The sequence below is a fragment of the Streptomyces sp. NPDC090088 genome (assembly GCF_044747345.1).
GTDB lineage: Bacteria > Actinomycetota > Actinomycetes > Streptomycetales > Streptomycetaceae > Streptomyces.
In genome coordinates this window covers 519,045-575,743 of record NZ_JBIVDZ010000004.1, presented here as the reverse complement: position 1 = coordinate 575,743, position 56,699 = coordinate 519,045, and the positions used below count along the sequence as shown (strand labels likewise).

At 69.9% G+C, this 56,699-nt stretch carries 49 protein-coding genes and 1 pseudogene (2 of these 50 cut by a window edge); 22 read left to right on the top strand and 28 right to left on the bottom strand.

The features are described from left to right. The 3 genes in view from ACIPSJ_RS22640 to ACIPSJ_RS22630 are tightly spaced (at most 13 nt apart) and all read right to left on the bottom strand, a layout consistent with a single transcriptional unit that may run on beyond the window. Positions 1-169, bottom strand: the 5' portion of a protein-coding gene (locus ACIPSJ_RS22640) for an enoyl-CoA hydratase-related protein (RefSeq protein ID WP_401348162.1). 614 nt of this gene lie to the left of the window's left edge; the window shows 169 of its 783 coding nt (coding positions 1-169); its start codon is at positions 167-169; its stop codon lies off the left edge, out of view. Then, the gene (locus ACIPSJ_RS22635; protein ID WP_401348160.1) at positions 166-1,707 is read right to left on the bottom strand and encodes an AMP-binding protein; all 1,542 of its coding nucleotides are present in this window, start codon (positions 1,705-1,707) and stop codon (positions 166-168) included. Before ACIPSJ_RS22635 ends, ACIPSJ_RS22640 begins: the two co-directional genes overlap by 4 nt. A gap of 13 nt (positions 1,708-1,720) precedes the next feature. Next, positions 1,721-3,094: an MFS transporter gene (locus ACIPSJ_RS22630; RefSeq protein ID WP_401348158.1), complete on the bottom strand. Its 1,374-nt coding sequence runs from the start codon at positions 3,092-3,094 to the stop codon at positions 1,721-1,723. Between the two features lie 358 nt (positions 3,095-3,452). Here ACIPSJ_RS22630 and ACIPSJ_RS22625 point away from each other — a divergent pair, with 358 nt between their 5' ends. Next, positions 3,453-4,637 carry a thiolase family protein gene (locus ACIPSJ_RS22625; RefSeq protein ID WP_401348155.1) on the top strand — a complete coding sequence of 395 codons (1,185 nt, stop codon included), beginning with the start codon at positions 3,453-3,455 and terminating at the stop codon, positions 4,635-4,637. 31 nt (positions 4,638-4,668) lie between these two features. After that, positions 4,669-5,430 carry a 3-hydroxyacyl-CoA dehydrogenase gene (locus ACIPSJ_RS22620; protein ID WP_401348154.1) on the top strand — a complete coding sequence of 254 codons (762 nt, stop codon included), beginning with the start codon at positions 4,669-4,671 and terminating at the stop codon, positions 5,428-5,430. 20 nt (positions 5,431-5,450) lie between these two features. Here the strand turns inward: ACIPSJ_RS22620 and ACIPSJ_RS22615 are convergent, their stop codons facing one another. The 6 genes from ACIPSJ_RS22615 to ACIPSJ_RS22590 all read right to left on the bottom strand — a co-directional run bounded on the left by ACIPSJ_RS22615 (position 5,451) and on the right by ACIPSJ_RS22590 (position 13,049). Further along, positions 5,451-8,567 carry a family 78 glycoside hydrolase catalytic domain gene (locus ACIPSJ_RS22615; protein ID WP_401348152.1) on the bottom strand — a complete coding sequence of 1,039 codons (3,117 nt, stop codon included), beginning with the start codon at positions 8,565-8,567 and terminating at the stop codon, positions 5,451-5,453. A 176-nt stretch (positions 8,568-8,743) separates the two neighbouring features. Next, positions 8,744-9,655 carry a PaaX family transcriptional regulator C-terminal domain-containing protein gene (locus tag ACIPSJ_RS22610; RefSeq protein WP_359212597.1) on the bottom strand — a complete coding sequence of 304 codons (912 nt, stop codon included), beginning with the start codon at positions 9,653-9,655 and terminating at the stop codon, positions 8,744-8,746. A gap of 31 nt (positions 9,656-9,686) precedes the next feature. Beyond that, a complete protein-coding gene (locus tag ACIPSJ_RS22605) occupies positions 9,687-10,454 on the bottom strand; it encodes an SDR family NAD(P)-dependent oxidoreductase (RefSeq protein ID WP_401348150.1) in 768 nt (255 codons plus the stop codon). Positions 10,455-10,464: 10 nt separating this feature from the next. Further along, entirely contained in the window at positions 10,465-10,803 is a 339-nt protein-coding gene (locus tag ACIPSJ_RS22600) for a hypothetical protein (RefSeq protein WP_401348148.1), read from the bottom strand. Beyond that, positions 10,800-12,107 (bottom strand): aromatic ring-hydroxylating dioxygenase subunit alpha, encoded by a 1,308-nt coding sequence (locus ACIPSJ_RS22595; protein WP_401348147.1) that lies wholly within the window; start codon positions 12,105-12,107, stop codon positions 10,800-10,802. Before ACIPSJ_RS22595 ends, ACIPSJ_RS22600 begins: the two co-directional genes overlap by 4 nt. A gap of 87 nt (positions 12,108-12,194) precedes the next feature. Beyond that, positions 12,195-13,049: an enoyl-CoA hydratase/isomerase family protein gene (locus ACIPSJ_RS22590; RefSeq protein WP_359212609.1), complete on the bottom strand. Its 855-nt coding sequence runs from the start codon at positions 13,047-13,049 to the stop codon at positions 12,195-12,197. 130 nt (positions 13,050-13,179) lie between these two features. Between ACIPSJ_RS22590 and ACIPSJ_RS22585 the strand changes: the two genes are divergently transcribed. From ACIPSJ_RS22585 to ACIPSJ_RS22570, 4 genes are read left to right on the top strand one after another with little or no spacing between them, the layout of a single operon-like run. Next, positions 13,180-14,148: a TIGR03621 family F420-dependent LLM class oxidoreductase gene (locus tag ACIPSJ_RS22585; RefSeq protein WP_401348145.1), complete on the top strand. Its 969-nt coding sequence runs from the start codon at positions 13,180-13,182 to the stop codon at positions 14,146-14,148. 11 nt (positions 14,149-14,159) lie between these two features. Then, on the top strand, positions 14,160-15,608 hold the full coding sequence (locus ACIPSJ_RS22580; protein WP_401348142.1) for an aldehyde dehydrogenase: 1,449 nt from the start codon (positions 14,160-14,162) through the stop codon (positions 15,606-15,608). 1 nt (position 15,609) lies between these two features. Further along, complete coding sequence (locus ACIPSJ_RS22575; protein ID WP_401348140.1) at positions 15,610-16,824, top strand: CaiB/BaiF CoA transferase family protein; 1,215 nt, start codon at positions 15,610-15,612, stop codon at positions 16,822-16,824. Next, on the top strand, positions 16,824-17,762 hold the full coding sequence (locus ACIPSJ_RS22570; protein WP_401348138.1) for an HpcH/HpaI aldolase/citrate lyase family protein: 939 nt from the start codon (positions 16,824-16,826) through the stop codon (positions 17,760-17,762). The genes ACIPSJ_RS22575 and ACIPSJ_RS22570 overlap by 1 nt, the downstream gene beginning before the upstream one ends. 31 nt (positions 17,763-17,793) lie before the next feature. Here ACIPSJ_RS22570 and ACIPSJ_RS22565 read toward each other — a convergent pair whose 3' ends face one another. The 4 genes from ACIPSJ_RS22565 to ACIPSJ_RS22550 form a co-directional block, all read right to left on the bottom strand. Continuing rightward, positions 17,794-18,387 (bottom strand): TetR/AcrR family transcriptional regulator, encoded by a 594-nt coding sequence (locus tag ACIPSJ_RS22565; RefSeq protein WP_359212623.1) that lies wholly within the window; start codon positions 18,385-18,387, stop codon positions 17,794-17,796. A 62-nt stretch (positions 18,388-18,449) separates the two neighbouring features. Further along, on the bottom strand, positions 18,450-19,007 hold the full coding sequence (locus ACIPSJ_RS22560) for a nuclear transport factor 2 family protein (RefSeq protein ID WP_401348134.1): 558 nt from the start codon (positions 19,005-19,007) through the stop codon (positions 18,450-18,452). Between the two features lie 21 nt (positions 19,008-19,028). Beyond that, a complete protein-coding gene (locus ACIPSJ_RS22555) occupies positions 19,029-20,012 on the bottom strand; it encodes a TIGR03621 family F420-dependent LLM class oxidoreductase (RefSeq protein ID WP_401348131.1) in 984 nt (327 codons plus the stop codon). Further along, entirely contained in the window at positions 20,005-20,754 is a 750-nt protein-coding gene (locus tag ACIPSJ_RS22550) for an SDR family NAD(P)-dependent oxidoreductase (RefSeq protein WP_401348128.1), read from the bottom strand. The genes ACIPSJ_RS22555 and ACIPSJ_RS22550 overlap by 8 nt, the downstream gene beginning before the upstream one ends. Before the next feature lie 164 nt (positions 20,755-20,918). On the opposite strand from ACIPSJ_RS22550, the gene ACIPSJ_RS22545 reads away from it, so the two are divergent. Genes ACIPSJ_RS22545 through ACIPSJ_RS22535 form a run of 3 tightly spaced genes read left to right on the top strand, consistent with a single transcriptional unit; the run spans position 20,919 to position 23,620 of the window. After that, on the top strand, positions 20,919-21,749 hold the full coding sequence (locus ACIPSJ_RS22545) for a TauD/TfdA dioxygenase family protein (protein WP_401348125.1): 831 nt from the start codon (positions 20,919-20,921) through the stop codon (positions 21,747-21,749). Positions 21,750-21,795: 46 nt separating this feature from the next. Then, positions 21,796-22,698 (top strand): SMP-30/gluconolactonase/LRE family protein, encoded by a 903-nt coding sequence (locus tag ACIPSJ_RS22540; protein WP_401348123.1) that lies wholly within the window; start codon positions 21,796-21,798, stop codon positions 22,696-22,698. Positions 22,699-22,711: 13 nt separating this feature from the next. Then, positions 22,712-23,620, top strand: a complete 909-nt coding sequence (locus tag ACIPSJ_RS22535; RefSeq protein WP_401348120.1) for a TIGR03564 family F420-dependent LLM class oxidoreductase — start codon at positions 22,712-22,714, stop codon at positions 23,618-23,620. Between the two features lie 45 nt (positions 23,621-23,665). Here ACIPSJ_RS22535 and ACIPSJ_RS22530 read toward each other — a convergent pair whose 3' ends face one another. From ACIPSJ_RS22530 to ACIPSJ_RS22520, 3 genes are all read right to left on the bottom strand, one after another. Further along, positions 23,666-24,346, bottom strand: a complete 681-nt coding sequence (locus tag ACIPSJ_RS22530; RefSeq protein WP_359212642.1) for a TetR/AcrR family transcriptional regulator — start codon at positions 24,344-24,346, stop codon at positions 23,666-23,668. A gap of 113 nt (positions 24,347-24,459) precedes the next feature. Further along, the gene (locus ACIPSJ_RS22525) at positions 24,460-25,386 is read right to left on the bottom strand and encodes a LysR family transcriptional regulator (protein ID WP_401348664.1); all 927 of its coding nucleotides are present in this window, start codon (positions 25,384-25,386) and stop codon (positions 24,460-24,462) included. 519 nt (positions 25,387-25,905) lie between these two features. Then, positions 25,906-26,337: a MarR family transcriptional regulator gene (locus tag ACIPSJ_RS22520; RefSeq protein WP_359212649.1), complete on the bottom strand. Its 432-nt coding sequence runs from the start codon at positions 26,335-26,337 to the stop codon at positions 25,906-25,908. 82 nt (positions 26,338-26,419) lie between these two features. Between ACIPSJ_RS22520 and ACIPSJ_RS22515 the strand changes: the two genes are divergently transcribed. The 10 genes and pseudogenes from ACIPSJ_RS22515 to ACIPSJ_RS22470 all read left to right on the top strand — a co-directional run bounded on the left by ACIPSJ_RS22515 (position 26,420) and on the right by ACIPSJ_RS22470 (position 35,469). Further along, positions 26,420-27,298: an MBL fold metallo-hydrolase gene (locus tag ACIPSJ_RS22515; RefSeq protein ID WP_401348117.1), complete on the top strand. Its 879-nt coding sequence runs from the start codon at positions 26,420-26,422 to the stop codon at positions 27,296-27,298. 108 nt (positions 27,299-27,406) lie between these two features. Then, the gene (locus tag ACIPSJ_RS22510) at positions 27,407-28,186 is read left to right on the top strand and encodes an SDR family oxidoreductase (protein ID WP_359212655.1); all 780 of its coding nucleotides are present in this window, start codon (positions 27,407-27,409) and stop codon (positions 28,184-28,186) included. A gap of 44 nt (positions 28,187-28,230) precedes the next feature. Beyond that, on the top strand, positions 28,231-28,686 hold the full coding sequence (locus ACIPSJ_RS22505; RefSeq protein ID WP_359212658.1) for an SRPBCC family protein: 456 nt from the start codon (positions 28,231-28,233) through the stop codon (positions 28,684-28,686). 54 nt (positions 28,687-28,740) lie between these two features. Further along, positions 28,741-29,631, top strand: a complete 891-nt coding sequence (locus tag ACIPSJ_RS22500; protein WP_401348113.1) for an MBL fold metallo-hydrolase — start codon at positions 28,741-28,743, stop codon at positions 29,629-29,631. A 260-nt stretch (positions 29,632-29,891) separates the two neighbouring features. Next, entirely contained in the window at positions 29,892-31,013 is a 1,122-nt protein-coding gene (locus ACIPSJ_RS22495) for a diaminopropionate ammonia-lyase (protein WP_401348111.1), read from the top strand. A 98-nt stretch (positions 31,014-31,111) separates the two neighbouring features. Beyond that, on the top strand, positions 31,112-31,729 hold the full coding sequence (locus ACIPSJ_RS22490) for a LysE family translocator (protein ID WP_401348108.1): 618 nt from the start codon (positions 31,112-31,114) through the stop codon (positions 31,727-31,729). Positions 31,730-31,780: 51 nt separating this feature from the next. Further along, positions 31,781-33,055, top strand: a complete 1,275-nt coding sequence (locus ACIPSJ_RS22485) for a M20 family metallo-hydrolase (RefSeq protein WP_401348106.1) — start codon at positions 31,781-31,783, stop codon at positions 33,053-33,055. A 292-nt stretch (positions 33,056-33,347) separates the two neighbouring features. Continuing rightward, positions 33,348-34,532: an ArgE/DapE family deacylase gene (locus ACIPSJ_RS22480; protein ID WP_401348104.1), complete on the top strand. Its 1,185-nt coding sequence runs from the start codon at positions 33,348-33,350 to the stop codon at positions 34,530-34,532. Between the two features lie 294 nt (positions 34,533-34,826). Further along, positions 34,827-34,994: pseudogene (gene proY / locus ACIPSJ_RS22475) on the top strand (proline-specific permease ProY); the annotation flags it as partial. Between the two features lie 46 nt (positions 34,995-35,040). After that, positions 35,041-35,469, top strand: coding sequence for a hypothetical protein (locus tag ACIPSJ_RS22470; RefSeq protein ID WP_401348101.1), 429 nt, complete (start codon positions 35,041-35,043; stop codon positions 35,467-35,469). Positions 35,470-35,590: 121 nt separating this feature from the next. On the opposite strand, the gene ACIPSJ_RS22465 is transcribed toward ACIPSJ_RS22470, so the two are convergent. The 11 genes from ACIPSJ_RS22465 to ACIPSJ_RS22415 form a co-directional block, all read right to left on the bottom strand. Then, positions 35,591-36,835, bottom strand: a complete 1,245-nt coding sequence (locus tag ACIPSJ_RS22465; protein WP_401348100.1) for a serine hydrolase domain-containing protein — start codon at positions 36,833-36,835, stop codon at positions 35,591-35,593. Between the two features lie 125 nt (positions 36,836-36,960). After that, positions 36,961-38,526 (bottom strand): carboxylesterase/lipase family protein, encoded by a 1,566-nt coding sequence (locus tag ACIPSJ_RS22460; protein WP_401348098.1) that lies wholly within the window; start codon positions 38,524-38,526, stop codon positions 36,961-36,963. A gap of 114 nt (positions 38,527-38,640) precedes the next feature. Further along, the gene (locus tag ACIPSJ_RS22455; RefSeq protein WP_401348096.1) at positions 38,641-41,148 is read right to left on the bottom strand and encodes a glycoside hydrolase family 3 protein; all 2,508 of its coding nucleotides are present in this window, start codon (positions 41,146-41,148) and stop codon (positions 38,641-38,643) included. Positions 41,149-41,219: 71 nt separating this feature from the next. Continuing rightward, positions 41,220-42,083: an ATP-binding cassette domain-containing protein gene (locus tag ACIPSJ_RS22450; protein WP_401348093.1), complete on the bottom strand. Its 864-nt coding sequence runs from the start codon at positions 42,081-42,083 to the stop codon at positions 41,220-41,222. Beyond that, positions 42,080-43,897 carry a dipeptide/oligopeptide/nickel ABC transporter permease/ATP-binding protein gene (locus tag ACIPSJ_RS22445; RefSeq protein WP_401348092.1) on the bottom strand — a complete coding sequence of 606 codons (1,818 nt, stop codon included), beginning with the start codon at positions 43,895-43,897 and terminating at the stop codon, positions 42,080-42,082. Before ACIPSJ_RS22445 ends, ACIPSJ_RS22450 begins: the two co-directional genes overlap by 4 nt. Beyond that, positions 43,894-44,835, bottom strand: a complete 942-nt coding sequence (locus ACIPSJ_RS22440; RefSeq protein ID WP_401348090.1) for an ABC transporter permease — start codon at positions 44,833-44,835, stop codon at positions 43,894-43,896. The genes ACIPSJ_RS22445 and ACIPSJ_RS22440 overlap by 4 nt, the downstream gene beginning before the upstream one ends. A gap of 63 nt (positions 44,836-44,898) precedes the next feature. Then, a complete protein-coding gene (locus ACIPSJ_RS22435) occupies positions 44,899-46,416 on the bottom strand; it encodes an ABC transporter substrate-binding protein (RefSeq protein WP_401348088.1) in 1,518 nt (505 codons plus the stop codon). 1,025 nt (positions 46,417-47,441) lie between these two features. Beyond that, positions 47,442-48,605, bottom strand: a complete 1,164-nt coding sequence (locus ACIPSJ_RS22430; RefSeq protein WP_401348086.1) for an acyl-CoA dehydrogenase family protein — start codon at positions 48,603-48,605, stop codon at positions 47,442-47,444. Between the two features lie 32 nt (positions 48,606-48,637). Then, positions 48,638-49,411, bottom strand: coding sequence for an enoyl-CoA hydratase (locus tag ACIPSJ_RS22425; RefSeq protein WP_401348084.1), 774 nt, complete (start codon positions 49,409-49,411; stop codon positions 48,638-48,640). 10 nt (positions 49,412-49,421) lie between these two features. After that, the gene (locus ACIPSJ_RS22420; RefSeq protein WP_401348082.1) at positions 49,422-50,516 is read right to left on the bottom strand and encodes a CaiB/BaiF CoA transferase family protein; all 1,095 of its coding nucleotides are present in this window, start codon (positions 50,514-50,516) and stop codon (positions 49,422-49,424) included. A gap of 12 nt (positions 50,517-50,528) precedes the next feature. Beyond that, entirely contained in the window at positions 50,529-51,935 is a 1,407-nt protein-coding gene (locus ACIPSJ_RS22415) for a 4-hydroxyphenylacetate 3-hydroxylase N-terminal domain-containing protein (protein WP_401348081.1), read from the bottom strand. Between the two features lie 255 nt (positions 51,936-52,190). On the opposite strand from ACIPSJ_RS22415, the gene ACIPSJ_RS22410 reads away from it, so the two are divergent. Beyond that, positions 52,191-53,162, top strand: a complete 972-nt coding sequence (locus ACIPSJ_RS22410; protein WP_401348078.1) for an NAD(P)H-dependent flavin oxidoreductase — start codon at positions 52,191-52,193, stop codon at positions 53,160-53,162. A 52-nt stretch (positions 53,163-53,214) separates the two neighbouring features. Here the strand turns inward: ACIPSJ_RS22410 and ACIPSJ_RS22405 are convergent, their stop codons facing one another. Further along, complete coding sequence (locus ACIPSJ_RS22405) at positions 53,215-54,135, bottom strand: alpha/beta hydrolase (RefSeq protein WP_401348075.1); 921 nt, start codon at positions 54,133-54,135, stop codon at positions 53,215-53,217. A gap of 99 nt (positions 54,136-54,234) precedes the next feature. On the opposite strand from ACIPSJ_RS22405, the gene ACIPSJ_RS22400 reads away from it, so the two are divergent. Next, positions 54,235-54,900 carry a TetR/AcrR family transcriptional regulator gene (locus ACIPSJ_RS22400; RefSeq protein ID WP_401348073.1) on the top strand — a complete coding sequence of 222 codons (666 nt, stop codon included), beginning with the start codon at positions 54,235-54,237 and terminating at the stop codon, positions 54,898-54,900. Positions 54,901-55,051: 151 nt separating this feature from the next. After that, a protein-coding gene (locus ACIPSJ_RS22395) for a glycoside hydrolase family 3 C-terminal domain-containing protein (protein WP_401348071.1) crosses the window boundary here: on the top strand, positions 55,052-56,699 show its 5' portion. It continues 614 nt past the right edge of the window; the window shows 1,648 of its 2,262 coding nt (coding positions 1-1,648); it begins with the start codon at positions 55,052-55,054; its stop codon lies beyond the right edge, outside the window.

Below are 56,699 nucleotides of genomic sequence, written 5' to 3'. Positions count from 1 at the left end.
GATCCGGATCGTCGTCGAGTTCGTTCAGCGCGGCATCCAGCGAGGCCGTCATGCCTGCGTCGACGGCGTTGCGCTTGGCCGTGCGCTGCATCCGGATGACAAGGACGTGGCCGTGCCGTTCCAAGACCACCCTGGTGCCGGCCTCGGGGCGGCTCGGCTCCGCGCTCACCGGTACTGCTCCCTGAGTTCGCGCTTGAACAGCTTGCCGGTGGGTGAACGTGGCAGCTCGTCGGCGAAGTCGAGGCCGCGTGGGCACTTGTAGGCCGAGAGATGCCGACGGCACCAGTCGATGAGCTGCTCGGCCATCTCCGGACTCGGGGCCAGGTCCGGGCGGAGCTGGACCACGGCGTGCACGACCTCGCCCAGCTCGTCGTGCGGAATGCCGAAGACCGCGGCGTCGGCCACGTCCGCGTGCGCGACCAGGACGTTCTCGGCCTCCTGCGGGTAGATGTTCACGCCCCCGGAGAGAACGAGGTCGACGCGGCGGTCGGCGAGGTAGAGATAGCCGTCGGCGTCGAGGTGGCCGAGGTCGCCGACCGTGGTCCAGCCACGGTCGTTGCGTGACTCCGCGGTCTTGGCCGGGTCGTTCAGGTACTCGAAGGGCAGGCCGCCCTCGGACCAGACCGTTCCGATCTCGCCCACGGGCAGTTCCCCGCCGACCTCGTCGAGGATGTGAGGCCGCCCGAGCAGTGGCCGTCCGACCGAGCCCGGGTGCGCGAGCCACTCCTGGGAGTCGATCGCGGTGAACAGGTAGTTCTCGGTGGACGAGTAGTACTCGTGCACGATCGGTCCGAGCCAGGCGATCAGGGCCCGCTTGGCCTCGGGCGGGCACGGGGCCGCCGCGTGCACGAGCACACGAAGGGACGACAGGTCACGTCGCGCGCGTGCTTCCGCGGGCAGCTTGAGCATTCGGGTGAGCATCGTCGGAACCATCTGGGTGTGGGTCACGCGATGGCGTTCGATGAGCTCCAGCGCGGCCTCGGCGCCGAAGCGCTCCATGATCACGACAGTGCCGCCGTAACGGTGCACCGTCATGCAGAAGCGCAACGGCGCGGCGTGGTACAGCGGCGCAGGTGAAAGGTACGTCGCCTTCTCGTCGAGGCCCCAGCGCTCGTGCAGCAGGGTGGCGACGCCGGGCGGGGTGCCCAGCGGGGCCAACGGCAGGTTCGCCGCGACGCCCTTCGGCCGGCCGGTCGTACCCGAGGAATAGAGCAGGTCGACGCCTTCCCGCTCCTCGGGCACGACAGGAAGGGCAGCGGACGCGGCCTCGGCCAGCTCCTCGAAGCCCTGGGCCGCGGGCCCGGTGCTGAATCGCAGTTCGACCCCGGGCGCCTCCAGCAGCGCGGCGGCGGCCCGGTCGACGTGGGCGGGGCTGGTGACGAGGGCACGGGCCTGGGAGTCGCGCAGGATGTAGGCAGCCTCCGCGGGCTCCAGCCGGACGGGCAGGCCGACGTAACGCAGCCCGCGCCGTTGCGCCGCCCATGCCACCGGTAGGTAGTCGGCGGTGTTCTCCATCAGGATGGCGACACAGTCACCGTGCCGGAGCCCGCGGGACCACAGCAGGGCGGCGACGGCCCGGGACGAGTCGACCAGTTCGCCGTAGGTCACCATGTGTCCGGTCTCGGCCATGACGAATGCCGGACGCGCGGGATCGGTGCGCGCCACCGAGTCGGGAAAGGGGGCGCCGGGGGAGGGCGTGGTGTGCACGAGATGCTCCAGGTCAGCTGGCCGTGACGACGTCGGTCTCGTCGGAGGCGACATGTTCGGAGGTCGAGTGGTAGCGGCGACGGATGATCAGCTGCAGACAGACCAGGGAGGCCATGGCCAGGACGGCCACGAGCGCGCCGACCCGCCAGGCGTTCGCCGAGTCACCGTCGATCAACGCGACGGTGACGAACGGTCCGAAGCCCCCGACGATCCCTGCTGTCTGATAACCGAGCGAGGCGCCCGAGGAACGCACCTCCGGCGGGAAGAGCTCGGCGATGAGCGTGCCCTGAGTGCCGGTCTGTAGAGACATGGCGACGGCGGCGCCTATGACGGCCAGGGCGAACGGCCAGATCCGGTCGGGCCCGGACGCGGGAATCAGCAACCACATCGGTACTCCCCAGACCATCATCGCGGCGGCTCCCAGCCCGAAGATCAGCCTGCGGCCGAAGCGGTCCGACAGCCAGCCGAAGAGCGGCACCAACGGCATCATGAGAGCGCACGCCACCAGCACCCAGGTGAGGGCCGAGGTGCGGCCCATCCCGAGATACGTCGTCACGAACTGCACCGAGCCGGCGACCGTCACCTGGAAGAGCACCACACCCGCGGTGTTCGCGCCCGCCGCGGTCAGGATCGCGCCCGGGTTGCGCCGGACGGCCTCGACGAACACGGAGCGCCGGACCTCGGCCTTGGGTCGTGCGGCGGCCCTCGCCGCGGCCGCCTCGAACTCCGGGGTCTCCGCCAGGAATCGGTGGATGGCGAAGGCGATCGGCAGCATGACCAGACTGATCCAGAAGGGGATCCTCCACACCCAGGAGGAGAAGGCCTCCGCCGAGGACGCCGCGGTGGCGATCAGGAACACCGCGTTGCCGAGTACCGCCCCGATCGGGACGCCGAGTTGGGCGAAGCTTCCGTAGAACCCGCGCAGGTGCGCGGGCGCGTTCTCCGTCGCGACCAGGACCGCGCTGCTCCACTGCGCGCCGACGGCCAGCCCCTGGCACAGGCGCAGTATCACCAGCAGCGCCGGCGCCAGCCACACTGCCTCGGTGTTCGGTACGCAGCCGATCAGCGAGGTGGCCACCGCCATGAGGCTGATGGCGCCGACCAGCACGGGCTTGCGTCCGTGCCGGTCCCCGAGCGCGCCCGCGACGGCGCCGCCGACGGGCCGGGCGACGAAGCCCACCGCCACGGTGGCGAACGAACTGAGGGCCGAGACGACGGCGTCGTCGGTGGCGAAGAAGGTGGTGTTGAAGACCAGCGCGGCGGCGGTGGAGTAGATGAAGAAGTCGTACCACTCGAGCGAGGTCGCGATCGCCGCGGCGAAGGACGCGCGGGCCGAACGACGGGGTGGAGCGGCCTCAGGGACCGCTGGACCGGCATGTGACGACACTGTCATCTCCAGGGGGAGTCCGCGGCGAGAGCCGACGGCATGGTTGGCCGACTTTGCCCCTTCCGGGCGAGGTGGGAACGGCGCGGTGGCTCGTGAGCGGCGATACCGTCCGCGCGTCTGTGGCGCGTGGCGCTCAAGGGCTGCCAGGTTCCGCACTCCGCGGTGAGAACGCTACTCGGGGCGGCAGTTTGTTTCGTTCATGGCGGCTCCATGAAATCTATCGATCGATAGATCGGACCCTAGGGCCCTGGCCGACATCGCGTCAAGGACTCTTGATGGGGGTGCTCGTCGCTCCTATAGTGCAATATCTATCGATCGATAGAGTTGTGGCCGCGGAGCAGAGCAGAGGGGCAGGCTCATGATCAACGCCGTCATCGTGGACGCGGTGCGCACCCCGTCCGGCAGGGGCAAGCCGGGCGGGCAGCTGTCCGGGATCCATCCGGCCGAACTGCTGTCGGGTGTGCTCCGGACGCTGGTCGCGCGCAATGACCTCGACCCCGACCAGGTCGACGACGTGATCGCCGGCTGTGTCGGACAGGCGGGCGAGCAGGCGATGAACATCGCGCGCAGCGCCGTTCTCGGTGCGGGTTTTCCCGAGTCGGTCCCGGCGACGACCGTCGACCGCCAGTGCGGTTCGAGCCAGCAGGCCGCGAGTTTCGCCGCGCAGGGTGTGATCGCCGGCGCGTACGACGTGGTGATCGCGTGCGGGGTGGAGTCCATGAGCCGGGTGCCGATGGGCTCGCCCGCCCAGGGCCGCGATCCCTTCGGCCCGGGGGTCGGCGCGCGCTATCCCGGCGGGTTGGTCAACCAGGGTGTCGCGGCCGAACTCATCGCCGCCCGCTGGAAGTTCGACCGCGACACCTTGGACGCGTATGCCGCTCAGTCGCATGCGCGAGCGGCGGCGGCCATGGACCGCGGGGCCTTCCGCCAGGAGCTCGCCCCGGTCGTGGGCCCCGACGGGGGTGTCCTCACCAGGGACGAGACAGTCCGGCCGGGGACGGATGCGGCGGGGCTGGCCGGACTGAGGCCCTCCTTCGCGGATGAGGAGATCTCCCGGCGCTTCCCGGAGATCGAGGACTGGCGCATCACGCCGGGGAACTCCTCGCCGCTCACCGACGGGGCGTCGGCCGTCCTGATCATGAGTGAGGACAGGGCCGTGGCGCTCGGCCTGCGACCGCTGGCCCGCTTCCATGCCTTCGCCGTCACGGGCAGTGACCCACTGCTGATGCTCACCGGTGTCGTCCCGGCCAGTCGGCGAGTGCTGACCCGCGCGGGCCTGACGATCGAGGACATCGACGCGTACGAGGTCAACGAGGCCTTCGCACCCGTCCCGCTGCTCTGGGAGCGGGAACTGGGTGCGGACCCCGAGCGGCTCAACCCCCGCGGTGGCGCCATCGCACTCGGCCACGCACTCGGCGCGTCCGGCACCCGTCTGCTCACCACGCTGGTGCACCACCTGCGGGCCACCGGCGGGCGCTACGGCCTGCAGACGATGTGCGAGGGCGGCGGCATGGCCAACGCCACGATCATCGAACGCATCTGACGTCCCCCACCAACGAGATCCAGGAGAACACGTGGACATCGCAGGCAGCGTCGCCCTCGTCACCGGAGGGGCCTCCGGCCTCGGGCTGGCGACCGTGCGGAAGTTCGTCGAGTCGGGGGCCGCGGTCGTCATCGTCGACCTGCCGGCCTCCAAGGGCAAGGCCGTCGCGGAGGAACTCGGCGACCAGGTGGCCTTCGCCCCGGCCGACGTCACCAGCGAGGCGGACGTGTCGGCCGCCCTCGACCTCGCCCAGTCGCTCGGGACCCTCCGGGTCGCCGTGAACTGCGCGGGGATAGGTCCTGCGGCCAAGACGGTGGGCAGGGCGGGCGCGCACCCGCTCGATACGTTCACCAAGGTCGTCCAGGTCAATCTGATCGGTACGTTCAACGTCATCCGCCTCGCCGCCGAGCGGATGGCACGGACCGAACCCCACGGCGAGGAGCGCGGTGTCATCATCAACACCGCGTCCGTCGCCGCCTTCGACGGCCAGATCGGCCAGGCCTCCTACTCCGCCTCCAAGGGCGGGATCGTCGGCATGACCCTCCCGGTCGCCCGTGACCTGGCGAGCCTCGCCATCCGCGTGGTGACCATCGCGCCAGGGCTGTTCCACACCCCGCTGTTCGACACCCTCCCCAAGGAGGCGGTCGCCTCGCTGGGAGCGCAGGTCCCGCACCCCGCACGCCTGGGCGACCCGGGCGAGTACGCGGCGCTGGCCGCCCATGTCGTCGCCAACCCCATGCTCAACGGCGAGACCATCCGCCTCGACGGCGCCATCCGTATGGCCCCTCGGTAGGCCGTCGCCCCACAGCCCCCTCAGGCCAGGGCGGAGGTGGCCTCATAACGGCCGGACGGCAGCCGGTAGGACGCCGTGCCGTCCGAGAAGCCCAGGTACTCGACGCCCTCGACGCGGGACAGGGGTGTCCTGCCCGCCCGGACGGCGGCCGGGTCGGTGGCGGGGATGCGCAGCGTCGCCGTGCTGTTGGCGGGGACGTGGGCCCGGTACGTCAGGGCGCGGCCCTTCGCCGTCCACTCGCTGACGATCTCGCCGTACGGAGACACGTGCGAGCCGGACACGTGGGTGATCCTCCCCGTCGGATCGACGTGCGGGCGCAGGAAGAAGTGACGGAAGCCGGGGTTGTCCGGGTCCCTGGCGATGCCCGCCATCCCCTCGTACATCCACTCCATGATCGACCCGTAGGCGTAGTGGTTGAAGGAGTTCATCACCACCGGGCCGAAACCGTCCTGCTTCGAGTACGAGTTCCACCACTCCCACAGGGTGGTGGCTCCGTTGTCGACGGAGAACAGCCAGGACGGCAGGGCGTTCTGGTGGAGCAGTGTGTACGCGAGGTCGGCGCGGCCCTCGTCGGTGAGGACGGGGGCGAGGACGTTCACACCGAGGAAGCCGACGGAGAGAGTGTCCGCGGCGTACTGGACACGGGCGCTGGTGGGATGGGCCGCCTTGTACGCGGCGTCGTTGCCGATGTTGTCGGCGAGCAGGGAGACCAGTCGGCGGCGCTGGGCCTCGGTGTCGTACAGGTCGAGCTTGAGCACCCACAGCAGCGCGGTCTGGCTGTCGTCCTCGGGTTCCGTGCCGGTGGGCGGCGTGCCGCCCAGGCTGGAGCGCACGGTGATGCTGTCCCCCCGGACGCTGAGGTACCTGGCCTTGAACGCGCGCTTGATGTCGCCGAGGAGCTTGTCGTACGCGTCCGCCTCCGCGGCCCGGCCTGTCGCCCGCGCCATGTGGGCCATGAGCCGGGTGCTGTAGGCGTAGTAGACGTCGCTCATGAACTGGGTGCCGGTGCCCTGGGGGGCCAGCCAGTCGGCGAACAGGGAGCCCTGGCCCGCGTAGGTCGTCCCGCTCCTTTTCACGATCCAGTCGAGGTAGCGGTTCATCGCCTCCCAGTTGCGGTCTATGACGGTCCGGTCTCCGCTCATCTGCCACACGGTCCAGGGCACGATGATCCCGCAGTCGGCCCAGCCGCTCACCGGAGCGACGGTGAAGGCCCGGTTCCCGGGGGCGACCGCGGGGAACTGGGCGCCGTCGATGCCGTATGTCCGCTGCGACTCGACGAGGAGGTCCTCGAAGTGGCTGAGGAAGGTGACGGCGTCCACGTTGTACAGGCCGGTGGCGCAGAACACCTGGGTGTCGCCGGTCCAGCCGAGGCGCTCGTCGCGCTGCGGGCAGTCGGTCGGTATCCACAGGTAGTTGCCGCGCTGACCCCAGTGGACGTTGCTGATCAACTGGTTGACCTGGTCGTCGTCGGTGGTGACGGTGCCGACCTCGCGCAGCGCGGAGGTGGCGACGCAGCCGGTGAGCGAGGTGACGGTGACCGGCCCGCCGGTGACGGTCACGGAGGCGTACCGGAAGCCGTAGAAGGTGAGCGAGTCCTCGTGGGTCTCGCCGTGCGGATCGCCCCTGAGGATGTACGTGCTGGTCGCCTCGGCGGTGCGCAGGTTCGCGCGGTAGACGGAACCCGCGGGGCCGTCGGCGCTCTGGCTCGCGTCGTTGAGCATCTCGCCGAAGCGGAGGGTGACCTGGGCGCCGACGGGGCCGCGCACGGTGTAGCGGGGCACGCCGACCATGTTCTGGCCGAGGTCGAAGACCGCCGTGTCCCCTTCGGCGAGGGTCACGGACGCGGTGGCGGCCCAGGCGGGATCGGTCACCGTGCGACCTTCATCGACGACGACGTGGCCCTTGCCATTGGCGCTGGAGCCCTCGCCCGCGACGCCGGTGCAGACGGTGAGCGAGCGCGGGGTGCGGTCCCACCGAGGGGTCAGCCGGGCGCTGTCCCCCGGGTAGGCGACCAGCCGGGCGTCCGGGAAGCGGGCCGAGTAGCCGTGCTCCGCGACGTCCGCCCAGGAGGAGTCGTCATAGCCGGCCGCCGTCCAGCCGGGCAGCTCCTTGCGGGCGTCGTAGGTCTGGCCGTCGTAGATGTCGTCGGCGCGGTGGGGGCCGGTGTCGGTCGCCTTCCAGCCGGCACCGGGCCCGGTCACCACGCTCTGCGTCGACCCGTCGGCATAGCGCAGCAGCAGTTTGGCCTTCAGCGCGAGCGGGTTGCCGTCGGCGGAGTAGTAGACGCTGTCCTGCGAGACGCGGCCGTTGTACCAGCCGTTGCCCAGCACCGCCGCGAGCGCCAGCCGCTTCCGTCCGGAGACCAGATCCGTGACGTCATAGGTGAAGTAGCTGACAGTGGTGTCGTAGTTCGTCCAGCCGGGGGTGAGGAGTTCACGGGTGGTGCCGGTGCCGTGCGGCACGGTGACCCGGTGGCCGTTGACGTGGGCCTCGTACACGCCGAGCGCCGACACGTACAGCCGGGCCTCGCGGACCGCGCCCCGAAGACGGGTCTCGCGGCGCAGCAGCGGGGCCCCGGCCGAATTCGCCTTCTTGCCCGACATCGCGATCCATCGGGCGCCGTCCCAGTTGGTCGTGCCGTCGGTGCTCAGCAGGCCGGTCTCGAAGAAGGCGGCCGGGGCGTCGGGAACGGCACGGCCGTCCTCGTCCCAGACGCGGACGGTCCAGTGGTAGCGGGTGGAGGGCTTCAGGGCGCGGCCCGCGTAACGCACGGCCACCGAGTCCGCGGAGGCGACGCGGCCGCTGTCCCACACGTCTGCCCGGCCGGCGCGCAGCCGACCGGCGGAGCTCGCGACCAGAACTCGGTAGGCGCTCTGACGCCGTCCACGGGTGGCGGAGGACATTCGCCAGCCGAACCTCGGACGGGCCGCGTCCACACCGAGGGGTTCGGTGCGGTGCTCGACCGTCAGCGCCGCTATTTCCGTTTCCGTCGCCGTGCTGCTTCGGGTGGTGCCCACCGCAGGGCCGGCCGGGCCGATCACGCCTGCCGCGACCACCGGCACGGTGCCCAGTGCGGTGGCCAGTACCGTCCTGCGCCGCACGCTTCCGCCTGTTGCACCGTCGACTCCGTCACTCATGACGCTGTCCCTTCGGCTACATGAGCTTGTATCGATTCAAAGCCCCGAATGAGCGAAGAAAGTATCGACGGACGTGAGTCATGTCCATGGTTGGAGCCATAGCAGATGGATCGGTAGATATGGCCGACAGTGTGGTAAGAGGCAGTGGGTTGAAACGTTAAAAAGCCGCAGGCGCCTTATGACGGAGTGTGGGTCGTGGTGCGGTGGCCGACCACGGCGGCGAGCGCGGGATCGTGCTCGCCGACCAGTTGGCGGACACGAACCTCGGCGAGCGGCCCGAGGATGTCGTAGATCTGGACGAACATGGCGCGAGCCCGGTGGCCGGGCCATCCCTCGGGCAGCAGGTTCGCGGGAAGCTCGGGGTCGGCGCCGACCATCTCGCGCCAGACGTCCTTGACCGTGGTGCGCGCGACCAGCGCCTCCGCCGAACCCACCCGCCCCCCGGTCACCCGGTCCAGCAGTGGTGTGTACTCCGTGATGAACTCGGCGTACCCGGCTCGAACGGCGTCAAGGTCCCAGGCGGCCAACGGGTCTCCGTCGCCCTGTGCGTGGACGAGGGTGGAGCGCAGCACCGTGGCGCTGCGTACGCCGACGCTCTCCAGAAGCTCGACCGTCTGCCCGGCGTCGGCATGCGGTGACATCCACACGCCGTCGTACACGGCGGCGTACCCGAGGAAGCGCAGGCGGCGGCGGATGACATGCCGCAGATCCCGCTGCTCATCGGGAACGGAGAACGCCACCGTGGTCCACAGGCCGTCCCAGGGCCGGTCGGCGCTGCCGAACTCCGTGATGCGGCGTTGCGTCTGCTCCAGAGTGCGCGCCGTACCCGGCGTCATCCGGTAATACGTCCGGCGTCCTCGCTTGTCCACGTCCAGCACACCACGACGGGCCAGCCGGCCGATCGCCGCCCGTGCGCTCACGGGCGTGATGCCGAAGTCCCCCAGCAACGTGACCAGAGCGGCCGAGGGCAGGGAATCCACGGCGCGGAACCAGTAGTCGGTGAACAGCCCGAGGATCAGGTGCTGGGGGTTGGCGCCGATCTGAGCCCGCGGCAGATCGACGTCGACCAGTGTTGTCTGGGGATTCATCAGCGCGAGCGTACTGGTATGCGGTCCGCCATCAGGTGTTGCGTCCTCCGTTGACGCCGATGATCTGGCCGGTGATGTAGCCGGCCTCGTCGGAGACGAGGAAGGCACAGGCCGCGGCCACGTCCTCCGGTCGGCCGGGCCGGCGCACCGGTGTCAGGCCGGCATGGTGGTCGACCGTCCCCCCGAGCATGCCGCGCCTTTCGGACTCCCTCAGCATGGGTGTGTCGATGAACCCCGGCGGGATCGTGTTGACCGTGACGCCCTTGGGGGCGACCTCGAGGGCCAGCGCCTTGGTGAAGCCGATGAGTCCGGCCTTCGAGGTGACGTAGTGCACCATGAACGGCTGGCCGCCCTGCGCGCTGGAGGAGGAGATGTTCACGATCCGCCCCCACCCGGCCTCGATCATGTCGGGCAGTACGGTCTGCGTGACGTAGAAGGGGCCGGCCAGGTTGACCGCCATCATGCGGTCCCACTTCTCGTCCGTGATGGCGGAGAACTCCCGGAAACCGGTGATGCCGGCGTTGTTCACGAGGACGAGCACAGGGCCGAGGGACTCCCGGACCCGCCGCACCCCCTCGCGCACCTGGGCCCGGTCCGAGACGTCGACGCCGCCCACGTCCAGCGCCTCCCCGCCCTTCTCCCGTGCCTCCACGGCGACCTTCGCGGCGGCCGCCGCGTCGAGGTCCATGACGGCGACCGCGAACCCGTCCGCGGCGAGCCGGTGGACTATCGCCCGGCCCATCCCCGACCCACCGCCGGTGACGACGGCCACCCGTCGGCCGTCTGTGGTGAGGTGCATCTCCGCCTCCTCAGACTGCCGGTTCGACGAGTGTGCCGAAGAACGCGGCGCCCGAGTCCGGGATGCGCGGCTGCTCGAAGACGTTCACCGCGTACGAGACGAGGACCATCGAGTAGAGCAGCCGCAGCAGGCGCAGTTCCGTGTCCGGCAGGTTGTCGAGGCCCAGGCCGTTGAGGTGGGTGATCGCTTCCTCCGCGCGCGGAGCGATCGCGTCGTAGAACGCGTCGAGTTCCTCCATCGTCTTGGACAGGCGCATCTCGTAGCGTTCCTGCCGGGTCGCCCGTGCCCAGTCCTCGACGTACGGCTCCAGTTCGGCGAAGCCCTCGGGGAGCGACGGTGTCGTGGTCATCGGCCTTCGCCCTTCTCGGCGCCGTCCTGGTGAGCGGCGACGGTGTCGCGAACGGTCTGGTGGAAGTGCCGGATGAGCAGTTCCTGGTCGCTGAGGTGGAACTCCCGGTTGGCGCGGCTCGTCAGCCCCGAATGCGTGGCCTCGATCGTGTTCACGTCCTGCATGGCGAACTCGATGGTGCTGTCCACGACGAGTTCCTGAGCCAGCCGCTCCTGAGCGTTGCGGGGCGGCACGAAGTACAGGTCGATGTCGTAGATGTGGGAGTCGGTGCTCTCGGGCCAGTAGGTGTACGTGATGTAGAAGCCGCGGGCCCAGATCTGCACCGAGAGATTCGGGAACAGCCAGAACTGGTCGTTGCCCCAGGAACGGATCTGGCCCTTGTTGAGGAACCCGGGCAGCGGTCCGAGGTCGGGCACGTCGTCGGGCCCGAAGAGCCCGGCCCGGAAGAGGCGGTAGACCCACTTCTGGTCCCTCGACGCGGGGCCCGCCGTACCGGGCTCCCGGGGCGGCAGCGGCGGCGGGCCGGGCACCGAGGTGAGCATGTGCGGGGTGAAGAGGTCGTAGTGGTACGCGTCCACGGGCGGCACCATCTTCTCGGCCTTGGCGACGTCCTTGTCGATGAACCTGGCGTGGACGTACGGCGGGTGGTACCACTCGCACACCGAGTCCACGGCGAGCTTCCAGTTGCCGCGGATGCGGGAACGGAACCCGTAGCGCTGCGTCATCATCTCGAACGGGTACTGCTCCAGTTCGAGGAGGCGTTCGCCCAGGTAGCCGCGGAGCGGGACCGGGTCCTCGGCGAGGTTCACGAACACGAAACCGGCGAACTCCTCGCAGTGCACCGGCGGCATACGCAGGGATTTCTTGTCGAGGTCGAAGAATTCCTGCTCGTTCGTGATGTGCGAGACCCGGCCGTCGAGGCCGTAGCGCCAGCCGTGGTACTTGCAGTGGAACTGCCGGCAGAACCCGGAACTCTCCTCCTGGGGATGCTCCTGCCAGACGACCTTGTTGCCTCGATGCGCGCAGACGTTGTGGAACGCGTGCACCTGGCCGTCGACGCCGCGGCTGACCACGATCGACGCCAGCCTGCCCGGCAGCTCGCGGGTGAAGTACGAGCCCTTCCGCCGGAGCTGCTCCGAGCGGCCGACGTACAGCCATGAACGCCGGAAGACCGCCTCCCGTTCCGCCTCGAAGAACTCGGGCGAGACGCAGTCCTCGTACGAGACCGGGCCGGTTCCGAGGGCCGGGTACTGCGGAGTGAACTTGCCTTTGCCGGTGGCTAGACGTTCCTGAAGTTCCGTCATGACCTGTGTCCTCTCCTCACCATGATGCGATAGTAGACACATGGAGTTCACATACGCCAGATTTCTGTTCTCTATGAGATGGGGTTTTCAGGTCCAGGGCTTCTCGTTCCAGGCCCGGTCGAGCGGCTCCATGCCGCCACCGAACGGGAAGAACTCCTGCTGGGCGTAGGTCTCACGGCCGAGCCCGTGGCCCAGCTCGTCGAGGAAGGCGCGCTTGAGGTTCTGGGTGAACAGCTGCCGGGTGTAGCGCAGGACCAGGTGCGGCCGCCTGGCGAGTTCCCGGCCCAGCTCCCAGGCCCGGTCCAGTACCGCTTCCTTGGGGTGCACCTCCGCGACCGCGCCCCACTCCAGCGCCTCCTGGGCGGAGAGCTTCTTGCCGGTCAGCAGCAGGTACCGGGCTCTGTTGTGGCCTACCAGGAAGGGCCAGATCACATGCTGTCCGTCGCCGGGCACCTGGCCGCGCGGAAAGTGCGACACGTCCTGGAAGTACGCGTCCTGCGATGCCAGGACCACGTCGCCCATCAGCGGGACTTCCGAGTGGATGTTGCACGGGCCGTTGACCACGCTGATCATCGGGACGTCGACGTCGAGGACGTTCCACATGAGGTTGCGGTTGTACCAGGCCTTCTCGTCGAGCTTGTGCAGGCCCCGGACGCCGGGCATCGCGTCGTACAAGGGTTTCTCCGGCAGTTCGCCGTTGGGCAGGCGGCCCCAGTCGGCGTTGTAGTTCGCGCCGGTGCCGGTGTGGATGAGCACCTTGATCTCGCGGTCGCCGGCCACGTCGGCGAAGGCGTCCGCCATGTCGTCGTGTGCCTTCCAGTCCCACACCAGGCTGCCGCCGTCGGTGTGGCACCGCATGAGCAGGATCCCCTCCTCGCTCAGTTCGAAGCGGTAATTGCGGTACCGGTCCCGGTACTCGGCGAAACGTGCGCGCTTGACCACGTGCCTTCCCTTCGCTCTCGCGGCGGCCCGGCCGGTGCGTGCGCCTCCGGGGCAACGGCTCAGCCGTCGCCCGCAGTTCGTCTGTGCAGGGGCATGGCGGCACGGAAGTGCAACAGTTATCGTTCGATGCGTGACAAGTGTGCAGCCATTTAGGTTCGCCGTCCAGGCGACCGGCGCAACCTCGGCGAAGGAGTGGAACGACACGGCACGGTCGGCCCAGGACCTCGGATACAGCACGCTCTTCCTGGCCGACCACTACCTCGGCCCCGGCCGTGCCCAGCGTGTGGCGCGCTGGCCGCCGCAGGACCTGGCGCCGCTGACCGCCATGACGATGGCGGCGGCCAGGACGGAGACACTGCGCGTGGGATGCCGGGTCTTCTGCGTCGACTACCACGTTCCAGCGGTCCTGGCGAAGGAGGCCGCGACGCTGGACCTGTTGTCCGACGGGAGGCTGGAGTTCGGGATCGGCGCGGGCTGGAGCGAGCCCGAATACCGCGCCATGGGACTGAACTTCGCGCTGCCCGGCAGGCGGGTCGACAAGCTGCGCGAGGTGATCGCACTCGTCAAGTCCCAGTGGAGCGGCGCGCCGCTGGAACTGCGTGGCGAGCACGTCACCGCGATCGACCACGCCGGTCTGCCCCTGCCGGTGCAGCGTCCCCGGCCGCCGATCATGATCGGCGGATCCGGCGGACGCGTGCTCTCCCTGGCGGCGCGCGAGGCGGACATCGTGAGCATCGCGAACGTGCCCTTCGAAGAACGCGACGACGCCGGCCGCACACCCGCGCAGGAGGCCGCCCACCGCTACGACGTCGTCCGGAGGGCGGCGGGCGGGCGACTCGGCGAGCTGGAGATCGAGAGCTCACCGTTCTTCGCCCGGATCACCGCAGATGCGGCATCCGCCGCCGAACGCGTGGCGCGGACTGTGGGCATGTCCCCGGACGGCGTTCTCGACCACCCCAACGTGCTCATCGGTGACACGAACGCCGTGATCGACCGTCTCCACGAGCGGCGCGAGCGGTTCGGCGCGAACTACATCACCGTTCAGCAGAGGCAGGCGGCGAACTTCGCACCCGTCGTCGCACACCTGACAGGCCACTGAGAAGAGGACAGATGACCGAGCCCGAGCAACTGTTCATCGGCGGGCGCTGGACGGACCCGAGCACTGATCAGACCATCGAGGTGATTTCCCCGCACACCGAGCGGCCGGTCGCCACCGTCCCCGCCGCCGCACGGGCCGACGTCGATCGGGCCGTGGCGGGAGCACGCGCGGCGTTCGACGAGGGGCCATGGCCGAGGACGGCTCCGGAAGAACGTGTCGCGGCGGTCAGCCGGCTCGCCCGGCTCTACAAGGAACGCCGGCGCGAGATGGCTCGGTTGATCACGGCGGAGATGGGGTCGCCGATCAGCTTCTCCAAGTTCTCCCAGGCGACCCTCCCGATGCTGCTCCTGGACGCCTTTGCCGACATCGGATCCGCATTCGCCTGGGAACAGTCCCGTCCAGGCCGCTTCGGCGGGGACATCCTGGTCCGCAAGGAGCCCGTCGGCGTCGTCGGCGCGATCGTCCCGTGGAACATGCCGCAGTTCCTGCTCGTCGGAAAGCTCGCGCCCGCCCTGATCGCGGGTTGTCCCGTCGTGGTCAAGCCGTCGCCGGAGACCCCTCTCGACGCGTTGCTGCTGGCTGAGCTCGTGGCCGAACTGGATCTCCCCGAAGGCGTCGTCTCCATCCTGCCCGCGGGTGCGGAGACCGGCCGCCACCTCGTCTCGCACCCCGGCGTGGACAAGGTCTCCTTCACCGGATCGACCGCCGTGGGGCGTGAGATCGCGGCAGTGTGCGGCAGGTCGCTCACCCGGGTGAGCCTGGAACTCGGCGGCAAGTCGGCCGCCGTCGTTCTCGACGACGCCGACCCGGCTGCCGTCGCCGAAGGCATCAAGCTGGCCGGCCTCATGAACAGCGGCCAGACCTGCGTGGCGCAGACGCGCGTCCTCGTTCCCGCGGCACGGCGCAAGGAGTACGTCGACGCGCTGGCCGCCATGGTCACGTCCCTCGTCGTCGGCGACCCGTCCGACCCCGAGACGGAGATCGGCCCGCTGGTCACGCGTCGCCAGCAGGAACGGGTCCGCGGCTACATCGACGAAGGCCGACGCGCCGGTGCCCGCCTCCTGGTGGGCGGCGCCGGCATGCCCGAAGGCGTCGAACGGGGCTGGTACGTACGCCCCACGCTCTTCGCCGACGTGGACAACGGCATGCGCATCGCCCAGGAGGAGATCTTCGGTCCCGTCCTGTCCGTCATCTCCTACGACGACCAGGACGACGCCGTCAGGATCGCCAACGACTGCGCGTACGGTCTGTCCGGTTCGGTCTGGACGAGCGACCCGGGGCGCGGACTGGACGTGGCCCGACGGGTGCGCAGTGGATCCTTCGGCGTCAATCAGCCGTACAGCATGGACCCGGCCGCGCCGTTCGGCGGGATGAAGGCGAGCGGCATCGGGCGGGAGCTCGGCCATGAGGGGCTCGACGGCTACCTTGAGGCGAAGTCCGTCTCGGTCGGGGCTGGTTGACATGGCCGAGGACACCGCACCCCGTCAGGGACCGTTGCGGGGCCTGCGTGTCGTGGAGACCGCCACCCTCGCCGCCGGACCTACCGTCGCGACGACACTGGGCGAGTTCGGCGCGGAGGTCATCAAGGTCGAACAGCCCGGCTCGGGCGACCCGATGCGCACCTGGGGCGACCGGCGCGACGGCATCGGCCTGGTGTGGAAGAGCATCAGCCGCAACAAGAGGTTCGTCAGCCTTGACCTCCGCGTGCCCGACGGCCAGGCCCTCCTGCACCGGCTCCTGGACATCAGCGACGTCTTCGTGGCGGGCAACCGGCCCAGCGCGCTGGAGCGTTGGGGCCTTGACTACGAGTCCGTGCACGCCGCGCATCCGCATGTCGTGATGGTCCATGTCACGGGGTACGGCCGTGGCGGCCCGAAGAGCGACCACCCGGGCTACGGCACGCTCGCCGAGGCCATGAGCGGTTTCGCCCACCAGACCGGGCAGCCGGACGGGCCTCCCACACTGCCCCCGTTCATGCTCGCCGACGGCGTCGCGGGCATCGCGGCGACCTACGCGGTCATGATGGCCCTCTACCACCGTGACGTGCACGGAGGCCAGGGGCAGTTGGTCGACGTGAACCTCATCGAGCCGCTCACCCGGCTGCTGGAATCGGCGACCCTGGCCTACGACCAGCTCGGTCTGGTGAAGCGGCGGGCCGGCAACATGCTCGCGGCCAGCGCCCCGCGCAACACCTACCGCACGGCCGACGGGTGCTGGCTGGCCGTCTCGGGCGCGTCCCCCAGCATCGCCGCCCGCGTCTTCCGCGCCGTCGGCCGCGCGGACATGGCGCAGAACCCCGAATACGTCGACCCTGTCCGCCGACAGGAGCGGGCCGCGGAGGTCGACGCGGTCGTGGCCGAGTGGATCGGCCGGCACACCCTGAGCGAGGCCATGCGCGTCTTCGACGCGGCCGAGGTCGCCGCCGCCCCCGTGTACGACGCCCCGAGCCTGCTCGCGGACGAACACCTGCGTGCCCGCGGGACGTTCACCCGGATACCGGACCCCGACCTCGGTCACGTCACGGTCCAGGCCCCCGTGGTCCGGCTCAGCGAGACGCCCGGCCGGGTCGCTCACCTCGGCCGCGGCCTCGGCCACGACAACGACGCCGTCTACGGAAGGCTGCTCGGCCTCGACGCGGAGAAGCTGGACGAACTGCGCACGAAGGGAACGATCTGATGGGCACACCGCGGTCCCGCCGCTCGGAGCTCGCGACCCCGGCGAGCAGCGAGCGCATGTGTGCGAAGGCACCGCGTTGGGGTGCCGACCTCGTCTTCCTCGACCTGGAGGACGCCTGTGCTCCGCTCGTCAAGGAGTCCGCGCGCACCATCGCCGTCGAGGCGTTGACCGGACAGGACTGGGGTTCCACCCTGCGTGCGGTGCGGATCAACGGCCTCGACACCGTCTGGTGCCACGACGACATCATCGAGGTCGTCACCGGCGCACGCGACGCCCTGGACGTGATCATCGTGCCCAAGGTTCGCACTGCCCGCGACGTGTGGTGGGTCGACGTGCTGCTCACCCAGCTGGAGCAGAAGCTCGGCCTGGCCCGGCGGATCGCCCTGGAAGTACTCATCGAGGACGCGGAGGGACTGGCGAACGCCCTCGACATCGCCCGCTCCAGCACGCGGGTCGAGGCACTGATCTTCGGCGCGGGCGACCTGTCCGTCTCGTTGCAGGCGCGGGTCGACGGCAACTTCGACCCGCTCGGCCGCTATCCCGGCGACTTCTGGCACTTCGCCCGGACACAGGTCCTGACCGCGGCCCGAGCGGCCGGCGTCGCCGCCGTCGACGCGCCCTTTCCGGCGTACGGGAACCCGGACGGCTACCGGTCCGCCGCCGCGCAGGCGGCCCTGCTCGGCTTCGACGGCAAATGGGCCATCCACCCGAGTCAGGTCCCGCTCGCGAACGACGCGTTCACCCCCACGTCGGCGGAGGCCGCGGCAGCGCAGGACATCGTCGAGCGCTACCGCCGGGCCGAGGCCGACGGCACGGGCGCCATCGGCCACGACGGCCGCCTCGTGGACGCGGCTCACGCCCGCCTGGCCGCCAACGTGCTCACCCGGTCCCGGACCGCGGCATCCGGGCCGGTGGCCGGTGTCGCGCCGGACGCCTGAGCGCACGGTCCGCGCATGACCGGCTGCGGGTTCAGTCCTCGTCGTCGAGGGGCTCGACGCGGTCAAGGAAGCGCTCGAAGAACTCGATCGTCTCGGCGAGGGAGGTCGTCATCCCCGTGGACTGTTCCATGACGACCATCCGAGGCGTGCTCGTGATGAGGAAGACGAGTACGTCGGAGGAGATCGGTTCCCCCAGGAACTCGTAGTTCTTCGCCGTACGGGACACGGCTGCCAGCGCGAGAGCGCGTGCCTTCTCTCCCGCCTCCGCGATCTCGGCCCGGAGTTTCTTGCGGTGGTTGGCGATGGCCACCAGCTCCGCTGTCAGGGCCGCGGCGTCCTTGTTGTTGGCGTAGTTCCAGATGGCGCGCAGCGGGCGATCGCTCCCGAGACCCTCCTCCAGCCGCCTGAGGCTCCGTTCCGACCGGTCGCGGACGAGGGCGACGAACAGATCGTCGAAAGTGGGGAAGTAGTACTGGACGAGTGCGCCGGTCACTCCCGCCTCGGCGCCCAAGGTCCGGTACGAAATCGCCGCGTACCCCTTGGCGAGCAGGAGTGCCTCGGCCCGGTCCAGGATCAGAGCGCGGGTCTTGGACTTGTCCGTACCGACACGGCGGGTCGTTGGCATCAGGACATGTTAAAGGGAGCACCGCCTGCCGGTTCCCGGAAGAGGGGTGGCTTCACGTGGCTTCACCACCTCTCGACCGGGGTCTCGTCCAGCCTCAGCGGTCGCGCGTACGAGGGATCGCTCTTGTCCCAGGTGCCCTTGATGAACCCGGCGAAGGCCCCGGAAGCCAGCAGGGAAGTGTCGCCCTGCATCGTCCACTCGAGCGTGCACCGTCGCAACGCGATCTTCCACACGCCGTCCCGCCGCTCGATGCGATCGAGATACCGCCCTCCGAAGAGGTAGACGGACTTGCCGTCACGGGCGCGCATGGCACCGATGACGTAGCTCTCGCAGTGCGCCTCGTCGCCGTCGATCTCGCAGGTGTGCGTCGTGATGTTGTGCAGGTGGTCGACGAACACCGAAGCGTGGGCGTCGTTCGACTGTTCCCCGTACTCGGGGCCGCGCGCCACCGCCGGCCCGTGCTCGTCGACCCCGTCGTGGTGGTACACGCTCGCCATCAACTCGACGTCGTGACGGTCGTGGCCACGTGACTGGTTCATGACGCAGTCCAGGATCGCGATCCGGTCCTTGACATGGCGGAGCTCGTGGCGAAGCTCTTCAAGCTCGTGCTCGACGGACATGAAGGTCGTCCTTCCTCTCGGTCATCGGCCGCTCAGCTCCGCGACGACGGGAGCGAACGCGTCGATCTGCCTGCGCGGGACGGTGATGTAGTTGACTCCCGTGGTCTCACGGCGTTCGTGCAGACGGTCGCCGATCTCCGCGGGCGACCCGGCCAGTACGTTCGGGTGGTTCCGCAGCACCTCCGGACGGGTCTCGGGGAGGGCGTCGCGCAGGGCGCTGGACCAGCGGACCAGAGTGCCGTCGACGTCGTCGGTGACGGCGACCAGATAGGGCGAGCTCTCCAGCTCCAGCTCCGGCAGCCGTGCGCCGGCCGCCTCACGGACCGTGGCGAACCGGCGCTGCGCCTCCTGCATGGGCGTCAGCCCGGCGTCGTTGAGGGGGTGCCACCCGACGTTGGCCAGACTGACGATGTCGGCCTCGCGTGCGGCCAGCGAAAGGACCCGCTTCTTGGAGCCGCCGATGAGGATGCGCGGGCGCGGGCGCTGGACGGGAAGTGGCAGTCCTGTGTAGCCGGTGACGTTGACGTGAGCGCCCTCGACGTCGATCGGCTCGCCCGACCAGTGCGCCTTGACGAGGGTGATCACCTCCTCGAGTTTGGAGACCCGCCGAGGGGCGTCGAGGAACGGGACGCCCATGGCTTCGTACTCGCCCTGGTTGGTGCCGGCCCCGATGCCGAATTCGAGGCGCCCGTCGGAGAGGAGGTCGATGGTCGCGGCCTCCTTCGCCAGCGCGGCCGGCACGTGGTAGTCGATGCAGAACACGCGGCATCCGATGCGCAGTGTCGAGGTCCATGCCGCCGCCGCGGCCATGGCGGCGATGGGCGCCAGGTGCTGCGGACGCAGCAGGGTACGCGAACTGACGGGCCCCGGGCCGATGTAGTGGTCGGCGAGGAACAGGGTCGAGTAGCCGAGATCCTCCACCCGGCGGGCGAGGGTACGCCAGTCGTCCGCGGACGTCGCCGTGGTCGTCTGGACGGCGAACCGGAACGGACGCTCACTACCCACAGACGTAGCCTCCGTCGACCGGAAGGGCCACCCCGGTGACGAACGACGAGTCGTCGCTCGCGAGGAAGAGCGCGGCCGTCGCCAGCTCGCTCGACAGTCCCCACCGCTTCATCGGCTGGTAGGGCATCGGCACGTCGGCGGGCGGGTCGGGGTGCTCCTTCGCGTCCGGCACCAGTCCGGTCCAGGTCATCCCCGGGCAGATGGCGTTGACCCGGACGCCCTGGTCGGCGTAGTCGAGTGCCACCGCCTTGGTCATCTGGATGACGCCGCCCTTGGAGGCGCCGTAGACGGCGTTCTTGCGCCACCCGACCAGGCCGGCCGCCGACGCGGTGTTGATCACGGAGCCCCCGCCGCTGCGGAGGATCGCCTGGATGCCGTATTTCATCCCCAGGAACACGCCCTTGAGGTTCACGCCGATGACGTGGTCGAAGGCTTCCTCGGTCTGCTCCGTGACGAGGAGCTTGGGCCCGCCGATGCCGGCGTTGTTGAAGAGGATGTCGAGTCCGCCGAAGCGCTCCTCCGCCGTGGTGACCATCCCCTCGACGTCGGCGGCGACCGAGACGTCGACGTGCACCGCGACCGCCGCCGCGCCGATCTCGGCCGCGGTCTTCTCCTCGTCGCCGCTGATGTCGGCGCAGACCACCTTCGCCCCCTCGGCGGCGAAGAGCAGCGCGCCGGCGCGCCCTATGCCCGATCCGGCGCCCGTCACTATCGCGACCTTGCCATCGAGCCGATGACCCATGTCGTCCGTCCCTTCGTGGATGTGATCCGCTCCGGCCGTCGATCACGAGGGCACGCGGCCGCGCGACAAATCCCGGTCCCGCACGCGTCTTACGCTCGTGTTTGACGAACGTATAACATCAGCGATCGCGCCCCGAAGAGAAGAGGTGGGATGAAGTTATGTCCGTGACGACCACCAAGCTGGCGCCGAACATCGGCGTCGAGATCACCGGGCTCACCGGCCGGGAACTGCCCGCCAGGAAGGTCGCCGACGACTGCCAGGCGGCACTCGACCAGTACGGCGTCGTCGTCTACCGGGAGATCCACATCGACGACGGCGACCTGGTCGCCTTCAGCCGGCTGCTCGGCGACGTCGTCGTGCCGAAGGTCAACGATCCCGGAGAGCACCCCGAGATAGCCAGGATCACCCTCGACCCGCAGAAGAGCGTGCTGGCCGGCTACCGTCGTGGGAACTTCCTGTGGCACATCGACGGGGCCACCGACGAGTTGCCGCAGAAGGGCACGCTGCTCACCGCCCGCGAGGTCGATCCGGCCGGCGGTGACACCGAGTTCGCCAACACCTACGCCGCATATGAGGCACTCTCCGACGAGGAGAAGGCCGAGATCGCCGACCTCCGGGTGGTCCACAGCTTCGCCGCCGCCCAGGCCGTCGCCTACCCGGACGCCACCGCGAAACAGCGGGCCGACTGGGAGAAGGTCCCGACGAGGGTGCACCCGCTGGTCTGGACCCGCCGCAGCGGGCGGAAGTCCCTCCTGGTCGGAGCGACCGCCGACACCGTCGTGGGCCGGCCGGCCGACCGGGGCAGGGAGTTGCTGGGGCGGCTCCTGGACTGGTCGACCCGACCGCAGTTCTCCCTCCGTCACCAGTGGCGCCGCGGCGACCTCGTGATCTGGGACAACACGGGGATGCTGCACCGCGCACTGCCTTTCGAGCCCACCTCACGTCGGCTGATGCACCGCACCACGCTGGTGGGGCAGGAGCTCGTCAGCGCGTGAACCGGCGTGGTGCCGAACCCGCAACCGCGAGGAACGAGGGGTGTTCATGCTGGAAACACGTGTCGTGACCGAGTCGAGGATGCGCATGGGTGAGGCTCCCGTCTGGGATGCCGACCAGGAACGGCTGTACTGGATCGACGTGTTCGACGCGGCGGTGCACCGGTGCGCCCTCGACGGCGGTGATCTGCGGAGCTCCAGGTTCCCCGGGGAAACGATCTCCTCACTCGCGCTGCGGAAGGGCGGCGGAGCCGTCGTCACCTCCGGTGACGGTGTCTATCTGTTCGACCTGGAGTCGGGCGCCGCGGAAACCGTCTTCGAAGCCGGCCTCGGCCCCGGCTTCGGCTTCAACGACGGCACCGTCGACCGCCAGGGGCGGTTCGTCACCGGCATGGCCGACGGTGCGCTCATCCAGGCCCTGCTCGACGGGAAGAAGGACCTGCCGAGCCCGTCCGGCAAGCTCTACCGCGTCGACGCCGACCTGAGCGTGCACGTCATCGGTGACCCCGTCGGCGTCACCAACGGGCCGTGCTTCGACGCGGACGGTACGACCTTCTACTGCAACGACAGCGGACTTCGCCGGGTCCACGCCTGGGACTACGACGCCTCGACCGGTCAGGCCACCAATCGGCGGATCGTCACGGAGTTCACGGACGGCGGGGCCATTCCCGACGGAACCACCGTCGACGAGCAGGGATACCTATGGGTGGCCGCCTACCAGGGTGGCGAGATCCGACGGTACGCACCGGACGGCACCCTCGACCGGCGCGTCGCGGTACCGGTCGTGAGCCCGACCAGCGTGGCGTTCGCCGGCCCGGACCTCGATGTCCTCGTCGTCACCTCCCGAGGCAACGAGAACACCCAGGCCGACGGCCGGATCCTCGCCCTGAGCGGCCTCGGCGTCAGGGGGGTTCCCGAGAACAAGTTCGGACAGGACCACGTATCGCGCTGAAAGGCCACGCCGCATGAGAATTGGGCTCACAGGACGACCGACGACCACCGAGAAGCTCGTCGAACAGGCCAAGGACGCCGAGAAGGGAGGCTTCAGCTCCGTCTGGTACGACAGCACGGTCCTCGGCGACCCGCTGGCCGCGATGGCCGTCGCGGGCCGGGAGACCTCGACGATCGAACTCGGGACCGCCGTCCTGCAGACGTACCCCTGCCACCCCCTCCTCCAGGCGAACCGCGCCGCCTCGGTGGCGGAGGCGATGGGGCGGCCCGGCTTCACCTTGGGCATCGGGCCCTCGCACGAACCGGTGGTGAGCGGGATGTACGGCCTCTCGTACGACCGCCCCGGCCACAACACGGAGGAATACCTGCGGATTCTGACGGGATTACTGCGCCGTGAGCCGGTCACCTTCGAGGGATCGGAGTGGACGGCCCGAGGCGCCAGGGTGGAGACACGGCAACCGGTACCGGTACTGCTGGCGGCGTTGGGACCGCGTCTGCTCCGGGTGGCCGGCGAACTGGCGGACGGCGTGGTCCTGTTCATGGCGTCGGCGCGGGCGGTCGAGACTCATGTCGCGCCGAGACTTCGGGCCGTGGCGTCGGCGGCGGGGCGACCCGAGCCGCGGATCGTCGCGGGCCTGCCGGTGGCGGTGCACGACGACATGACCGAGGCCCGCGCCGCCGTCGCCGCGACGGCGGCGAGCTACGAGAGGATGCCGAACTACCGTCGCATCATGGACATCGGCGGCGCCCGGAGCCCGGCGGACGTGGCCGTCCTCGGTGACGAGAAGAGCGTGACCCGTCAGCTGCAAGGTCTTCTCGACGCGGGGGCGACTGACATCCAGGTGTTCGTCGTACCGGTGGGGGAGGATCGCCGACAGTCCCGCAAGCGCACGATGGACCTGCTGACGTCACTGGTGACCTGACGGCTCACGCGCCACTGCTCTCCCGGCCGGGGACCGTGAGGGCTGCTATGCGCCCCGACCGGCCACCAGGGTGTCGAGGGCGAGTGCCACGTAGCGCTGGGCGACCTCGGCCTCGCCCAGCGGGCCCTCAGGCCGGTACCAGACGGCGACGGCCTGGCACATCGAGACGACGGCGCGGACGGCCTCGACCGGGTAGGGCGTGTGGAACACGCCGTCCGTGATGCCGTCGTCGACGACGGCCCGCAACATCAAGGAGAGTTCGGTTCGCTGCGCGACATAACGTTCCCGGTTCTCGGGTTCGAGGTTACGGACCTCTCCGTCGAGGAACGCCAGCCGACGCCGATGGGTCATGTACAGGGTGAAGCTCTCCACGATGTGCGCCACCCGGTCCTCCGGCCGGTCTCCGGCCTCGGCAAGGGCGTGGCGGCAGCGGACGAGGATGTCGTGCATCGATCCCATGAGAAGGGTGACGAGCAGATCCTGTTTGCTGCCGTGGTGGTAGTACAGGGTGGGCAGAGTCACGCCGACGCGGTTGGCGATGGCACGCACGGAGCCGCCGTGGTAGCCGTGGGCTCCGAACTCCTCAAGTGCCGCTTCGAGGAAAGGAGAGAGCCGCAGCTCCTCGAAGTGACGCCAGTCGGCTCCCGGATCCGCCTCGAAGCCGAGTTCGGGGCCTTCGCGTCGCATCCGGTTCGGCTGCTTCGGCCGGGACGTCTGCTGCGCCACGTACCTCTCCTTCGTAGCCCGCCGGTGTGCAGGCCGACCAGTCTTCCTCGCAGCTCAGCCTACAGGGGCCAGGGGTGCCGACGCCGGAGTCGTCCGGGACGCGAAGCGGCCGGTCACGGCACTCGGTGTCCAGTCCGCGGGTGGGCAGCCCGGTGGAGAGCGTCCCGGCAGGCCAGAATCGCGGGATGCCGGCTGCGACCATGCCGTACGACGGTGAAGACGCGGCGGGTGCGCTGGCCGCGGGGCAACGGTCGCAGGGGGACGGCCGGCGGTCGGCCGATCCAGACCAGGTCCGGCAGGAACCCGGCGGCGTGCCCCTGCTCGACGAGGCGGAGGTGGAGCAGCAGGTCGGTGGTGTCGAAACGTACGTCGGGTTCGAAACCGGCGTTGCGACACATGGTCATCGCCCAGTGCCGTGCGGGTGTTCCCTCGGGTTCCATGACCCACGGGTGGTCGGCGAGGGAACGCAGCGTGGCCGTCGGACCGTTCGTGTCCGGTTCGTCGGTGGGACCGGGCAGAGCGAGATGGAGCGGGTCGTCGAGCAGGTCCTCCTGTTCGAGTTCGGCGGACCGCGGATGGGGGTTGCCCGGGTACTCCTCGGCGAGGACCAGGTCGAAGTCGCGGGCCTGGAGGGCGGGCAGCGACCGCTCCGGTTCCATCTGCGTGACGTGGACGCGGAGACGGGGATGCTGTTCGCGCAGCAGGCCGAGCGCGGTCGGGATCAGGGCCAGGGCGGCGGTCTGGAACGAGGCGATGCGCAGAGTGCCGGTCAGGTCGTCCAGGGAGGCGGCGATGTCCGCCTCAGCGCGTTCCAGGCGTTCGAGGACCACTTCGGTGTGGGCGACGAGGATCTCGGCCTGGGCGGTCAGGCGCACCCGTCGTCCGACAGGTTCCAGCAGTGGCACGCCCACCTCTGCCTCCAGCTGGGAAAGTTGCTGGGAGACGGAGGAGGGGGCGTAGGCCAGCGCCGCGGCGACGGCTGCCAGGGTGCCGCGGTGCTTGAGTTCGCGGAGCAGGCGCAGTCGGTGCAGGTCGAACATCGGCAGCACGTCCTTCAAGCCCGAGACATTGCATCGGACGCATGATCGAGTAGCGCGATCGCACCGATACCGGGGGTGACGGTACCAGAAACAGAAATCGCATACTCGCCGTCCTGACCTGCACGTTTGGCGACCTACGGTCATTCGGCGCAGGTTACGTGCGCCTACCGCGAGGGGCGTGAGCGTCGGCGCGCGGAGAAGCAGTACCCGCGACGGGCGGCGGCTTCAACCGAAGACGGTCCGGGATCGTCAGGCGGTTGTGCGCCGCGCTGACGACGCGGCATCGACTTCGCCGACGATGCCGCGGATTCCCGCAGCGCCGCACCCACTCCGGACAGGCCGTTTTCGTCAAACGCGGAACCCGCGTCGCCGCGCATCCACTCGTTCGGATGCACGCTCGCGGCCAGACCCAGGCCGGCCGCGATCGGAGTTCATCGAATCAGGCGAGCCTTGGTCGTCGGCCCGCCGTCTGCTCCATGACGACGCCCGGGACTCGATCGCAGGCCTGGGGTGACCGATCTATGAGCTGCCGGCGGAGAGCGACTGCTGGAGCAGGCCTTCGAGTGCCTTGAGCTCCGGTTCGGCCAGGCCGGGGAAGACCGGTTCGCGGCTGACGGCTTCCAGGACCTTCGCGCGCAGCGCGGTGCCCTCGGAGGTCAGGACGAGTTGCTTGGCGCGCCGGTCGGTGGGGTGGGGGTGGCGCTCGATGAGCTGCTGGGATTCGAGCTTGTCGATGATGATGGTCGCGTTCGACGGCTCACAGCTCATCTTCTGCGCGAGTTCCTTCATGGTCATCGGGCCGCTCATCTCATGGAGGGCCGAGGCCTGTGCGACGGTCAGGCCCAGCGGAGTCACCCAGTCGCGCATCCGTGCGGCGCACTGCATGTCGAGGTCGTGCAAGAGCTTGCCGAGCTCCCACTGTGCTTCTGCCTGCGCGTTCGTCATCTTCATGTCTCCAGAGTAGCGGACTGCTTCAGGCTATGATAGATATGACCTGAACCTTTCGGGTCATAGGAATTAGGAGCGCGGCCCCATGACGGACACCACCACGAATCCCGGCGAGCGGTACCGCACCGCCGCGGGCATCCGGAGCCTCACCCTCGGTGAGACGAAGCTGACCTTCGTCCCGGACGGCCAGGCCACGCTCAACGCCCGGATGCTGCTGCCCGAGCCCAGCGAGGAGTTCTGGGCGGAGCACGCCGGCTACCTCGACGAGGGCGGCCACCTGATGGCCAGCGTCGGGAGCCTGCTGGTCGAGCACGACGGCCGGGCCCTGCTCATCGACGCCGGGGCCGGACCGATCACGATGGGCCCGCCGCTGAACACCTACGGCGTGATCACCGGAGGCGCCCTGCTGGAGAACCTCGCCACTCTCGGCCACACCCCCGCCGACATCGAGGCGATCGCGTTCACGCACCTGCACGCCGACCACTTCGGCTGGGCCTGGCACCCCGCCCCCGGCAGCGACCGGCCCGTGTTCGCCGGCATTCCCTACCTGGTCGCCGAGTCCGAGTGGTCCCAGCGCCACTTCCCGGAGGCTCAGGGCATGGGCGACATGATCAACGCGATGGCACCGTGGGTGCGCACCGTGGCCGAGGGCGAGGAGATCTTCCCGGGCGTCACCGTGCGGTACATGCCGGGTCACAGCGCGGGCCACGCCGCCTACGTCATCAAGGCCGGCGGCAAGAAGGTCGTCGCCTTCGGCGACGCCTTCCACTCCCCGCTCCAGGTCGTCCACCCGCGCTGGGAGAACACCTTCGACCACGACCACGCCAAGTCGACCCGCCTGCGCGAGGACCTCCTCTTCGAACTCGCCGAGCCCGACGCCATCGGCTTCGGCGTCCACTTCCCCGAGCCCTTCGGCCGCGTCGAGATCACCGACATGGCCGCCTGGCGCCCCATCGACGCCTGACAACGCCCAGCCGGCGCCCGACGCCCGGTCGCACAGGGCGCTGACCTCGCAGAAATCCCCCCAACCATCTGTTCATGGGTTGTGCCATGAATCCCCCATAGGAGTGTCATGAACCTCAATCTCGCAGACAAGACCGCGGTCGTCACCGGCGCCAGCCGGGGCATCGGTCTGGCCACCGTCCGCACCCTGATCGGCGAGGGCGTCCGCGTCGTGGGCGCCGCCCGCACGATCACACCCGAGCTGAAGGAGAGCGGCGCGATCGCGATCGCGGCGGACCTGAGCACCGCGGAAGGCGTCACCGCCCTCATCGACGGCGCGCTGGCCGAGCTGGGCGGCATCGACCTGCTGGTGAACAACGTGGGCGGCGGGGACGAGGCCGTCATGGGCTTCCTCGACGCCGGCGACACCCAGTGGACCCGCATGTTCGACATCAACGTGCTCGCCACCGTCCGTGCCACGCGCGCGGCCCTGCCCAGCCTGATCGAGCGGCGCGGGGCGGTCGTGAACATCTCCTCCGCCGTCGCCCGGATGCCCCTGGGCGTCCCGGCCAGCTACAGCGCCGTCAAGGCGGCGGTCACCGCGCTCGGCAAGGCTCTGGCCGAGGAGTTCGGCCCCCAGGGCGTGCGCGTGAACACCGTCTCGCCCGGCCTGGTCCGCACCACCGTCTACGAGGACCCCAACGGCCCGGTCGCCCAGCTGGCCTCGGCGGCGGGTGTCGGCCTCGCCGACTTCGTCCAGCAGATCGCGAAGTCCCAGAACATCACGACCGGCCGCATGAGCGAGGCCGGCGAGGTCGCGGCCCTGGTCGCGTTCCTGCTGTCCGACGTGGCCGGCAACATCACCGGCGCCGACTACGTCATCGACGGCGGCACCATCAAGACCATCTGAACCGGATATCGGCACCTCACCACAGAGAATTGGAGGCCACTCCCATGGCTCACACCGTCGCCGCGTCCGCCGAGCACACCATCGACGCCCCGTCGGACGAGGTCTACCGCTACCTCGCGGACATGCACCTGCACGCCCGGTTCCTGCCGGCCCCGTTCTACGACTGCCAGGTCGTGCAGGGCGGGGTGGGCACGGGCAGCGTCATTCAGGTCAAGATCGACTTCGCCGGGGGTGCCAAGGTGATCCGGATGGAGGTCACCGAGCCGACCCCGGGCCGGACCCTCGTCCTGACCGACACCAACGGCTCCGGTCTCGTCACGACGTACACCCTCACCCCGCAAGGCGGGCAGACGCTGGTCAAGGTCGCCGCCAGCTTCGACGGCGAGTCCGGCGTCGCCGGCTTCGTCGAGCGGATCGCCGCGCCGCGCAGGCTGCACAGCATCTACACCAAGGAACTGGGCGCCTTCGACGCCCACGCCCGCGAACAGCGCGCCCGCTAGCCACAGCACGAATCAGCAATCAGCTACCAGCGATCAGGCAAGAGGAAGTACAACATGAAGCTGCTCACGTTCAAGGCCACGACCCACGGCGCGAAGTCGGCCCGTTTCGGCGCGCCGATCAGCGCGGCCGCCATGGAGGCCCGGATCGACGAGCCGGGCCCGATCGAGCTCAAGACGGTCGGCGCGAACTGGGAGGCCCCGATCACGGGTCTGCTGAACATCAAGCACCCGAAGGCCGTCGCCGCCGGGATCACCGACCGCAAGGAGCCGATCAAGATCTACGCCCACGTCCTGCGGCACCCCACCTACGGCTTCTTCCTGGTGGACACAGGGGTCTCACGCAAGCTGGTGGAGGACCCGGTGGGCGTGGGCGTCGGCATGATGCTCCGGAAGTTCGGGGGCATCGAGAAGATGGACACTCAGCAGACCGCCGCGGACATCATCGCGGCCGAGGGAGTCCCGCTGAACGGGGTCTTCATGACGCACCTGCACCTCGACCACGTCTCCGGGCTGCCGGACATTCCCAAGGACGTCCCGATCTACACCGGCGCCGACGAGGCCGAGGCGTCGCTCTTCCTGAACCTGTTCGCCCAGAGCACGTACAACCACCTGCTGGCCGGACGGCCGCCGTTGGAGGAGCTCCAGTTCGAGAAGGACCTCGGCGGGAAGCTCGAAGGCGTCAACGACGTGTTCGGCGACGGCTCGTTCTTCGCGATCCTCACCCCCGGCCACACCACCGGACACGTTTCCTACATAGCGTGCACGCCGACCGGTCCGGTCCTGATGACCGGCGACGTCTGCCACACCCGCTGGGGCTGGGACAACGGTGTCGAGCCCGGGACCTACATGCAGGAGCGCGAGCCGAGCATCAAGAGCCTCAACCAGCTCAAGGACCTGAGTGAGCGCCACCCCGACATGATCGTGCGGCTGGGGCACCAGGAATAGGCATGGCGGCCCAGGCGGTCGGGACTGATCGATGCCGAGCCCTCGATCAGTCTCACGGGCCCGGCACTCATCATCAGGACGTCCTGCGGTCAGCCCTGATGTCATAACGGCGCCGGCGGAGAGACCGACGCGGTTCGAGGCCGGCAACGCCACGAGTTCGGAGGCCGTGTCCGCTCAGGGCCAATGCTCGGTTTTTTCGATGAGTACAAGTCGGAAACATTCGCTGGACCGATTCTGGTAGGACGTCGGACCCTGGGCATGTGTCTGACAACTCCTCCTCTCCCCGTTCGCTGCCGTGGTTCGCCCGGTCCAGCGCCCGCACCTGGCGGTGTGCACCCGCGCCCGCAGAGGTACGGGACTTCCACCGCTCCTTGCCCGACTACTCGCCCACCCCGCTGACGGAACTCCCTTCGCTCGCGGCGGAACTCGGTGTCGGCCGCGTGTTCGTGAAGGACGAGTCCAGCCGTCTCGGACTGCCCGCCTTCAAGGCGCTGGGCGCGTCCTGGGCGGTCCACCGCACGCTGGCCGAGCGGGCCGCGGACGGCTGTGAACCGGCGCCGGTGACCCTGGTGACCGCCACCGATGGCAACCACGGCCGGGCGGTCGCCCGGATGGCCCGTCGGCTCGGGCAGTACGCACATGTCTTCGTCCCTCAGGGTGTCCACCCCGGGGCCGTGGCCGCCATCGTGGCCGAGCAGGCGAAGGTGACGGAGGTCGTAGGGTCGTACGACGAGGCCGTCCGGCTGGCGGCCGAGGCGGCCGAAGGGCCGGACACGGTGTTGGTCCAGGACACCGGTTGGCCGGGATACGAGCGAATCCCCGGCTGGATCGTCGAGGGGTACTCCACCCTGTGTGCCGAGATCGACGAGCAACTGGTGGCGGCGGGAGCGGTCGAGGGGGCCGACGTCGTCGCGGTGCCCGTCGGCGTGGGCTCGCTGGCGCAGGCCGTCGTCACCCACTACCGCAGCCGCACGGCCGGTCGTGCTCCGGCGCTGCTGTCCGTGGAGCCCGAGGGCGCGGCCTGCGTCCTGGAGAGCCTCTCTCTCGGCGAACCGGTCAGTCTCACCACGGGTGAGACCACCATGGCCGGGCTGAACTGCGGCACCCCGTCCAGCACCGCCTGGCCCTACCTGTACGGCGGGCTGGATGCCGCGGTCGCCATAACGGATGCCGACAGCGCCGGTGCGGCCGCCGACCTCGTCGCCCTCGGGGTCTCCTCGGGTCCCTGCGGGGCCGCGGCGCTCGCCGGACTCCGCGCCGCACTCACCGGCGTGGGCGGCGAGGAACGCCGTACGGCAATGGAGTTGGGCCCCTCCTCCGTCGTCGTGCTCCTGAGCACCGAGGGCACGGCGGCCAATCCGCACTCCGCCACCGATCACTGAACACGCGACACCTGAAAGACCCCTGCTTTGAGACATCGCCCTTTGCTCCCCAGCCGGCCGAGCCGTTCGACCAGGTCCGTCAGCAGGAGGACGGCAGCATGCTGACCCACCTCGCGACGGCGCTCGGCGTCCTCGGCCTGCTGACCGTCGTACCCGGCCCGGACATGGCCGTGGTGACCCGCCGGGCACTCGCCGCCGGGCGCGGGGACGCGCTGCGCACCGTGGGCGGGATCGCGACCGGGCTGCTGGTCTGGGGTGCGCTGACGGTCGCCGGGCTCGCGGCCGTGCTGGCCGCGTCACCCGCGGCGTACCTCGCCGTCAAGTTCCTGGGCGCCGGCTACCTTCTGTTCCTGGGCGCGCAGGCGCTGTGGCAGCACCGCCGCTCCGCGACGGCCGCCGCGACGGACGCCCCCGACGTCACCGGAAGCCCATGGCGGACGGGTCTGGTCAGCAATGTCCTCAACCCGAAGATCGCCGTCTTCTACACCGGACTGCTTCCCACCCTCGCCCCACCCCACCTGCCCACCGCGTGGGCCATGACGCTCCTCGTCCTTCTCCACGCCCTCCTCACTCTCGCCTGGCTGGGCAGCTACGTGTGCCTGCTGTCCAAGGCCGGCCCCGTCCTGCACAAGCCGCGCGTCCGCCGGGCTCTCGGGCGGACCACGGGCGTCGTGCTGATCGGCTTCGGCCTTGTGGTCGCGACCGCGTCCGGCTGATCGACGTCCCCCCTGCACCCACCGTTTCCGGCACCCTCCGGGAGACAACTCATGACGAACTCCGACCCCGACAAGATCACGGTCAACGGCGACCGCCTGTGGCGGTCCTTGACGGACCTCGCCGAGATCGGCGCGTACGACGACGAGCGCACCGGCCTGCGCGGCGTCAACCGCCTCGCCCTCACCGACGCCGACGCGACCGGGCGCCGCCAGGTCATCGCGTGGATGGAGGACGCCGGACTGAGCGTGCGCGTCGACCGCATGGGCAACGTCTACGGCCGCCGGGAGGGCATCGACCCCACCGCTGCTCCGGTGCTGACCGGCTCGCACATCGACAGCGTCGCCACCGCGGGTGCCTTCGACGGCTGCCTCGGTGTCCTGGGCGGCATCGAGGTCGTCCGCACCCTGAACGAGCGCGGCATCCGCACCCGCCGCTCGATCGAGGTCGGCGTGTTCACCGAGGAGGAGGGCGTCCGCTTCGGTACCGACATGCTCGGCAGCGCCGTGGCCGTGGGCCGGCTGAGCCTGGCGTACGCCCACGGCCTGACCGACCGTGACGGTCGCACCCTGGGCGACGAGTTGGCCCGCACCGGCTTCGACGGTCACGCCGACGTGCGCCTGACCCCGCCGTACGCCTACGTCGAGTGCCACATCGAACAGGGCCCGGTGCTCGCGGAGAACGACGTCGAGATCGGTGTCGTCACCGGAGTGCAGGGCATCTCCTGGCAGGAGATCACCATCCACGGCCGCGCCGCGCACGCCGGCACCACACCCACCCGTCTGCGCGCCGACGCCGGCCTGGCCGCGGCGCAGATCATCGTCCACCTGCGGGAGCTGGTCGACTCCGGCGAGTACGGGGACCTGCGGGCCACCGTCGGCCATCTGATCGTCCACCCGGACCTGACCAACATCGTCCCGGCCCGCGCCGAGATGACCGTCGACCTGCGCAACCCCGACGATGCGCAGATGGCCCGCGCCGAGGAGGCGCTCGCCACCTTCCTGGAGAGGCTGGAGAAGAGCGGCCCGGGCCTGTCGCTGACCGTCCGGCGGATGGCCAGGACGGCCTACGTCCCCTTCGACGAGGGTGTGCAGAAGGTCATCGCGCAGGCCGCCGACGACCACGGGCTGGAGCACATCTCGCTGCTGTCCGGTGCCGGCCACGACGCCCAGGAGATCGCGGCGCTCTGTCCCACCGCCATGATCTTCGTACGCGGTGAGTACGACGGCATCAGCCACAACCCCCGTGAGTACTCCACCCCCGAGGCATGCGCCCACGGCGTCGATGTCCTGGCCACCGCCCTCCTGCGCCTGGCCAACCAGGACTGACCGCCGCCCACGTCCGCGGCCAACCCCACCGCGCAGGCCAGGACGGCCGACCAGAACCCCACAGCCGGATCCGGGGAGCGCCTGCGGCGCTCCCCGGATCCGGCATGCCCCCGTACTCGGCACACGCAGGAAAAACGTTCGGGATTTCCGATGGCTATTGGTCGGAAACCTTCGCTGGACCGATGTGAACGCGTTGCGGCACCGTGCTCGGCAAGCACCGCTGCCTCCACGCTGGTCCTCCCTCCGCCGGAGGCTCGGCAACCGGAGGCACACCGAGCCCCGGAAGGTCCCCATGCTCCCCGAGAACCCTTCGCCCACGGTCGCCGCCGATCGCCCGGACCCGGAAGCAGGCCGCCTGCTGGCCGAGCTGATCCGCATCGACTCCGTCAACCCGGACCTCGTACCAGGAGGGGCCGGCGAGAGGGCCGTCGCCGAGTTCTGCGGCGCGTGGCTGGCTGCGCGCGGCTTCGAGATCCACAGCCTGGAGAAGCGGCCCGGCCGGCCCTCGCTCGTGGCGATCGCGCGCGGCACCGGCGGCGGTCGGTCCCTCATGCTCAACGGCCACCTGGACACCGTCAGTCTCGCCGACTACGACGGCGACCCGCTCGACCCGCAGATCCGCGACGGCAGGATGTACGGCCGCGGCACCTTCGACATGAAGGGCGGCATCGCGGCCATGATGGTCGCCGCCGCCCGAGCCACCTCCCACGGCCGCCTGCACGGTGACGTCATCCTCGCCTGCGTCGCCGACGAGGAGTACGGCAGCTCGGGCACCGAGGAGGTGCTGGAGTCCTTCACGGCCGACGCGGCGATCGTCACCGAGCCGAGCCACCTGGAGGTCACCCTCGCGCACAAGGGTTTCGCCTGGTTCGACGTCGAGATCCAGGGCCGTGCTGCCCACGGTTCCCGGCCCGAACTCGGCATCGACGCCATCGCCAGAGCCGGCCACTTCCTGGTCGCGCTGGAGACCCTCGGCCGGCGTCTCGCTCAAGGTCCGGCCCACCCGCTGCTGGGTACCGGCACGGTGCACGCCTCCGTCATCCACGGCGGCGAGGAGGCCTCCACCTACCCGGCGCACTGCCGCATCACCCTGGAGCGCCGCACCGTCCCCGGCGAGCACGCCGACACCGTCGAGCGGGAACTGACCGAGCTCCTCGACGGTCTCGCCGCGACGGTCCCCGACTTCCGCTACCGGCTCAGCCGGGGCCTGCACCGTGAACCCTTCGAGGCCTCTCCGCAGGCGGACGTCGTCCGTACGCTCACTCACCACGCCGAGCAGGTCCTTGGCCACCCGCCCGTGGTGCGGGCCGAACCGTTCTGGACCGACTGCGCCCTCCTGGACCGCGCGGGCATCCCCTGTCTGCTCTTCGGCGTCGACGGCGAAGGCGCCCACGCGGCCACCGAGTACGTCGACCTGGCCTCGTTGGACCGCCTCACCGAGATCCTCACGGCCACCATCACCGACTTCTGCTCCTGAGCCGTCGGCCGGACCGGTAGCCCCGTCCGGCACGGATCGAAAGGTGCATCACCATGACCACTCGGGTTGACCAGCACCACGGCGGTTCCCCCCCCGCAGACAGAGCGCCGGACGAGGGCTACCAGCGCGGGCTCAGCGCCCGCCAGGTTCAGATGATGGCGATCGGCGGCGCCATCGGCGTCGGCCTCATCTACGGATCCGGTGCCGCCATCGCCAGGATCGGCCCGAGCCTGATCGCCTGCCACGCCGGGGCGGGGGTCGGGGGCGTACTGGGCGTTGTGGGTCTCGGCCTGCATGGCGGAAGTGACCGCCGCCGGCCACTCCATCGCCTACTGGTGGCCGGCCGTACCCGTCTGGGCCACCGCCGCGACAGCCCTCGTCGTCCTGTTCGTCGCCGATCTCATCTCCGTCAAGCTCTTCGGAGAGATGGAGTTCTGGTTCTCGGCCATCAAGGTGGTCGCCATCACCGCGATGCCCGTGATCGGCGTCGGCGTGCTCACCTTCGGCAGTGCGTCGTCTTCGCCTGCCTCGGGACGAACTCCTCGGTGTCACCGCGGGCGAGGCGGAGAACCCTCAGCAGACCCTCCGCAAGGCGACCAACACCCTGCCCGTCCGTATCGCCATCTTCTACGTCGGCGCACTCGTCGTGCTGGCCGCGGCCCTGTCCTCGTGCAACTCCGGCATCCACTCCACCGGCCGGATGCTCCGGGGCCTGGCCGTCAACGGCGAGGCCCCCGTGGTCGTGAAGAGGCTGAGCGGGCGTCGGCTGCCCGCTGCCGACTTCGCCGGTCAGCCCGGTGTCGTCAACGGCGCGAGCGAACTGCTCCGTCAGGTCCGGGGAGACAAGGGGGTTCACGCCCGCAGCGCGGTTGGCGTCGCGGTCCTCCCGTTGAACGCCCCTGTCGAGGTGGAGGTACAGGTCGAGATATCCGACTGAGGTGACGGAACGGGAGGGTCGTTGACCGCCGTGGTCCGCGGCTCACCCACCCGATGGCACACCGCCAGAGCCGTGCCGCCGTCCTCGGCGATCCTGCCGTCGGCCGGTTGTCCTTCGGCACTCAGGTCCCCGGCGCAGAGGGTTGCCCTGTCCGAGGAGAAGGAGGGCAAGCACGCTGTTCGGCGAGGCACTGGCGCAGTGTGCCGGCCAGTGCAAGGCCGCGTTCGTCCGCGCCGCCGGGGGTCGACATCCGGCGTGGCACGTAGCCCCAGCCGAGAGAGTGCCACGGGTCGGCGATACCTATGGCACCTCCGGCACCGTCGTGGCCGAACGACTGGTGGCTGCCGCAGAGCATTCGGGTGGGGTCCGGCTTCTGGAAGACGATGCCGAACCGGGTGGGCAGACAGAGGACCATGTCGAGGCCGACCGAGTGGAGTTGCGAGACTGTGGCCACCGTCTCCGGCGACAGCAGCCGCGGCATGCCGTCGACCTCGCTGATCAGGGAGGCATAGAGCCGGGCGAGGCCTCGGGCGGATCCGACGCCGCCGGCCGACGGCTGTCCCGCGGCGCGGTACCGGCGGACATTCGGCATCAGCTCGGCCAGTGGGTCGTTGACCGCCAGGTTGAAGGCCATACCGGGCAGAGTGTCGCCCGACTGCCGGAGAGGCGAGCCCTGCATGGCCGCCGCCTGCCCGGCGGTGGGCTGTTGCGGGAGCACGTCGCGCACACGGGGTTCCTGGTCCTCCGGTGTCGCGATGAAGACATCGATGTCCCGAGGGGCGCCGATCTCCTCACGGTAGAACCGGTCGAGAGTCCGGCCGTCGATGCGGCGGACCAGTTCGTCCACGAGCGTCCCGATGGTGAGGCCGTGGTACCCGTGTGCGGCGCCCGGGTGCCAGTGCGGCGTCTGGGCGGCGAGGCGCGCCGCCATGTAGCCGTGGTCCATGAGTTGGTCGTGTGTCACCTGCGGTTCGACACCGGGGATTCCGGCTCGGTGCGACAGAGCCGTGCGTACGGTGACCGATCCCTTGCCCCTCTGGGCGAACTCGGGCCAGTAGTGGCTCATCTCCTTGTCCGGATCAAGCAGGCCGCGTTCGATCAGGAGGGCTGCGCACACACCGACCACGCCCTTGGTGGCGGAGAAGATCCCCTGGACGGAGTTCTCCTCGGCATCGGGCCCACTCCAGACGTCGACGACAGTCCTGCCGTCCGCGTAGGCGCAGAACTGCGCCGAGTAGTCGGCGTTCTCGGCGACGAGCTGGGCGAGTTGCCTGCTCACGGCTTCGAAGCCCGGGGCCACGAAGCCCTGGACGGCGTCGGCCGCCGTGGCGGCGTGACCGGCCGCACGGGGAGCGTCGGTGCTCACGGAGGTTCCTCTCTGTCGGTGGTCGGGCAGGCAGACGAGAAGGAGGGCTTGGATGTGGGCATCGGCGAGCCGAATGGGAACGGGGCGGATCCGGTCGGCGGGCAGGACAGATCCCGGACCGGCGCTCACCCCCGCGGTTGCGGTTCTGAGCCTGCCAGCGGGCCGCTCATGTCCACGTCCTCGGGGAGCCGCAGATCCGGCCCGTACGACGTTCCGAAGGAGTGCACGGCTTCGGCCGAGGCCCACGGCTTCCAGCCGGGGTCACCGGTGTGCGCGAAGGAGGCCCACGCGCGCATCATGTCGCGTGAGACCCGGTGCCGGTCCAGGCTGCGGCCGGTCAGCGGAATGCGGTCCACCGTGCCGAACACGTAGGCCAGGTCGAGGGAGTGGGTTGCGCCCAGCAGGCCGCCCAGCACCTCGGTGGGCTGCCGGAACTCGTAGGCCCACACTCCGTCGGCCTTCGCCGCCGCCAGCCCGGCGATCCTGCGGGCCGGCTCGTGGAACATGAGCCGGCTCATGCGCCGCGCGAGCAGCAGGTGCGGCGCCTCGTCGGGGAACTGTGCGGCGAGGTCGGCGTAGGTGACGCCGTCGACGTCCGCCAGCGCGTCGACGCGGGCCGAGGCCGCGTCCGGCAGCATGCCGGTCCGGTACGACGGGTCGGCGGCCATCAGGAAGCTCGACTCGTGCGTGGTCCAGCCGATCAGCAACTGTTTGCCCCGCACGCCGTCGGTCGCCTCGTCGCCGAAGGAGTCGCCGGGCAGATCCTCCGGGTCGTGGGAGGGGCCGAATCCCGGTGCCCGGTCCAGCTCCAGCCCACGAGCATCGTCACCCCTGGACATCTGTGCCACGGCGCGGAGCACCGCCGTCTGCGCATCCAGGAGGCGGGCGACCGGCGCTGCGCGCAGCTCGTCGACCGTGGAGAGGCCGGCGAGATCCATCGTCCGAGCGCGGAGGGCGCCGGCGTCCGCCGCGCTGTGCGATTGCCCGAACGGTCCGCTCATCATGATCGAACGGGCGAAGAGATCGCGGGCCCGGGGCATGGTGTTCAGCGCCGCGACCTTCCCGCTGCCGCCTGACTGACCGCACACGGTGACCCGCGCCGGGTCGCCTCCGAAGACCGCGACATTGCGCTGAACCCACTCCAGCGCGGCGACGATGTCGAGCAGCCCGGCGTTCGCGGAACCCGGTTCACCCAGCTCCCGCAGGTCGAGGAAGCCGAGGAGCCCCAGCCGGTGGGTGACCGTCACGACGACGAGGTCACCTGCGGCCGCCAGGACGTCGCCGTTGAAGGACATCTCGTTGCCCGACCCGTAGGAGTAGCCGCCTCCGTGGAGCCAGACCAGAACCGGCAGCGAGCCCTCGGGCCGGCCGGACGGCGCCCAGACGTTCAGCCGGAGGCAGTCCTCGTCGACGGCACCCCCCTCCGTGGGGACGCCGGCACGCGGCATGAGAAGGGTCAGCAGTGGCGCGAGACTGCCTGTGGCGTTCAGTCGCAGATCGGTCTGCGGCGCCGAGGGTCCGAAGGCGAGGGCGTCCCGGACCCCGTCCCAGGGCTCCGCCGGCCTCGGCGGGCGGAAGCGGTCGTCGCCGGCCGTGGAGGCACCGTAGGGGACGCCGAGGAAGCTGACGACACCGGCGTTGTCGATGCCGCGCAGGGTTCCCTGTTCGACAGTCGCGTGTACGTAAGGCATGGTCGGCGGCTTCTCACGTGGTGCGGATGACGGATGCCATCGAATGGTCGAGGGCTTGGCGGACAGGCCGCCGGGCTCGGTGGTCGTGGCCGTGAACCGGCTCGGACGTGCCGCTCATCCGGACACCACCAGCGTTGTCCGGAGCGGGAGTTCGACGGCCGAGGTGCCCACCCGGAGGATGAATCCGCCGGACTCGTAGGCCCAGCCGTCCGCCCAGTGGGCGAGGTAGCGGGTGGGTACGGCGACCTCCACCTCGGCGGTCCCTCGGGCCGGTACGACCACGGGGGAGGAGCCGACCAGCCAGCGCACCGGCCGGTCGACGGCGCTGTCCGGCCGTTCGGCGTACACCTGCACGACCTGCTTGCCCACGCGTTCGCCCCGGTTGGCCACCCGGACGCGGAGGGTCGCCACCTCACCGGGCGCCGCGGCCGGTGGTGCGGACACCTCGACCGGGTCGATGACCGTGTAGCCGAGGCCGCTGCCGAACCAGTACGCCGGTTGCGTCCCGGCCCTGAGCCAGGCCCGGTAGCCGATGTGGATGCCTTCGCCGTATTCGACCACCCCGTTTTCCGGCGTGCAGGAGAGCACGGGGACGTCGGCCTGCTCGGCGGGCCAGGTGGTGGTGAGCCGTCCGCCGGGCTCGACGGTGCCGAGGAGCACGTCGGCGAGGGTGTTGCCGAACTCCTGTCCGCCGAACCAGCCGACGAGCAGTGCGGCGACCCGGTCGCGCCAGGGCATGAGAACCGGGGCGCCGGCGTTCACGATCACCACGGTGCGCCGGTTGGCGGCGACCACCGCGCGGACCAGGTCGTCCTGTCGACCGGGCAGACACAGCGATGTGCGGTCGTGGCCTTCCGACTCGACGAGCGAGTTGGTGCCGACGACGACGACCGCGACATCCGCCTCGGCCGCCGTACTGACAGCCTCGGCGATCAGTGCGTCACCGTCGACGGCAGCGGGCTCGCTGCCCAGACGTACCGACATCGCCTGCGTGCCCAGGCCGGTGCGGTCCACGAGGTCGTAGACCAGCCGCAGGTCCAGCGGGACCCCGGCGGTCAGCTTGAACTCGGCCGATGTGGACGGCGCGGAGAGGAGCCCCGATCCCGGGTCCTCGTCGGCGTCGAGCACGGCCTCGACGAGCAGGCGGCCGTCGACGTAGAGCCGGCCGGAACCGGCCAGCGCGAAGCCGAGCCGCACGGTGCCGGACTCGGCCGGGGTGTACCTGGTCGCCAGTTCGAAGGTCCGGCTCTCACCGACCGGCGCCTTGCCGCCCAGATAGACGAGGTGGCCGCAGAGACGGTCCTCGGTGAACAGTTCCCTGCCGTCCTCTGCGAGGAACCGGGCCCGCAGGCCCGGGCTGCCGGTGACCGGGTTGGTCATCTGTGCCGGCGGCAGCTCCACCACGCCGATGGGGGTGGTCACCCCGGCCGAGTAGCTGACCTCGGCATCGGGCAGCGCGGCCCGCAGCCCTTCCAGCGGGGAGACGGTGTACTCGGGCATCACGGTCGCGGAACCACCGCCCTGCGTGCGCGCGGCCAGGGCGTTCTCGCCGATCACCGCGACCTTGCGCAACGTCCCACCGTCCCAGGGCAGCTCACCGCGGTTCTCCAGGAGCACGCTGCCCTCGGCCGCGGCGTGCCGGGCCAGGGCGATACCGTCCTCGACCCAGACCGGTTCGGCCGGAGCCGAGCCGTCGAGCGCACCGACCCGCCGGGCGAGCCGCAGGACGCGCAGCACCTTGCGGTCGACGACCTCCTCCGCGATCTCGCCCCGGCGGACCGCCTCGACCAGCGCGGCGCCCCACGGCCCGGCGGGACCGGGCATGGCCAGGTCCTGCTCGGCCTTCGCCGACTCCAGACTGCGCACGGCCGTCCAGTCGCTGACGACGACACCGTCAAAACCCCATTCGTCCTTCAGCGGGGTCCGCAGCAGCGGGTTCTCGGTCGCGGGGGTCCCGTTGACCGCGTTGTAGGCGCTCATCAGCAACCAGGGCCGCGACTCGGTCACCGCCTTCTCGAAGGCCAGCAGGTACAGCTCGCGCAGCGTGCGCTCGTCGGCACGGACGTCGACGGTGAAGCGCTCGGTCTCGAAGTCGTTGGCCACGTAGTGCTTCGGGGTGGCGCCGACGCCGTTGTCCTGCACACCCGTCACGTACGCGGTGGCGAGCTCGGTCGTCAGTACGGGATCCTCGCTGTAGCACTCGAAGTGCCGGCCGCCCAGCGGGGAGCGGTGCAGGTTGATCGTGGGGCCGAGGACAGCGTCGACGCCCTTGCGCCGGGCCTCGACCGCCGCCGCCGCCCCGTAGCGCCGCGCCAGGTCCGGGTCCCACGAGGAGGCGAGGGCGGTGGCCGAGGGCAGGTTGAGCGACTGGTCGCGTTCGTCCCACACCTCACCGCGGACGCCGGACGGTCCGTCCGAGACGAGCATGCGGCGCAGTCCGATCCTCTCCATCGGCCAGGTGGTCCACAGATCGCGGCCGGTGATCAGCTGCACCTTCTCCTCAAGGGTGAGCATGGCCAGCTTTTCGAGCAGCGGAGCGTCGGAGAGGCGGTCGCCCGGGACTGCCGCGGTGCTCGGGGTCGGCTGTCCGATCTCGGCGGCGGGAGTGACGTGGGAGGGCATCGAGGGTCCGTTCTCGGAGAAGGTGCTGGGGCTCGTGCTGCGCCCCGGTGGTCGTGCGAGAGCGTCGGTGGTCATGCGAGGGCGTCGGTCGGCCCGCTCTGCTGTCGCCCGCTCTTGAGCAGGCGCTGCCGCTCGGTCCGACGCCGCTCCTGCAGCACCGGGTCGGGCACCGCCGCGGCGAGGAGAAGCCGCTGGGTGTACGGGTGCTCGGGCCTACCGGTCACCTCGTCGCCGTCGCCCCACTCGACGATCTCGCCGCGGTACATGACCGCCACACGGTGGGAGAGGTGTCGTACGACCGAGAGGTCGTGCGAGACGAACAGGTAGGCCACCCCGGTCGTCTCCTGGATCTCTTGCAGCAGGGCCAGCACCCGGGCCTGGGTGGACAGGTCCAGGGCGGAGACAGGCTCGTCGCACACGATCAGTCGAGGCCCGAGGGCGAGGGACCGGGCGATCGCTATGCGCTGCCGCTGCCCCCCGGAGAACTCGCGCGGCAGCCGGCCGGCGCTGTCCGCCGGCAGACGAACCATGTCGAGCAGCTCGTGAACGCGCCGCGCCGCCCGGACCTTCGGTATCTGTCGGACGGTCAGCGGCTCGGCAAGGATCTGCCCGATCGTCATCGCCGGATCGAGCGACGAGTAGGGGTCCTGGAAGACGACCTGGATGTCGTCGGAGAGCGCCCGCCGATCCTTGCGGGACAGATGGCTGATGTCCCGGCCGAGGTAGTGGACGGCGCCGCCGGTGACCGGGGCGAGGCCCAGGACGGCCCGGCCGAGGGTGGTCTTGCCGGAGCCGGACTCGCCGACCAGTCCGACGCATTCGCCGGGTCGGATGTCGAGCGTGACGCCGTGCAGAGCGCGAAAGGGCTTCTTGCCGAAGCCCCGACCCGGGTATTCGACCACCAGGTTCTCGACGTCGAGCAGTCGATCGGTCATGACGGCGCTCCCTGTGCGGCGGACGGAGCGGCCAGCGGTCCACGGGGCCGGCTGTCGTCGAGGATCGCGTCGAACAGCGCGCGGGTGTACTCGTGGCGGGGATCGGCGAAGACCTGCCGCATGGGGCCCGTCTCGACGATCCGCCCGTCACGCATGACCGACACGCGGTCGCAGAGGTCGGCGACGACACCGAAGTCGTGGGTGACCAGCAGCAGAGCCATGGCGAACTCCTTCTGCAGATCGCGCAGTAGGTCGAGCACCTCCGCCTGCACGGTCACGTCGAGGGCGGTGGTGGGCTCGTCGGCGATGAGCAGATCGGGACGGCACGAGACGGCAGCGGCGATGAGGATGCGCTGGGCCATGCCCCCCGATATCTCGTGGGGGTATGCCTCCCAGGTGCGCCGAGGGTCGGGAATCCCCACCCGCGTGAGCAGCGCCAGTCCCGCCTCCTTCGCTTCGGCCCGGCGCATGCCCTTGGTGACCCGCATCGGCTCGGCCAGTTGGTGGCCGACGGTGAAGGAGGGGTCGAGACTGCTCATCGGCTCCTGCGGGATGTAGGCGATCTTGAGGCCGCGCAGCCGGTTCATCTCCTTCTCGGACAGGTGCGCCAGATCGCTGCCCTCGAACGCGATGGTCCCGCCCGTGATCCGTCCTCCCGGAGGGAGCAGGCGCATGATCGAGAACGCGGTCTGGGTCTTGCCGGAGCCGGACTCGCCGATCAGCCCGTGCACCTCGCCTCGCCGGATGCTCAGGGAAACGCCCTGCACGACGGGTTTCACCGAGCCGTCGGGCCTGTCGTAGCCGACGGAGAGGGCATCGAGCGCCAGGAGCTCCGGGCCCATGGCTGCGCCCGTTTCGTCGTGAACGATGGCCGGTACGGTCGTGACCGTGACAGCCGGTGATGCGCGGCGCGTACGGCACCTGACCGGCTCGTCACCGGTGTGGCTGAGCGCGTCGCGGAGCGCGTTGGCGAGCAGGGCCAGCGCGATGCAGGTCAGGCCGAGCGCCATGCTGGGCCACAGCAGCTGCATCGGGGCGGTGTAGATGCCGGCGAACGCGTCCTGCAGCATGCCGCCCCAGGTGGCCTGGCTCGGGTCCCCCAGGCCCAGGAAGTCGAGGCCCGCCTGAACAGCGATGGCGACGCCGGCGACACCGGCGGCCAGGATGATCGCCGGCGCGCGTACCGCGGTGAAGATGTGCCTGGCGATGATCCTGCCGTCGGACAGCCCCGCGACACGTGCGGCGTCGACGTACAGCTCCTGCCGCACTGCCGAGACGCTGGCGTGGACCACCCGGTAGAAGGTCGGGAACAGCAGCACACCGAAGATCGTCATCGCGGTGAGGACCGAGGGGCCGAGCACCGATCGCGCCGCCAACAGGACGACGATGCCGGGCAGTGCCATCAGCATGCTCGCCACCCAGGACGCGACGCTCTCCAGCCACTTGCCGTAGTAGCCGGAGATCAGGCCGATCGTGATTCCGACCGCCGCGGCGACGAGGACGGCCACCAGCGCGCCGGTCAGGGTGGGCCGTGACGCGTAGAGCAGGCGTGAGAAGACGTCGTGCCCGGAACTGTCGGCGCCCAGCCAGTGGTCGCCGCTCGGCTTGGCGAGGATGTCGTTCGCCGAGGCGGTGTTCGGATCGTGCGTGGCCAGCAGCGGCGCGAGGACCGCCGAGATCGCCAGGAGGATCAGGAAGACCAGTGACACCGCCCCGGTCGGATCGCGCAGCAGCCGGCGGAACGGCGGGACGCGCGCGGGGCCTTCCGGCAGCGGGGCCGGTGCGAGGTCTTGCGGGGGATGCTGTGTGGTCATGCGCGGCGCACCTTCGGATTCAGCCAACCCAGCAGCAGGTCGACCAGGAGGTTGAGGACGACGACGATGGCGCCGACCACGATCACCAGCCCCATGACAACCGGCACATCGCCTTGGCTGGTGGCGCTGACAGCGGCCTGGCCCAGGCCGGCGACCGCGAAGATCTGCTCCACGATCACCGCACCGCCGATCAGCGAGACGAACTGGAGCCCCAGGACGGACAGCGCCGGACCAGCGGCGTTGCGCAGCACGTGCAGGTACAGCACGCGCGATTCAGGCAGTCCGTGGCTGCGCAGGACGCGGACCCAGTCCTGGCGCTGGGCGTCGAGGAGGGAACCACGGATCTGCTGGGCGACGCCCGACACGCTGCCGATCGACAGGGCGATCACCGGAAGGACGATCGACGAGAGCCAGCCGCTGGGGGAGTCCGTGAAGCGCGTGTAGCCCGTGGGGGCGACCAGGCCGAGTTTGATGGCGAAGACCAGCACGAGTGCGATCGCCACCAGGAAGCTCGGCACGGCGAAGCCCAGCATGGACACGAACTGCACGAGCCGGTCGATCCAGCCGCCGCGACGGGCCGCGAGTACCCCGAGGAGTACCGAGACGACCGCGGTGACCAGCGTGGCCCCGACGACCAGCGAGAGCGTGACCGGCAGCCGGTCGCCGATCACCTGGGTGACCGGCAGGTTGTCGAACCACGACGAGCCGAAGTCACCGCGCAGGGCGTGGGAGACCCAGTGGCCGAACTGGGCCAGAATCGGTCGGTCGAGGCCGAGCTCGTGCTGCTTGGCCCGGATGCCGACCGTGGTGGCCTGCGGCCCGAGGATGCGCCGGGCGATGTTTCCGCCGGCGGCGTAGAGAAGGAAGAAGGTGACGACGGAGGTGGCCACTGTCAGGACGACACCTGAGGCCAGCCGCCGGAGCACGAACCGGAGCATCGAGGTCCTTGTGAGACGGGAGGTGTGGGCCGCCACGACGGGGAGCGGCCCACCCGCGACGGATCAGGCCTTTGGCTTGTAGCTGTAGAGGTAGGGGACGACGTTGTCGCTCTGCTGGGTGACCTCGATGTTCTTGCTGACGGCGTACATCGTGTCCACCCGGTAGAACGGGGCGAACCAGGCCTGGTCGACGACGTAGTGGTTCAGTTGCCTGGCGGCCGCGAGCGCCTCGGTCTCGCTGCCGCTGCGCATGGTCTCCAGCAGCTTGTCGACCTTCGGATCCTGGGTGTGGAAGGGGTTGAACGCCGCGCTCGGCGCGATCTCCACGTTGGCGGTCTGCCAGGCGGTGGGGTCCTGGTTCAACGACATCTTGCTCGCGGCGAACTTCGGCGCCAGCAGATCGGCGATGAGGTTGTTCACCGGCTCGGCCGCATAGTCGACCTTGATGCCGACCGCGCCGAGGTACTCCTTGATCAGGTCGAACTGCGAGGAGCCGCTGACACCCTGGATGAGCGGCATCTGCAGGGTGAAGCCCTTGGGACAGCCGGCCGCGGCGAGCAACTGCTTGGCCTTGGCCGGGTTGTAGGCGTACTGGTCGTCGAGTTCCGCGATGTAGGCCGGGTCGTTCTTGGCGAAGACCTGACCGGTGACCGTCCCGTATCCGTGAACGGTCTTCAGGATGGCGGCGCGGTCGATGGCGTAGTTGATCGCCTGGCGTACCTGCACCTTGCCCAGGGCGGGGTTCAGCTTGCCGTCCCGGTCGAGGAGGAGCAGGCCGGTCCAGTCGTGTTGCTTCACCTGCACGCCGTACCCGGCTGCCTTGACCTGCTTGAGGTGGTCGGGATCGATCTGGGCGCCGTCGATCTGCTTCCCCTGCAGGGCGTTCACCGCGGCCTGGGTCGTGTAGACGCCGATGACGACCTTGGTGAACCGTTGCTCGTCCTTCGCCCAGTAGTGGGGGTTCTTGGTGAAGACGTACTTCGAGCCGGCGACGGTGGCGCCCCTGTCCAGGATGTAGGGACCGGAGCCGACCGGGTTGGTCTTCTCGTCGGAGGTGCCGAAGTGCTTCGGGCTCTCCATCAGGCCCGCGTTCTGGGCGAGATAGTGCAGCAGCGCCGGCTCGGGCACCGTGAGGGTGATCCGCAGGGTTGTGGAGTCCACGGCGGTCGCCGTCTTGATGGCGGCCAGGTTCGACTTGTTCGCCGACGCGTCCTTCAGACGCAGCACGTTCTTGGCGGCGGCCGCGGCGTCGAACTTCGTGCCGTCGGTGAACGTCACATCGTTGCGGAGCTTCATGGTCAGTACGGTCCTGCTGGAGTCGTACGACCAGCTGGTGGCCAGCCAGGGCTCGATCCCGGCGTCCGGCGACTCACGCAGCAGGGTGTCGTAGGCGGCCTGCAAGTAGGGTGACTCGTTGCCCCAGTTGGCGGCGTTGGCGGCGAACGTCGAGGGAGCGAGCAGCGCTCCCAGCGTCAGTGTGCCGCTCTGGTCGCTGCCGCTCTGCGCGCCGCCGCATGCTGCCAGTGCCAGTGTCATCGCGGCGGCGGCCGCGGCCCCGGAAAGCCTCTTCGTGCTGAGCAATGGTGCGTCCTCTCGGCGTGTCCTGGGGGACGGAAATGTGTCCTGGCACCCCGCGCATCGGGGCGAGGTGACGCATAACGTAGACCGAAATCCGACCAACCGCTAGGTCGGTGTTCGGTTTTTTCGCCCAGAGTCTTCGGGGGCCGCGTCGATCACGCGAAAGTCGCGTGCGAGAACGCCGAAAAGCCGCACGGGCCTGCGCCGAAATCGTGCTACGGCGGCGCGGAATTCCGGCCTTGGCGGTCGGAGCTACCCGGCAGCTGGGTTTACGGAAAGGTCCACTGTGCGCCGTGACAGCTGCGACAACCCCGCTCCCGACAGGGTGCGCTGCACGGTATTGGCGCCTGGTGGGCCTGGTGGTGCATGGTGCGGTATTGGGTGTTTCCGTCACCTCCACAGGGCTGTGGCGACGAGGTGCGTCGATGGTCCGTCTGTCTCTGGTTAAAATTCCCAGATTTCCGGAGCGGTGCCGCTACGAGTTTGGTCAGTTCTTTATGTCGTCCAGTGGCGGAATTCCTTCAGATTTGCCGGCAGGTTCGCCGGAGGGGATCGTCGTCGTGAAGGTGTATTGGTTCACACGCCCTCCGGTGGGGGCCGAGTCGCCCCTGAACTCGGGACTTTCAGGCGGGTAGCTGCGGTACCCGCGCAATGCGTTCTATCGCGGCTCGCGCTTCTCCACGAAGGCTCGGGGATCCTCCGAGGCGTCCGCACGGGCGCTGATTCGCTGCCACTCGGAGTCGTTGGCGGCCCAAGCGATGGCTTCCCGGTCGGATCCAGGCCGGGAGAAGCGTGGACGAGGCGCTTGACGGAACCAAGGGCCAGGGGTGCGCCGGCAGCGACGGATGCCACCCTGTTGACCAGGTCCCGGCGTTCCGCGGTGGCCGCTGTGATCGGCTCGCCGGTGAGGAGCATCTCCAGCGCTGTGCTGCGGGGGATGACACGCGGCAGCCGTATGGCGCCGCCGGCACCCGTGATCAGCGCGGTATGACCATGCCGCTCCAGTACGGCGGCGGGTTGCGTCGTGGTCATCGTGCCTTCCGCGGGCGGATCAGCTGTCGGCCGATGATCTCTTTCATGATCTCGTTGGTGCCGCCGTAGATGGACTGGACACGGCCGTCGAGGAAGGCACGGGCGATCGGGTACTCCGTCATGTAGCCGTAGCCACCGTGGAGTTGAAGACCACGGTCGGTCACCCGCTGCTGCAGTTCGGTCGCCCACCACTTCGCCTTGGCCGCGTCCTCCACGGTTAGCCGGCCGTCGTTCAGGGCGAGCATCGCCCGGTCGATGAACGCTTGGCTGACGTCCAGTGCGGTGCGCAGTTCGGCGAGGGTGAAGGCGGTGTGCTGGAAGGAGGCGATCGGCCGGCCGAAGGCCTTGCGCTCACGCACGTACTCCAGGGTCCAGCCGAAGGCGGCTTCCGCGGCGGTCTGGGCGTTCATCGCGATCGCGAGGCGCTCTCGCGGCAGGCACCGGATCAGGCTGCGCAACCCGGTGCCCGGTTCGCCGAGCAGGTTCGCGGCGGGCACCCGGGCGTCATGGAAGAACAGCTCAGCGGTGTCCTGGCCGTGCAGGCCGATCTTCTCCAGCTTCCGGCCCCGGCTGAACCCGGGAGTGTCCCGTTCGACCACGAAGAGGCTGATCCCCTTCGACCCGGCGGAGGGGTCGGTACGTGCGGCGACGACGACGAGGTCGGCCTGGATCCCGTTGGTGATGAACGTCTTGGCGCCGTTGAGCAGCCACTGATCACCTTCGCGCACTGCGGTGGTGCGCATGCCCTGCAGGTCGCTGCCCGCGTCCGGCTCGGTCATGGCGATGGCGGAGATCAGCTCTCCGGCCGCGATACCGGGCAGCCAGCGGCGCTTCTGGTCCTCGTCGGTGAGTTCGAGGAAGTAGGGCATCGCGATGTCCTCGGTGAGACTGAGGCCCAGTTGCACCGAGGCGGCACCGATCGCGGCCAGCTCTTCCATCACCACCGCGCGGAAGCGGATGTCGCGCTCACCCCCTCCACCGTGCTTTTCAGGCACGGCGAGCCCGAGGATGCCCTGCCGGGCGGCCGCCTGCCACAACCGGCGGTCGACGAGGCGTTGCTCCTCCCACTGCTGGAAATGAGGTGCGACCTCGCGCTCGACGAACGTCCGGACGCTGTCACGGAAGGCCTCGTGGTCCGGGGTGTACAGGTTGCGTTCCATGGGGGGCTCCTTGTCCGGCCGGCGGGCCGGGCCTACTTTCCGGAGAACTCGGGGCGGCGCTTCTCGCGGAAGGCGGCGACACCCTCCGCGAAGTCCGCCGTGGCGAACAGCTGTGTCTGGCCTTCACGTTCGATGTCCAGAGCACTCCGCAACTGCGCCAGCGACGACGCGTTGACGGCGTGCTTGGCCCGGGCGTACGCCGCTGTGGGGCCCTGGGCGAGCTGCTGTGTCAGCCGCTCGACTTCGTCGTCGAAGGCGGCGTCGGGCACGCAGTGAGTGATCAGGCCCCATTCTTCGGCAACGGGTGCGGCAACGCGTTCGGCGAGCATCGCCATACGGGTCGCGCGGGCACGGCCTATCGCGGCGGGAACGAGTGCGGTGGCACCGCCGTCGGGCATGAGGCCGACCTGGGCGAAGGCGAGGAGGAAGTAAGCCGACGCCCGGGCCACCGTCACATCGGCGGCGAGAGCCACGGAGCAGCCGACGCCGACCGCGGGTCCGCCCACGGCAGCCAGGACGGGCTGGGGAATTTCCCGTAGGCCCAGCGTGAGCCGGTTCGCGGCGTCGATCGTATCGGTGCCGGGCAGCGTCCCGTCCGCGTCCCCGGCGAGATCGGCCCCGGCGCAGAAGGCGCGTCCTGCCCCGCGGAGTACCACGAGCCTGACGCCGGTGTCACTGCCGGCTGCCTCCACCGCATCCGCGGCAAGAGTCAGCATCCCTGTGGTGAGAGCGTTCAGGCGCTCCGGCCGGTTGAAGGTGATCCGCAGTACGGGGCTGTCGTATTCGACGAGGATGGGGGCTGCCATCGGGGACCTTTCAGGCTTTCCAGTCGGCGAGCACGGCGTCCGTGTCCTGCCCGGGTGCTGGGGGAGGGGCCGGTTGTTGCGGGGCGGTCCGTGAGAAGCGCGGTGCCGGCGAAGCCTGCAGTACGCCGTCGATCTCCGTGAGGGTGGAGCGGTCCGCGAGGTGGGGATGGTGCGGCACTTCACCGGGGGCCAGGACCGGAGTGACGCAGGCATCGACATCGGCGAAGACCTCGGCCCACTCGTCGCGGGAACGTGTGAGGAAGGCCCTGGTGAGCCGGTCCCGCAGCGCGGGCCACCCGGACCGGTCTCGCTGCTCGGGCAGCGAGACCGGGTCGAGTCCGAGCCCGGTGAGCAGAGCCCGGTAGAACTGCGGCTCGATTGCTCCGACGGCTACGTGCCGGCCGTCCCGGCACGTGTAGGTGTCGTAGAACGGTGCGCCGCCGTCGAGCAGGTTGGCTCCCCGCTCGTCGGACCAGGTGCCCTGGCCCCGCATGCTCCACATCATCTGCAACAGCACGCTGGTGCCGTCGACCATCGCCGCGTCCACGACCTGGCCCTCGCCCGAGCGTTCCCGTTCCCACAGTGCGGCGAGGATCCCGATCAGGAGGAACATCGAGCCGCCGCCGAAGTCGCCGACGAGATTCAGGGGAGGCACCGGGCGTTCCGCGGGCCGTCCGACAGCGTGCAGGGCGCCGGTCAGGCTGATGTAGTTGATGTCGTGTCCGGCTCGCTGCGCCATCGGGCCGCCCTGGCCCCAGCCCGTCATCCGCCCGTACACGATGCGCGAGTTGACCCGGTGGCAGTCCTCGGGACCTACACCGAGGCGTTCGGCGACCCCCGGCCGGAACCCCTCCATGAGCACGTCGGCCCGGGCCACGAGCCGGAGCACCAGCTCGCGGCCCTGGCGCGTCTTGAGGTCGGCCGCCACGGACCTGCGCCCACGCAGCAGGTGGTCCGGTCTGCCGTCGGTGACGTCGAGCCCGCCACGCGGTCGTTCGACACGAACGACGTCGGCGCCGAGGTCGGCGAGGATCATGGCCGCGTGAGGTCCCGGACCGATGCCGGCCAGCTCGACGGCGCGCAGCCCTGCGAGAGGTCCCGTCATCCTGCCACCCCCTCAGCCGAGTTCCAGGTCTGCGAGCCGGGCGACGTACTCGCGGGCCCGGGCGGGGTCGTAGGAGCGGGCGATCTGCATCTTCTCGGCCTCCAGCGACCCTTCGGCATGGGTAGCCAGAACGGCCTGGTAGCCGCCGTAGTCACGAGCGGTCAGATCGCCGATGAAGTTGAGCATCCGCAGCCTCTGCTCGGCAGGGACGGCGGCTGCGTAGTACTTCTCCAGTACGGCGCGGATGTCGGGGTCGGCCCAGTCCTCCCCGCCGGGGCCGGTGACCAGCAGGCCGCCGGAGAGGTCCATGAGCTTGGCGACGGCGTCGTGGAAGCCGTGCGCGAAGGTGTACTTGGCGGTGTTGACCGCGAGCGGGTCGGGCTGCTGGATGCCGTGCTGTCCGGGCCGCGAGCGGACCGCTGCCAGCTCGGCGAGGCCGCGGACGGTCTCGGCGTAGGCGATCAGCTGGGCGATCTTGTCCCTGACGTGGCCGGCCCGGCTGATGCCGTTGTACTCGGCGATGAGCGAGGCCGACCCGACGAGGACGTCCAGCAGCGGCAGCTTGTAGTTGATGGCCGTGAATCGGTGGTAGTCGACGAACGAGATGGCCAGTGGGCCGGCCAGCTCGGGGCGGCGGTCGAGGAAGACTCGCTCCTTCGGCACGCGGACGTTGTCGAACACCGTCAGGCTCTCCAGGAGCTTGTGCTTCGACGACAGCGGGAAGTCGAAGTCGTTGCGCTCCCCGGCCGAGTACGGCGAGACATACAGGTGGAGGCCGGGGGTGTCGACGGGAATCGCGAACGAGACCGCGTAGTCCCGGTCCTCGGGCCCCATGGCACGGGTCGGGAGGACGATCAGTTCGTCCGCGTTCGCGGAGAAGGAGGTGTGGCACTTGGCCCCGCGCACCGTGATCGACTCCGCGTCCTCGTCGACGACGTGGAGGTAGAGGTCCGGATCGGCCTGCCGGTGCGGAGGGAGCGACCGGTCGCCCTTGACGTCGGTCTGCGCCACCGCCAGTGCCAGGTCCCCGTCGCACACCCGCCGGTGGTAGGCGCGCGCCTTTTCCAGCCCTTCCCCGTCCAGCGCGCGCAGGAGGGCGAACAGGGCGTCGCTGCCCACCTCCTTGAGGACGATCGTGCCGGCTCCCAGGGAGGACACGGTCTCGATGAGGTGACCGCGGGTTCTGAGGTCTTCGGCCGTCCGCGGCACCTGGTAGAAGGCCGAGTAGGCGCCGGCGGGTCCCTGGGCGACGGCGAGTTCCGGGTGCCGGTCGGCGATGCTGTAGCAGAGCGCGGAGTGATCGACCGCGACGGACAGTTCGGGCTCCCGCAGAACGTCAGGTACGCGGCGGCCGCGATAGAAGACGGTCCTGCCGTCCCGCAGGCCCTCGCGGTACTCCTTGGCGGTGCGCAAAGTCATCGGTCGCTCTTTCCGTGTCGGTCGGGGGCTGATGGTCCGCCGCGGCCTTCGCACCTTGTCCACGGTGGGTTGCGGTGCCGGCTGCACGCCGCCCCCGACCGGCTGCCGTCACCATCTCCGGATATCTATCGGTTGATATAGAGGTCTGGCTGCACGGACTCTCGATGGGGCGAGGCGTCCGTCATTACATTATCTATCGATCGATAGGGCCGCTAGTGTGTCCGGGAAATCCGCAGAGCGGAAGGGAACCTCGACATGGTGCGTACACGGTTCTGCGACGTGTTCGGAGTGGAGTATCCGATCGTCCAGGGCGGGATGCAGTGGGTGGGCCGTGCCGAGCTGGTGTCGGCGGTTGCGAACGCCGGCGGGCTGGGATTCATCACAGCGCTGACCCAGCCGACGCCGGAGGACCTGGCGAAGGAGATCGCCCGCTGCCGTGACATGACCGACAGGCCGTTCGGGGTGAACCTGACCATCCTGCCGTCGATCAGTCCGCCGCCCTACGCGGAGTACCGGGACGTGATCGTAGAGGCGGGGGTGACGGTGGTGGAGACGGCCGGGGCCAACCCGGCCGAGCACCTTCCGGCGTTCCATGCCGGAGGGGTGAAGGTGCTGCACAAGTGCACCAGCGTCCGCCACGCCGTGAAGGCGCAGGCACTCGGCGTGGACGGCATCTCGATCGACGGCTTCGAGTGCGCGGGCCACCCGGGGGAGGACGACATCCCCGGCCTGGTGCTGATCCCGGCCGCGGCGAAGGAGATCACCATCCCGATGATCGCCTCCGGCGGATTCGCCGATGCCCGCGGGCTGGTCGCGGCGCTCGCCCTGGGCGCCGACGGCGTCAACATGGGCACCCGGTTCCTGGCCACCGTCGAGGCGCCCGTGCACGACAACGTCAAGCGACGCGTGGTGGAGGCCGATGAGCGGGACACCGACCTGATCTTCCGGCCGCTGCGGAACACCGCGCGGGTGGCCCGCAACGCGGTCAGCGAGCAGGTCGTCTCGATTCTGAACGCGGGCGGGAGGTTCGAGGACGTCCGCGACCTCGTGGCCGGGGCCCGCGGCCGACGGGTGTACGAGGTGGGCGATCCCGATCTGGGCATCTGGACCGCCGGTATGGTCCAGGGGCTCATCCACGACATCCCGACGGTCGCGGACCTGATCGGCCGCATCGTCACCGAGGCGCACGCGCTGATCGCGGGCCGTCTCGCCGGCGTGCTCACCTGAGAGTCGCCCGCTCTGCTCCGGCCCGCCCTTCCTCGTGTGTCGGTCGTACGGGCTACGGAAGGCGGGGGTCGGTGGCGTCGCAGCGTCGTCGAACCCAGCTGCCGATCTGCTCGAAGGCGTCGGCCGCCGCCGGGAACATGTGATTCATGAAGCCGTGGATCTGGCCCGGGAAGCAGACGTCTTCGGCATCGACGCCCGCGTCGCGCAGCCGCGCGGCGTAGGCGCGCCCTTCGTCGCGCAGGAAGTCGCAGCCGCCGAGGACGATGAAGGCCGGCGGCAGGTCTGCCAGCGATTCGGCCGCCAAGGGGGCGGCATGCGGATCGTCGGCCAGGTCCCGGCCCCCGCTGTACGCGTTCCAGATCCACTCCGCGTCCTCCGCGGCCATGTTGAGGCCCGAGAACTCCTTCTGGGAGGGGAAGTTCGCGGTCGGCGCGGCCACGGAGGGGTAGATGAGGACCTGGCCGGCGAGCCGGACGCCGGCGGCGCCGCGAAGTCGCAGGGTGAGCGCTACCGCGAGGTTCCCCCCGGCGCTGTCCCCGGCGATGAGGACGTTCGACGGCGGCACGTCGAAACGGGCGGTGTTGGCGAGCGCCCAACGGGTCACCGTCTCGCAGTCGTCGAGCCCTGCCGGGAACGGGTGCTCGGGTGCGAGGCGGTATTCGACGGACACCACGACAGCGCCGGTGGCGTGGGCGAGCTCGCGTGCGACGTTGTCCATGAGGCCGATGCTGCCTGTGCACCAGCCGCCGCCGTGGAAGTAGACGACGAGCCCGGTCGGTCGGCTCTCCCCCCGGTAGATGCGCACCGGGATCCCGGAGACGACCTCGTCGTCGACGTGGGGCAGCGCGCGGGTCACGGGGAACGGAGACTCCGTCGGACGGGCCATGAGGTAGATGTCCTTGATGGGGATCTGCCGGGAGTTCTGCTGGAGCCAGTCGGCAACCCAGGGATCGAGCACACCTTCATCGGCCATGTCGCGATGCTATACGTTCGTATAACGTCGGCGTAAGGAGTGCGCGCCTCTGGATCACCTCGCGCGGGTCGCGGCCCCCGTCGGCGCCCGGGAGGGGCTGTGCGCGTCGAGTATCGTCGGCGCGTGACCACTTCCAGGAAACCGCGCGGGCCCTACCGCAAGAGCATCGAGCGGCGTGAGCGCATCCTGGATGCCGCGTTGGAGGCGTTCGCCGAACTGGGTGACCGCGGTACGTCGCTCCAGGAGATCGCGGACCGCGTGGGCGTGAAGCAGCCGGCGCTGATGTACTACTTCTCCTCGCGTGAGGAACTGCTCCTGGCGGCGTTGGAGCGCCGTGACGTGCTGAACACCGAGGTCGCCCGAAGCGCCAGGGCGGACGAGAGCTTTGTGGCCGGAGTCCGTCACTACATGGAGCAGCCCGGTCTGATCAAGCTCTACGTGACTCTGATGAGCGCGGCCACCGATCCCCAGCACCGGGGTCACGAGTTCTTCGTCGAGCGGTACAGCGATCTCACGTCGGTGGTGGCCGAGGGGCTCGAGGCGCGACAGCTGGAAGCGCGTGCGCGGGGCGACGTCGCGGCCGAGGACATGGCCAGGCTGCTCATGGCGGTTCTCGACGGCTTGCAGGTGCAGTGGTTGTTCGACCCGACCCTGGATCTGGCCCGACTGGCCGAGGTGTTCATGCGCCTGTGCGCGGGCCCGGAGGTGCCCGGCTCCGAACCGCGCGCCGGGGAGACGGCGGGGGAGATCGGTTCCGCCGGGTGACGGCGAGCACGCGGGAGTCGTGACAGGGGGCGTTCGCCTCACACTCCCGGGTATCGGTGCGCCGGAGTCCTGTCAGTGAATTTTGAATAGTGGTAAATTTTCAGTTGGAGGTCCGCGCCACCGCACGCCGCCGCCTGGAGAGGACGCGTTCATGCCGACCACAGGACCTGTCGTCGACCCTGCCGCGTTGCCGCTGGAGCGAAAGGTCTCGCTGCTTTCGGGCCGTGACTTCTGGTCGACCGCGCCGCTGGCGGACGCCGGGATCCCTTCGCTGGTTCTCACCGACGGCCCGCACGGGATACGCCGTCAGGACGTGGCGGCCGCCGACCACTTGGGCTTCCACGCCAGCTGGCCGTCCACCTGCTTTCCGCCCGCGGTCGCGGTGGCCTCCAGCTGGGATCCGGAGGTGGCCGCGCGCGTGGGGGCCGCGATCGGGCGAGAGGCCCGTGCCCTGGGCGTGCACGTCGTGCTGGGGCCGGGACTCAACATCAAGCGCTCTCCGCTGTGCGGGCGCAATTTCGAGTACTACTCCGAAGACCCGCTGCTGTCGGGCGTGCTGGGAGCCGCACATGTACGCGGACTGCAGGCACAGGGCGTAGGCGTTTCGGTCAAGCACTTCGCCGTGCACAACCAGGAGACGGACCGCATGCGGGTGAGCGCGGAGGTCGACGAACGGACGTTGCGCGAGATCTACCTGCCCGCGTTCGAACGCGTGGTCACCGAGGCCCGGCCCGTGATGGTGATGACCGCGTACAACCGGGTCAACGGTGTCCCGATGTCCCAGCATCACCGGCTGCTCGCCGACGTACTGCGGGGTGAATGGGGCTTCGAGGGCGTGGTGGTCTCGGACTGGGGCGGCGTGTACGACCGCGTCGCCGCTCTCGTCGCGGGTCTCGATCTGCAGATGCCGGGTCCGAGCGACGCGAACGACGCGAAGGTCGAACAGGCCGTTCGCGACGGGAAGCTGGCTGAGGCGGTCGTCGACACCGGTGTGCGGCGAGTGGCGGCCCTCGCCAGGTCCCTGGCCACCTCGGATGCTGTCGCCGGGACGGCCGGCATACCTGAGGAGGAGCACCACGCGCTCGCCCGGGAACTCGCCGCCGAGGGCGTGGTCCTGCTCAAGAACGGTGCCGACGTCCTTCCCCTCAGGGTGAACTCGCGCATCGCCGTGATCGGCGAGGTCGCCGCCCGGCCGCTGTACCAGGGGGGCGGCAGTTCACGGATCAACGCCACCCGCGCCGACAGCGCACTGGAGGCGATGCGGGACGTCGGGGAATCCGTACGCCATGCACGGGGATTCACCACCGACGACGCATGCGGAGACGGCGACGACGTTTCCGTGGAACTGCTCGGGGAGGCCGTCGGTATCGCGGCCGACAGCGATGTCGCGGTGGTGTTCGTCGCCGGGAACGGGGACACGGAGGGCAGGGACCGGGAGACCCTGGACCTGCCGGCGGAGCAGATCGAGCTCATCCGTGCCGTGGCCGCCGCCGCACCGCGGACCGTCGTGGTGGTGTCCGGTGGCGGCGTCGTCTCCCTGGAGGGCTGGCACGACGACGTGGACGCCATCGTGGAAGGGTGGTTGCTGGGCCAGGGGGGTGGCCACGCGATCTCGGACGTCCTGTTCGGAGTCGTCAATCCGTCCGGCCACCTGGCGGAGACCATCCCGCTGAGGCTCCAGGACACCCCCGCCTACACCAACTTTCCCGGCGAGGCCGGGCACGTGCGGTACGGCGAAGGTGTCATGGTCGGCTACCGCCACTACGGGACCGTCGAGCGCGCCGTGCGCTACCCGTTCG

What these genes read in the sequence shown, in the direction of transcription:
- ACIPSJ_RS22625 (WP_401348155.1), top strand. Translation starts at nt 3,453, where the DNA reads ATGATCAACGCCGTCATCGTGGACGCGGTGCGCACCCCGTCCGGCAGG.
- ACIPSJ_RS22615 (WP_401348152.1), bottom strand. Translation starts at nt 8,567, where the DNA reads ATGAGTGACGGAGTCGACGGTGCAACAGGCGGAAGCGTGCGGCGCAGG.
- ACIPSJ_RS22610 (WP_359212597.1), bottom strand. Translation starts at nt 9,655, where the DNA reads ATGAATCCCCAGACAACACTGGTCGACGTCGATCTGCCGCGGGCTCAG.
- ACIPSJ_RS22605 (WP_401348150.1), bottom strand. Translation starts at nt 10,454, where the DNA reads ATGCACCTCACCACAGACGGCCGACGGGTGGCCGTCGTCACCGGCGGT.
- ACIPSJ_RS22600 (WP_401348148.1), bottom strand. Translation starts at nt 10,803, where the DNA reads ATGACCACGACACCGTCGCTCCCCGAGGGCTTCGCCGAACTGGAGCCG.
- ACIPSJ_RS22595 (WP_401348147.1), bottom strand. Translation starts at nt 12,107, where the DNA reads ATGACGGAACTTCAGGAACGTCTAGCCACCGGCAAAGGCAAGTTCACT.
- ACIPSJ_RS22580 (WP_401348142.1), top strand. Translation starts at nt 14,160, where the DNA reads ATGACCGAGCCCGAGCAACTGTTCATCGGCGGGCGCTGGACGGACCCG.
- ACIPSJ_RS22575 (WP_401348140.1), top strand. Translation starts at nt 15,610, where the DNA reads ATGGCCGAGGACACCGCACCCCGTCAGGGACCGTTGCGGGGCCTGCGT.
- ACIPSJ_RS22570 (WP_401348138.1), top strand. Translation starts at nt 16,824, where the DNA reads ATGGGCACACCGCGGTCCCGCCGCTCGGAGCTCGCGACCCCGGCGAGC.
- ACIPSJ_RS22565 (WP_359212623.1), bottom strand. Translation starts at nt 18,387, where the DNA reads ATGCCAACGACCCGCCGTGTCGGTACGGACAAGTCCAAGACCCGCGCT.
- ACIPSJ_RS22560 (WP_401348134.1), bottom strand. Translation starts at nt 19,007, where the DNA reads ATGTCCGTCGAGCACGAGCTTGAAGAGCTTCGCCACGAGCTCCGCCAT.
- ACIPSJ_RS22550 (WP_401348128.1), bottom strand. Translation starts at nt 20,754, where the DNA reads ATGGGTCATCGGCTCGATGGCAAGGTCGCGATAGTGACGGGCGCCGGA.
- ACIPSJ_RS22540 (WP_401348123.1), top strand. Translation starts at nt 21,796, where the DNA reads ATGCTGGAAACACGTGTCGTGACCGAGTCGAGGATGCGCATGGGTGAG.
- ACIPSJ_RS22535 (WP_401348120.1), top strand. Translation starts at nt 22,712, where the DNA reads ATGAGAATTGGGCTCACAGGACGACCGACGACCACCGAGAAGCTCGTC.
- ACIPSJ_RS22525 (WP_401348664.1), bottom strand. Translation starts at nt 25,386, where the DNA reads ATGTTCGACCTGCACCGACTGCGCCTGCTCCGCGAACTCAAGCACCGC.
- ACIPSJ_RS22520 (WP_359212649.1), bottom strand. Translation starts at nt 26,337, where the DNA reads ATGAAGATGACGAACGCGCAGGCAGAAGCACAGTGGGAGCTCGGCAAG.
- ACIPSJ_RS22515 (WP_401348117.1), top strand. Translation starts at nt 26,420, where the DNA reads ATGACGGACACCACCACGAATCCCGGCGAGCGGTACCGCACCGCCGCG.
- ACIPSJ_RS22510 (WP_359212655.1), top strand. Translation starts at nt 27,407, where the DNA reads ATGAACCTCAATCTCGCAGACAAGACCGCGGTCGTCACCGGCGCCAGC.
- ACIPSJ_RS22505 (WP_359212658.1), top strand. Translation starts at nt 28,231, where the DNA reads ATGGCTCACACCGTCGCCGCGTCCGCCGAGCACACCATCGACGCCCCG.
- ACIPSJ_RS22500 (WP_401348113.1), top strand. Translation starts at nt 28,741, where the DNA reads ATGAAGCTGCTCACGTTCAAGGCCACGACCCACGGCGCGAAGTCGGCC.
- ACIPSJ_RS22490 (WP_401348108.1), top strand. Translation starts at nt 31,112, where the DNA reads ATGCTGACCCACCTCGCGACGGCGCTCGGCGTCCTCGGCCTGCTGACC.
- ACIPSJ_RS22485 (WP_401348106.1), top strand. Translation starts at nt 31,781, where the DNA reads ATGACGAACTCCGACCCCGACAAGATCACGGTCAACGGCGACCGCCTG.
- ACIPSJ_RS22480 (WP_401348104.1), top strand. Translation starts at nt 33,348, where the DNA reads ATGCTCCCCGAGAACCCTTCGCCCACGGTCGCCGCCGATCGCCCGGAC.
- ACIPSJ_RS22460 (WP_401348098.1), bottom strand. Translation starts at nt 38,526, where the DNA reads ATGCCTTACGTACACGCGACTGTCGAACAGGGAACCCTGCGCGGCATC.
- ACIPSJ_RS22455 (WP_401348096.1), bottom strand. Translation starts at nt 41,148, where the DNA reads ATGCCCTCCCACGTCACTCCCGCCGCCGAGATCGGACAGCCGACCCCG.
- ACIPSJ_RS22450 (WP_401348093.1), bottom strand. Translation starts at nt 42,083, where the DNA reads ATGACCGATCGACTGCTCGACGTCGAGAACCTGGTGGTCGAATACCCG.
- ACIPSJ_RS22445 (WP_401348092.1), bottom strand. Translation starts at nt 43,897, where the DNA reads ATGACCACACAGCATCCCCCGCAAGACCTCGCACCGGCCCCGCTGCCG.
- ACIPSJ_RS22440 (WP_401348090.1), bottom strand. Translation starts at nt 44,835, where the DNA reads ATGCTCCGGTTCGTGCTCCGGCGGCTGGCCTCAGGTGTCGTCCTGACA.
- ACIPSJ_RS22430 (WP_401348086.1), bottom strand. Translation starts at nt 48,605, where the DNA reads ATGGAACGCAACCTGTACACCCCGGACCACGAGGCCTTCCGTGACAGC.
- ACIPSJ_RS22425 (WP_401348084.1), bottom strand. Translation starts at nt 49,411, where the DNA reads ATGGCAGCCCCCATCCTCGTCGAATACGACAGCCCCGTACTGCGGATC.
- ACIPSJ_RS22420 (WP_401348082.1), bottom strand. Translation starts at nt 50,516, where the DNA reads ATGACGGGACCTCTCGCAGGGCTGCGCGCCGTCGAGCTGGCCGGCATC.
- ACIPSJ_RS22415 (WP_401348081.1), bottom strand. Translation starts at nt 51,935, where the DNA reads ATGACTTTGCGCACCGCCAAGGAGTACCGCGAGGGCCTGCGGGACGGC.
- ACIPSJ_RS22410 (WP_401348078.1), top strand. Translation starts at nt 52,191, where the DNA reads ATGGTGCGTACACGGTTCTGCGACGTGTTCGGAGTGGAGTATCCGATC.
- ACIPSJ_RS22405 (WP_401348075.1), bottom strand. Translation starts at nt 54,135, where the DNA reads ATGGCCGATGAAGGTGTGCTCGATCCCTGGGTTGCCGACTGGCTCCAG.